The sequence below is a fragment of the Streptomyces sichuanensis genome (assembly GCF_020328095.1).
In the GTDB taxonomy this organism is placed as follows: Bacteria; Actinomycetota; Actinomycetes; order Streptomycetales; family Streptomycetaceae; genus Streptomyces; species Streptomyces cinnamoneus.
Window position 1 is genome coordinate 1 of record NZ_JAIXMK010000079.1, and the last position, 55,888, is coordinate 55,888.

The 55,888-nt window shown below is 71.6% G+C and carries 52 protein-coding genes and 1 pseudogene (1 of these 53 cut by a window edge); 38 read left to right on the plus strand and 15 right to left on the minus strand.

Features of this window, described 5'->3' with window-relative positions:
* From LE181_RS21345 to LE181_RS21355, 3 genes are all read left to right on the plus strand, one after another.
* Window positions 1-1,145, plus strand: a 1,145-nt coding sequence (locus tag LE181_RS21345; RefSeq protein ID WP_225662931.1) for an alpha/beta fold hydrolase, incomplete at its 5' end; no start/stop codon positions are given.
* A 72-nt stretch (window positions 1,146-1,217) separates the two neighbouring features.
* Window positions 1,218-1,742, plus strand: a complete 525-nt coding sequence (tsaE, locus tag LE181_RS21350; protein WP_225662932.1) for a tRNA (adenosine(37)-N6)-threonylcarbamoyltransferase complex ATPase subunit type 1 TsaE — start codon at window positions 1,218-1,220, stop codon at window positions 1,740-1,742.
* A gap of 209 nt (window positions 1,743-1,951) precedes the next feature.
* Window positions 1,952-2,179: a hypothetical protein gene (locus LE181_RS21355; RefSeq protein ID WP_225662933.1), complete on the plus strand. Its 228-nt coding sequence runs from the start codon at window positions 1,952-1,954 to the stop codon at window positions 2,177-2,179.
* A 63-nt stretch (window positions 2,180-2,242) separates the two neighbouring features.
* Here LE181_RS21355 and LE181_RS21360 read toward each other — a convergent pair whose 3' ends face one another.
* Window positions 2,243-2,833: a hypothetical protein gene (locus LE181_RS21360; RefSeq protein WP_225662934.1), complete on the minus strand. Its 591-nt coding sequence runs from the start codon at window positions 2,831-2,833 to the stop codon at window positions 2,243-2,245.
* Between the two features lie 186 nt (window positions 2,834-3,019).
* On the opposite strand from LE181_RS21360, the gene tsaB reads away from it, so the two are divergent.
* The 4 genes from tsaB to LE181_RS21380 all read left to right on the plus strand — a co-directional run bounded on the left by tsaB (window position 3,020) and on the right by LE181_RS21380 (window position 5,685).
* A complete protein-coding gene (gene tsaB, locus LE181_RS21365) occupies window positions 3,020-3,688 on the plus strand; it encodes a tRNA (adenosine(37)-N6)-threonylcarbamoyltransferase complex dimerization subunit type 1 TsaB (protein ID WP_225662935.1) in 669 nt (222 codons plus the stop codon).
* 32 nt (window positions 3,689-3,720) lie between these two features.
* Complete coding sequence (rimI, locus tag LE181_RS21370) at window positions 3,721-4,236, plus strand: ribosomal protein S18-alanine N-acetyltransferase (protein WP_225662982.1); 516 nt, start codon at window positions 3,721-3,723, stop codon at window positions 4,234-4,236.
* Window positions 4,220-5,368 (plus strand): tRNA (adenosine(37)-N6)-threonylcarbamoyltransferase complex transferase subunit TsaD, encoded by a 1,149-nt coding sequence (gene tsaD / locus LE181_RS21375; protein WP_225662936.1) that lies wholly within the window; start codon window positions 4,220-4,222, stop codon window positions 5,366-5,368. Before rimI ends, tsaD begins: the two co-directional genes overlap by 17 nt.
* A 110-nt stretch (window positions 5,369-5,478) precedes the next feature.
* Window positions 5,479-5,685: a hypothetical protein gene (locus LE181_RS21380; protein ID WP_225662937.1), complete on the plus strand. Its 207-nt coding sequence runs from the start codon at window positions 5,479-5,481 to the stop codon at window positions 5,683-5,685.
* Here the strand turns inward: LE181_RS21380 and LE181_RS21385 are convergent.
* Window positions 5,649-6,281: a Uma2 family endonuclease gene (locus tag LE181_RS21385; protein WP_225662938.1), complete on the minus strand. Its 633-nt coding sequence runs from the start codon at window positions 6,279-6,281 to the stop codon at window positions 5,649-5,651. The genes LE181_RS21380 and LE181_RS21385 overlap by 37 nt on opposite strands.
* Window positions 6,282-6,478: 197 nt before the next feature.
* Between LE181_RS21385 and LE181_RS21390 the strand changes: the two genes are divergently transcribed.
* The gene (locus LE181_RS21390) at window positions 6,479-7,288 is read left to right on the plus strand and encodes a helix-turn-helix domain-containing protein (RefSeq protein WP_225662939.1); all 810 of its coding nucleotides are present in this window, start codon (window positions 6,479-6,481) and stop codon (window positions 7,286-7,288) included.
* Window positions 7,285-7,464, plus strand: coding sequence for a DUF397 domain-containing protein (locus LE181_RS21395; RefSeq protein ID WP_225662940.1), 180 nt, complete (start codon window positions 7,285-7,287; stop codon window positions 7,462-7,464). Before LE181_RS21390 ends, LE181_RS21395 begins: the two co-directional genes overlap by 4 nt.
* Window positions 7,465-7,747: 283 nt before the next feature.
* On the opposite strand, the gene LE181_RS21400 is transcribed toward LE181_RS21395, so the two are convergent.
* Entirely contained in the window at window positions 7,748-8,422 is a 675-nt protein-coding gene (locus LE181_RS21400; RefSeq protein ID WP_225662941.1) for a TetR/AcrR family transcriptional regulator, read from the minus strand.
* A gap of 132 nt (window positions 8,423-8,554) precedes the next feature.
* Here LE181_RS21400 and LE181_RS21405 point away from each other — a divergent pair, with 132 nt between their 5' ends.
* From LE181_RS21405 to LE181_RS21425, 5 genes are all read left to right on the plus strand, one after another.
* A complete protein-coding gene (locus LE181_RS21405) occupies window positions 8,555-9,313 on the plus strand; it encodes an SDR family NAD(P)-dependent oxidoreductase (RefSeq protein ID WP_225662942.1) in 759 nt (252 codons plus the stop codon).
* A gap of 144 nt (window positions 9,314-9,457) precedes the next feature.
* The gene (locus LE181_RS21410) at window positions 9,458-9,925 is read left to right on the plus strand and encodes a VOC family protein (RefSeq protein WP_225662943.1); all 468 of its coding nucleotides are present in this window, start codon (window positions 9,458-9,460) and stop codon (window positions 9,923-9,925) included.
* A 220-nt stretch (window positions 9,926-10,145) separates the two neighbouring features.
* Window positions 10,146-11,024, plus strand: a complete 879-nt coding sequence (locus LE181_RS21415; RefSeq protein ID WP_225662944.1) for a hypothetical protein — start codon at window positions 10,146-10,148, stop codon at window positions 11,022-11,024.
* A gap of 59 nt (window positions 11,025-11,083) precedes the next feature.
* On the plus strand, window positions 11,084-11,662 hold the full coding sequence (locus LE181_RS21420; RefSeq protein ID WP_225662945.1) for a Uma2 family endonuclease: 579 nt from the start codon (window positions 11,084-11,086) through the stop codon (window positions 11,660-11,662).
* 17 nt (window positions 11,663-11,679) lie between these two features.
* Window positions 11,680-12,294 (plus strand): GOLPH3/VPS74 family protein, encoded by a 615-nt coding sequence (locus tag LE181_RS21425; RefSeq protein ID WP_225662946.1) that lies wholly within the window; start codon window positions 11,680-11,682, stop codon window positions 12,292-12,294.
* A gap of 88 nt (window positions 12,295-12,382) precedes the next feature.
* Here LE181_RS21425 and LE181_RS21430 read toward each other — a convergent pair whose 3' ends face one another.
* Window positions 12,383-13,594 carry a class I SAM-dependent methyltransferase gene (locus LE181_RS21430; RefSeq protein ID WP_225662947.1) on the minus strand — a complete coding sequence of 404 codons (1,212 nt, stop codon included), beginning with the start codon at window positions 13,592-13,594 and terminating at the stop codon, window positions 12,383-12,385.
* A gap of 50 nt (window positions 13,595-13,644) precedes the next feature.
* Between LE181_RS21430 and LE181_RS21435 the strand changes: the two genes are divergently transcribed.
* The 4 genes from LE181_RS21435 to groL all read left to right on the plus strand — a co-directional run bounded on the left by LE181_RS21435 (window position 13,645) and on the right by groL (window position 17,539).
* A complete protein-coding gene (locus LE181_RS21435) occupies window positions 13,645-14,181 on the plus strand; it encodes a flavoprotein (RefSeq protein WP_225662948.1) in 537 nt (178 codons plus the stop codon).
* A gap of 84 nt (window positions 14,182-14,265) precedes the next feature.
* Window positions 14,266-15,129, plus strand: a complete 864-nt coding sequence (locus LE181_RS21440; RefSeq protein ID WP_225662949.1) for a polysaccharide deacetylase family protein — start codon at window positions 14,266-14,268, stop codon at window positions 15,127-15,129.
* 357 nt (window positions 15,130-15,486) lie between these two features.
* Window positions 15,487-15,795 carry a co-chaperone GroES gene (gene groES, locus LE181_RS21445; protein ID WP_083105757.1) on the plus strand — a complete coding sequence of 103 codons (309 nt, stop codon included), beginning with the start codon at window positions 15,487-15,489 and terminating at the stop codon, window positions 15,793-15,795.
* Between the two features lie 115 nt (window positions 15,796-15,910).
* Window positions 15,911-17,539, plus strand: a complete 1,629-nt coding sequence (gene groL, locus LE181_RS21450) for a chaperonin GroEL (protein WP_225662950.1) — start codon at window positions 15,911-15,913, stop codon at window positions 17,537-17,539.
* 138 nt (window positions 17,540-17,677) lie between these two features.
* Here the strand turns inward: groL and LE181_RS21455 are convergent, their stop codons facing one another.
* Window positions 17,678-18,373 carry an ester cyclase gene (locus LE181_RS21455; RefSeq protein WP_225662951.1) on the minus strand — a complete coding sequence of 232 codons (696 nt, stop codon included), beginning with the start codon at window positions 18,371-18,373 and terminating at the stop codon, window positions 17,678-17,680.
* A gap of 63 nt (window positions 18,374-18,436) precedes the next feature.
* Complete coding sequence (locus LE181_RS21460; RefSeq protein WP_225662952.1) at window positions 18,437-19,210, minus strand: SDR family NAD(P)-dependent oxidoreductase; 774 nt, start codon at window positions 19,208-19,210, stop codon at window positions 18,437-18,439.
* A gap of 221 nt (window positions 19,211-19,431) precedes the next feature.
* Between LE181_RS21460 and LE181_RS21465 the strand changes: the two genes are divergently transcribed.
* Window positions 19,432-20,343 carry a LysR family transcriptional regulator gene (locus LE181_RS21465; protein WP_225662953.1) on the plus strand — a complete coding sequence of 304 codons (912 nt, stop codon included), beginning with the start codon at window positions 19,432-19,434 and terminating at the stop codon, window positions 20,341-20,343.
* A gap of 58 nt (window positions 20,344-20,401) precedes the next feature.
* On the opposite strand, the gene LE181_RS21470 is transcribed toward LE181_RS21465, so the two are convergent.
* Window positions 20,402-20,728, minus strand: coding sequence for a WhiB family transcriptional regulator (locus LE181_RS21470; RefSeq protein WP_099199465.1), 327 nt, complete (start codon window positions 20,726-20,728; stop codon window positions 20,402-20,404).
* Window positions 20,729-21,142: 414 nt separating this feature from the next.
* Here LE181_RS21470 and LE181_RS21475 point away from each other — a divergent pair, with 414 nt between their 5' ends.
* The 5 genes from LE181_RS21475 to LE181_RS21495 all read left to right on the plus strand — a co-directional run bounded on the left by LE181_RS21475 (window position 21,143) and on the right by LE181_RS21495 (window position 26,832).
* Entirely contained in the window at window positions 21,143-21,754 is a 612-nt protein-coding gene (locus tag LE181_RS21475; RefSeq protein ID WP_003948568.1) for a response regulator transcription factor, read from the plus strand.
* A 319-nt stretch (window positions 21,755-22,073) separates the two neighbouring features.
* The gene (locus tag LE181_RS21480) at window positions 22,074-22,649 is read left to right on the plus strand and encodes a sigma-70 family RNA polymerase sigma factor (RefSeq protein ID WP_206279852.1); all 576 of its coding nucleotides are present in this window, start codon (window positions 22,074-22,076) and stop codon (window positions 22,647-22,649) included.
* A 142-nt stretch (window positions 22,650-22,791) separates the two neighbouring features.
* A complete protein-coding gene (gene guaB / locus LE181_RS21485) occupies window positions 22,792-24,294 on the plus strand; it encodes an IMP dehydrogenase (protein ID WP_225662954.1) in 1,503 nt (500 codons plus the stop codon).
* A gap of 132 nt (window positions 24,295-24,426) precedes the next feature.
* Window positions 24,427-25,554 carry a GuaB3 family IMP dehydrogenase-related protein gene (locus LE181_RS21490; RefSeq protein WP_225662955.1) on the plus strand — a complete coding sequence of 376 codons (1,128 nt, stop codon included), beginning with the start codon at window positions 24,427-24,429 and terminating at the stop codon, window positions 25,552-25,554.
* 132 nt (window positions 25,555-25,686) lie between these two features.
* Entirely contained in the window at window positions 25,687-26,832 is a 1,146-nt protein-coding gene (locus tag LE181_RS21495) for a rod shape-determining protein (protein ID WP_225662956.1), read from the plus strand.
* Window positions 26,833-26,862: 30 nt separating this feature from the next.
* Here the strand turns inward: LE181_RS21495 and LE181_RS21500 are convergent, their stop codons facing one another.
* Window positions 26,863-28,134, minus strand: coding sequence for a nucleotide sugar dehydrogenase (locus LE181_RS21500; protein ID WP_225662957.1), 1,272 nt, complete (start codon window positions 28,132-28,134; stop codon window positions 26,863-26,865).
* 377 nt (window positions 28,135-28,511) lie between these two features.
* Here LE181_RS21500 and LE181_RS21505 point away from each other — a divergent pair, with 377 nt between their 5' ends.
* On the plus strand, window positions 28,512-30,218 hold the full coding sequence (locus tag LE181_RS21505; RefSeq protein WP_225662958.1) for a glycerol-3-phosphate dehydrogenase/oxidase: 1,707 nt from the start codon (window positions 28,512-28,514) through the stop codon (window positions 30,216-30,218).
* On the opposite strand, the gene LE181_RS21510 is transcribed toward LE181_RS21505, so the two are convergent.
* Window positions 30,215-31,354, minus strand: a complete 1,140-nt coding sequence (locus LE181_RS21510; RefSeq protein WP_225662959.1) for a serine hydrolase domain-containing protein — start codon at window positions 31,352-31,354, stop codon at window positions 30,215-30,217. The two genes, LE181_RS21505 and LE181_RS21510, sit on opposite strands and share 4 nt — an antisense overlap.
* 114 nt (window positions 31,355-31,468) lie before the next feature.
* On the opposite strand from LE181_RS21510, the pseudogene LE181_RS32670 reads away from it, so the two are divergent.
* Together LE181_RS32670 and LE181_RS21520 are read left to right on the plus strand one after the other, a co-directional pair.
* Window positions 31,469-32,785 (plus strand): annotated as a pseudogene (locus tag LE181_RS32670) (serine/threonine-protein kinase); the annotation flags it as partial.
* Between the two features lie 408 nt (window positions 32,786-33,193).
* Entirely contained in the window at window positions 33,194-35,932 is a 2,739-nt protein-coding gene (locus LE181_RS21520) for a serine/threonine kinase C-terminal domain-containing protein (RefSeq protein ID WP_225662960.1), read from the plus strand.
* On the opposite strand, the gene LE181_RS21525 is transcribed toward LE181_RS21520, so the two are convergent.
* Window positions 35,914-37,527 (minus strand): class I adenylate-forming enzyme family protein, encoded by a 1,614-nt coding sequence (locus LE181_RS21525; RefSeq protein WP_225662961.1) that lies wholly within the window; start codon window positions 37,525-37,527, stop codon window positions 35,914-35,916. The genes LE181_RS21520 and LE181_RS21525 overlap by 19 nt on opposite strands.
* A 134-nt stretch (window positions 37,528-37,661) precedes the next feature.
* Between LE181_RS21525 and LE181_RS21530 the strand changes: the two genes are divergently transcribed.
* The 4 genes from LE181_RS21530 (at window position 37,662) to LE181_RS21545 (ending at window position 41,971) form a co-directional block, all read left to right on the plus strand.
* On the plus strand, window positions 37,662-38,861 hold the full coding sequence (locus LE181_RS21530; protein ID WP_225662962.1) for an amidohydrolase family protein: 1,200 nt from the start codon (window positions 37,662-37,664) through the stop codon (window positions 38,859-38,861).
* 5 nt (window positions 38,862-38,866) lie between these two features.
* Entirely contained in the window at window positions 38,867-40,036 is a 1,170-nt protein-coding gene (locus tag LE181_RS21535) for an acyl-CoA dehydrogenase family protein (protein WP_225662963.1), read from the plus strand.
* Between the two features lie 7 nt (window positions 40,037-40,043).
* A complete protein-coding gene (locus LE181_RS21540; RefSeq protein WP_225662964.1) occupies window positions 40,044-41,069 on the plus strand; it encodes an acyl-CoA dehydrogenase family protein in 1,026 nt (341 codons plus the stop codon).
* 413 nt (window positions 41,070-41,482) lie between these two features.
* Window positions 41,483-41,971 (plus strand): ATP-binding protein, encoded by a 489-nt coding sequence (locus LE181_RS21545; protein WP_225662965.1) that lies wholly within the window; start codon window positions 41,483-41,485, stop codon window positions 41,969-41,971.
* 277 nt (window positions 41,972-42,248) lie between these two features.
* Here LE181_RS21545 and LE181_RS21550 read toward each other — a convergent pair whose 3' ends face one another.
* Window positions 42,249-43,175: a cyclase family protein gene (locus LE181_RS21550; protein WP_225662966.1), complete on the minus strand. Its 927-nt coding sequence runs from the start codon at window positions 43,173-43,175 to the stop codon at window positions 42,249-42,251.
* Window positions 43,176-43,297: 122 nt separating this feature from the next.
* Here LE181_RS21550 and LE181_RS21555 point away from each other — a divergent pair, with 122 nt between their 5' ends.
* The 5 genes from LE181_RS21555 (at window position 43,298) to LE181_RS21575 (ending at window position 49,254) form a co-directional block, all read left to right on the plus strand.
* Window positions 43,298-44,209 (plus strand): SDR family NAD(P)-dependent oxidoreductase, encoded by a 912-nt coding sequence (locus LE181_RS21555; RefSeq protein ID WP_225662967.1) that lies wholly within the window; start codon window positions 43,298-43,300, stop codon window positions 44,207-44,209.
* A gap of 26 nt (window positions 44,210-44,235) precedes the next feature.
* Window positions 44,236-45,393: an acyl-CoA dehydrogenase family protein gene (locus LE181_RS21560; protein WP_225662968.1), complete on the plus strand. Its 1,158-nt coding sequence runs from the start codon at window positions 44,236-44,238 to the stop codon at window positions 45,391-45,393.
* On the plus strand, window positions 45,390-46,853 hold the full coding sequence (locus tag LE181_RS21565) for an aldehyde dehydrogenase family protein (protein WP_225662969.1): 1,464 nt from the start codon (window positions 45,390-45,392) through the stop codon (window positions 46,851-46,853). Before LE181_RS21560 ends, LE181_RS21565 begins: the two co-directional genes overlap by 4 nt.
* Before the next feature lie 34 nt (window positions 46,854-46,887).
* Complete coding sequence (locus LE181_RS21570; protein WP_225662970.1) at window positions 46,888-47,961, plus strand: Zn-dependent alcohol dehydrogenase; 1,074 nt, start codon at window positions 46,888-46,890, stop codon at window positions 47,959-47,961.
* Window positions 47,962-48,246: 285 nt separating this feature from the next.
* Complete coding sequence (locus tag LE181_RS21575) at window positions 48,247-49,254, plus strand: hypothetical protein (RefSeq protein WP_225662971.1); 1,008 nt, start codon at window positions 48,247-48,249, stop codon at window positions 49,252-49,254.
* A gap of 43 nt (window positions 49,255-49,297) precedes the next feature.
* Here LE181_RS21575 and LE181_RS21580 read toward each other — a convergent pair whose 3' ends face one another.
* The 3 genes from LE181_RS21580 to LE181_RS21590 all read right to left on the minus strand — a co-directional run bounded on the left by LE181_RS21580 (window position 49,298) and on the right by LE181_RS21590 (window position 53,221).
* Window positions 49,298-49,954, minus strand: a complete 657-nt coding sequence (locus tag LE181_RS21580) for a flavin reductase family protein (protein WP_225662972.1) — start codon at window positions 49,952-49,954, stop codon at window positions 49,298-49,300.
* A gap of 89 nt (window positions 49,955-50,043) precedes the next feature.
* A complete protein-coding gene (locus LE181_RS21585) occupies window positions 50,044-50,919 on the minus strand; it encodes an enoyl-CoA hydratase/isomerase family protein (protein WP_225662973.1) in 876 nt (291 codons plus the stop codon).
* Between the two features lie 76 nt (window positions 50,920-50,995).
* On the minus strand, window positions 50,996-53,221 hold the full coding sequence (locus tag LE181_RS21590) for an acetate--CoA ligase family protein (RefSeq protein ID WP_225662974.1): 2,226 nt from the start codon (window positions 53,219-53,221) through the stop codon (window positions 50,996-50,998).
* Between the two features lie 132 nt (window positions 53,222-53,353).
* Between LE181_RS21590 and LE181_RS21595 the strand changes: the two genes are divergently transcribed.
* The gene (locus tag LE181_RS21595) at window positions 53,354-53,788 is read left to right on the plus strand and encodes a Zn-ribbon domain-containing OB-fold protein (RefSeq protein ID WP_225662975.1); all 435 of its coding nucleotides are present in this window, start codon (window positions 53,354-53,356) and stop codon (window positions 53,786-53,788) included.
* 79 nt (window positions 53,789-53,867) lie between these two features.
* Here LE181_RS21595 and LE181_RS21600 read toward each other — a convergent pair whose 3' ends face one another.
* Window positions 53,868-55,040, minus strand: a complete 1,173-nt coding sequence (locus tag LE181_RS21600) for a thiolase C-terminal domain-containing protein (RefSeq protein WP_225662976.1) — start codon at window positions 55,038-55,040, stop codon at window positions 53,868-53,870.
* 128 nt (window positions 55,041-55,168) lie between these two features.
* On the opposite strand from LE181_RS21600, the gene LE181_RS21605 reads away from it, so the two are divergent.
* A protein-coding gene (locus LE181_RS21605; protein ID WP_225662977.1) for an acyl-CoA dehydrogenase family protein crosses the window boundary here: on the plus strand, window positions 55,169-55,888 show its 5' portion. It continues 486 nt past the right edge of the window; 720 of the gene's 1,206 nt are visible here — the first part of the coding sequence; the start codon lies at window positions 55,169-55,171; the stop codon falls past the right edge of the window.

Sequence of the window (55,888 nt, forward strand, 5' to 3'; positions counted from 1 at the left end):
GGCGCCGCGGCGCCGGCCTCGCGGGCGCCGCGGTGGGCGTCGTCGCCGCCGGAGCGGCGGTCGGTGTCGCCGTGGAGCGGCTGACCGTCGGCCGCGGCATGCGCCGCAAGGCCCGCCTCGCCCTGGACGCGGCGGGCCCGTACGGGACGCTGCGCGGCACGCCCGGCACCGCCGTCGCCGAGGACGGCACCGTCCTCCACTACGAGGTGGACGAGCCCGACCCCGAGGGCGCCGGTGCCCGCCGCGGCCGCCTCTTCGGCCGCCGTCCCGCACCCGCCGTCACGGTCGTCTTCAGCCACGGCTACTGCCTGAGCCAGGACTCCTGGCACTTCCAGCGCGCCGCCCTGCGCGGCGTCGTGCGCACCGTCTACTGGGACCAGCGCAGCCACGGCCGCTCCGCCCGCGCCGAGGGCGGCGAGCCGGTCAGCATCGACCTGCTCGGCCGCGATCTGAAGGCCGTCATCGACGCCGCCGCCCCCGAGGGGCCGCTGGTGCTGGTGGGGCACTCGATGGGCGGGATGACCACCATGGCCCTGGCCGCCCAGTACCCGGAGCTGATCGCCGAGCGGGTCGTCGGCGCGGCCTTCGTCGGCACCTCCTCGGGCAAGCTCTCCGAGGTCACCTACGGGCTCCCGGCCGCCGGCATGAACCTGGTGCGCCGGACGGTCCTGCCCGGAGCGTTCAAGCTGATGGCGGCGCAGACGGAGCTGGTGGAGAGGGGCCGGCGGGCGACCGCGGACCTCCTCGCGGGGATCATCAAGCGCTATTCGTTCGGGTCGAGGGACGTCGACCCGGCGGTCGCGCGCTTCGCCGAGCGCCTCATCGAGGCGACGCCCGTGGACGTGGTCGCCGCGTTCTACCCGGCGTTCGACGAGCACGACAAGGTGGCGGCCCTGGAGGCGTTCGGCCACCTCCCGGTGCTGGTCCTCGCGGGCGAGAAGGACCTGATCACCCCGAGCGGCCACAGCGAGGTCATCGCGGCCGCGCTGCCGGACGCCGAGCTGGTCGTGGTGGAGGGCGCCGGGCACCTGGTGATGCTGGAGCAGCCGGCCACCGTCTCCTCGCACCTGACCGCGCTGCTGACGGCGGCCGGCGCGAGCGGGGTCCCGCAGGGCCGCGCGGCCGGAGCACAGCCGGGCGGCTGAGGCGCGGACAGCCGGAACGCAACCGGTGGCTGAGGCCCGTACGGCCGCCCCGGCCCCGTACCATCGGCGAATATGAACGTCCCGCACGAGACCTCCGCCGCCCCCGCCGCGCAGCTCACCGTGAAGTCCGCCGAGGACATGCGCGAAGTGGGCCGCAGGCTGGCGACGCTGCTGCGCCCCGGTGACCTGGTGCTGCTCTCCGGCGAGCTGGGCGCCGGCAAGACGACCATGACCCGCGGCCTGGGCGAGGGCCTCGGCGTCCGCGGCGCCGTGACCTCCCCGACCTTCGTCATCGCGCGCGTGCACCCGCCGCTCGGCGACGGCCCCGCCCTGGTCCACGTCGACGCCTACCGGCTCTCGGGCGGGCTGGACGAGATGGAGGACCTGGACCTCGACGTCTCGCTGCCGGAATCCGTGATCGTCGTGGAGTGGGGCGACGGCAAGGTCGAGGACCTGTCCGAGGACCGCCTGCGGGTCGTCATCGAGCGCGCCGTGGGCGCGGACGCCCCGGTCGACGACGCCGACGACGTGCGCACCGTGACGGTGACGGGCGTGGGCGAGCGCTGGGCGTCGGCGGACTTCGCAGCCCTGGGCTGAGCGACGGGGCGCTGGGCGACGGGGCGCGGGGCAGGGCCGGCGCGCACTGGTGCGGCCCTTCGACGAACGTTCCGACAGTCCGTCGGGAAGATGTTGCGCGCGGCGCGGCCGACGTGGTCACATGGAGAGGCGGAGGGTTGGTTAGGTGTGCCTAACTCACCCCTGACCTGACGCGCTCCGCCCGGCCCCAGCTGCCCCAGGAGGCACTCATGTCGGCCCACGAGCCCGCTGCCGCCTCGGCGGACCGCTCCGAGCCCGAGGAGCGCCGCCGCCCCCTGTCGATGCGCGATCTGCTCGCCGCCTGCGCCGCGGCCGACGCCGTCTCCACCCCGCCGAAGGCACCCGGGGCCGCCACGCCGGACCCCGACGAGCCGCAGGAGCAGGGAGCGCGGGGAGCGCAGGGGGAGACCCCGGGCCCGGAGCGCGACGCCGCGTAGGCGTGAGGCGTCCGGCGCGGAGTCACCCGGGGCCGGGGAACAGGCCCCTTACGGGACGACGGCCTACGGGACGACGACCACCTTCGTGTTGTTCACGGCGAACTCCCACATCGCCCGTCCGTCCGCGGGCTGCTCGCGGATGCCACCGGTCTTCTTCGCCGGGTCCGGCTTCGGCGACGAGCCGTCGACGGCCGCGCTGAAGCCGAAGACGATCCCGGCCGCGTCCCTGTGGAAGCGCACCACGTGCTCGATCGGAATGCCGTCCGAGCCGGTGACCTGCGGGTCGCGCGAGGTGACCTTGTAGGTCCCGGGCGGCGGGCTGACGGTGCTGGGCGCCACCTCGTACGTGCGGGTGGCCTTGCCGTCGGAGCCGACGAGCCACACCCGCTTCTTGCCGAGTGCGTAGACGACCCGCAGGCCCGTGCCCGAGCCCTCGGGGATCGCGTTGGCCGCCTGGGCCTGCGCCTGGTCGTCGGAGGCCGTGCCCTTGTCCGAGCTGCCCTCGCCCTTCGCCTTGCCGGACCCCTGGCCCGTGGCGTGCGCGCTCGCGGGACGGTCGGGCGCGGCCTCGGCCTGCACGGCCAGGAAACCGACTCCGGCCAGGGCCGCCGCGGTGAGCGCGGCCACGAAGATCCCTGAGCTGCTGCGTGCCACGGTGCGCACCTTTCGTCCTGCGTTCGGGTCGCCCCGATGTGCCGCCACGTACTGCCTGCACGCCCCGTCGGCACAGTGCTCGTACGACTATGCGGCTGACCGTAGCACCCGCTCAGGGGCCCCGCCGCGCGCCCGCGGGGCCGGTGCGCGCACCGGACGCCCCACGGCGCGCCGTAGGCTTGTTCCGTGCTGCTGCTCGCTCTGGATACCGCCACCCCCGCCGTCACCGTCGCCCTCCACGACGGCGAGTCCGTCGTCGCCGAGTCGAACCAGGTGGACGCCCGCCGGCACGGGGAGCTGCTGCTGCCCTCCGTCGACCGGGTCCTGGCCGAGGCGGGCCGCAAACTGGACGCCGTGACCGGCATCGTCGTGGGCGTCGGCCCCGGCCCGTACACCGGCCTGCGCGTCGGCATCGTCACGGCCGCGACCTTCGCCTCCGTGCTGGACGTTCCCGTCCACAGCCTGTGCACGCTGGACGGCATCGCCTACGCGGCCGGCCTGGCGGGGCTGGAGGGGGAGTTCGTCGTGGCCACGGACGCCCGCCGCAAGGAGGTCTACTGGGCCAGGTACGCGGACGCCCGCATCCGCGTCACCGAGCCGGCCGTGGACCGTCCGGCCGAGCTCGCCGAGCGGGTCGCCGGCCTCACGGCCGTCGGCGCGGGCGCCGTGCTCTACCCGGACGCCTTCACCGACGTACGGGCCGACCTGCCGCAGCACCAGTCGGCGGGCGCGCTGGCCGCGCTGGCCGCGGAGAAGCTGCGCACGGGCGGGGAGTTCCTGCCGGGCCAGCCGCTGTACCTGCGCCGCCCCGACGCCCAGGTGCCGGCCAACTACAAGGTGGTCACCCCCCAGTGACCGGGACCGCCGCAGCCGTGGGCATCCGGGAGATGCGCTGGTGGGACATCGGCCCGGTGCTGGAGCTCGAACGCGAGCTCTTCCCGGACGACGCGTGGTCCAAGGGTCTCTTCTGGTCCGAGCTGGCCCACGCGCGCGGGGCGAACGCCAACCGCCGCTACGTCGTGGCCGAGACGGCCGGGAACGCTCCCGGTGACGCCGGGGAGACGGCGGCCAAGCGGATCGTCGGCTACGCCGGGCTCGCCGCGATCGACGGCACCGGCGACGTGCAGACGATCGCCGTGGCCAAGGAACACTGGAGCACCGGCCTGGGCGCCCGCCTCCTGGCCGAACTGCTGACGACCGCGACCGCCTTCGAGTGCCACGAGGTGCTGCTCGAAGTGCGCGTCGACAACACCCGCGCCCAGCGCCTGTACGAACGCTTCGGCTTCGAGCCCGTGGGCGTGCGCCGCGGCTACTACCAGCCCGGCAACGTCGACGCGCTCGTCATGCGCCTGTCCGATCCCATCACCGCAGTGCAAGGAATGCCCCATGGCTCGCAGGACTGACGAACCCCTCGTCCTCGGCATCGAGACCTCGTGCGACGAGACCGGCGTCGGCATCGTCCGCGGTCACACGCTGCTCGCGGACGCGGTCGCCTCCAGCGTCGACGAGCACGCCCGCTTCGGCGGCGTCGTCCCCGAGGTCGCCAGCCGGGCGCACCTGGAGGCCATGGTCCCGACGATCCAGCGCGCCCTGAAGGAGGCGGGGGTGAGCGCGAAGGACCTGGACGGCATCGCGGTCACCGCGGGCCCGGGCCTCGCGGGCGCCCTCCTCGTGGGCGTCTCGGCGGCCAAGGCGTACGCGTACGCGCTGGGCAAGCCGCTCTACGGCGTCAACCACCTCGCCTCGCACATCTGCGTCGACCAGCTCGAACACGGTGCGCTGCCCGAGCCGACCATGGCGCTGCTGGTGTCCGGCGGCCACTCCTCGCTGCTCCTCGCGCCGGACATCACCGCGGACGTCCGCCCGCTCGGCTCGACGATCGACGACGCGGCGGGCGAGGCGTTCGACAAGATCGCCCGCGTACTGAACCTCGGCTTCCCCGGCGGCCCGGTCATCGACCGCTACGCCCGCGAGGGCGACCCGGACGCCATCCGCTTCCCGCGCGGCCTGACGGGCCCGCGCGACCCGATATACGACTTCTCCTTCTCCGGCCTCAAGACGGCGGTCGCCCGCTGGATCGAGGCCAAGCGGGCGGCGGGCGAGAACGTCCCGGTGGCGGACGTGGCGGCGTCGTTCCAGGAGGCGGTCGTGGACGTGCTGACGCGGAAGGCGGTGCGCGCCTGCAAGGACCACGGCGTGGACCACCTGATGATCGGCGGCGGCGTGGCGGCCAACACCCGCCTGCGCGCGATGGCCGAACGCCGCTGCGAGGACGCGGGCATCACGCTGCGCGTACCGCGCCCGAAGCTGTGCACGGACAACGGCGCGATGGTGGCGGCACTGGGCGCGGAAATGGTGGCCCGGGGCCGCGCGGCATCGTCGTGGGACCTGTCGGCGGACTCGTCACTGCCGGTGACGGAGTCGCACGTGCCGGGGCATGACCATGGGGACGACCACGGCCACGGTCACGGTCATGGCCATGGGCACGACCACGATCACTTCCACGAGCTGAGCAAGGACAACCTGTACTCGTAGGCGGACGGTCATCCGATCAGGTGGTCGGGTGACCGTTTGGTCTGGGCTCGGTGAGCGAGCGGACCAGGATCCCGCCCATGGGAGAACCTGAGGCCGCTACGCAGCCACGCATGAAGATGGCCGAGTTGCGGCAAGCCGTCACGGAGGCCATGCCGGATTCGCTGGACGCCTATTACGAGGAACTGGCTGAGGCCGCGGACGAGATGATCCGGCTCAGGGACGTCGGACCTGTGGACCGCTTTGTCGCGACCTGGCGAGCCAAGGTGATGGAGCAGGAAGCTCAGGGGAGCAGCGCGGAGGTGTCCAGTGGTGGGTAGGGGTCGGGAAGCGGCAGCTTCTCGCCCGGCGTGGCGGTCGAGGTCGTGCGGTAGAAGCTCTTCTTCGGCTCGTCTTGGTTGGCAACCGGGTTTGTGTGGACGTAGACCCGGTTCTCCTCACGGTTGACGAGGACGTAGACGGGGACCTCCGCGGCCGCGTAACTGCGGTATTTGGGTCCGGTGTCCGTCTCGTGGTTGCTGGACGTCACCTCACCTACGAGGGCGAGTAGATCCATGGGGTACCAGCCCTTGTGGACCTTTCGGTATGCCTCGTCGAGTTCGGTGGGCTTACGGCGCAGAACATAGAAGTCAGGGATGGCAAGGGAGCGCGTCTCGTCCTTGCCATCCGTGTCCACGCCGGTGCGGAACCCCATCCCCATGCCGGCCAGTCGGACCCCAGCGGAGCGCAACTGGAACGCAAGGTCGAAGATTACGTCGCCGTGCTCGAAGTCCGGCTGCGGTGGCACGACCACCATCCCCTCGAAGTACTCGGGCCGAATCGGCGTCTCTGACGCCTCTTCGAACGCGATCAGTAGATCGATGGGGTCCTGCTCGTGCGGCTTGTTCACCGGCTCGGTGATGGGATCGGCGGCCATTGCTGTCCTCCCTTGTCGCTCATGCCAGGCTACGCCTGGGCTGGATGCCCCAGCGGCATCGTCGAGGACACGGCCGATACGTATGTGTGATCAGCGGGTAGTTCACCCGTTTGGGTGCGGGGCCCGATATGCGAACTGTGACGCCTGAGCGTTCCCTGACGGCTACCTTGCGTAGTAGTGATGGGAAGGGGTGGCTTATGGGGGAAGAGTCTCAACCGCCGATCGGCTGGCGCTACTGCGGGGATCAGCTGAAGCTGTGGCGGCAGCGGGCGGGGGTCTCGCGGGAGAAGCTGGCCGAGGAGGCCGGGTACGGCTACGAGACCATCAAGTCGATGGAACAGGGGCGGCGCCGGCCGAGCCTGCGCGTGCTGCAGGTCGCGGACCAGATGTGCGGGGCGGGCGGGCTGCTGGAGGCGGCGCACAAGTACTTGCAGCCGGAGCGCTTCGTTTCGTACGCCCAGGACTTCATGCGGCAGGAAGCCGAGGCGATCGCAGTCAGCTCGTATCAACCTCTGCTGATTCCCGGCCTGCTGCAGACCGAAGAAACCATGCAGGTGCTCTTCACGGGCCACTGGCCGCCGAGGGATGGCGAAGAGACCGAAGCGTTGGTGGCTGCCAGGCTCGGGCGTCAGGTGATGCTGGATAAGCAGACCAAAGTGTTCAACTTCGTGATCGGAGAGGTCGCGCTGCGTGAGCCCCTTGCAGACAGGGCATCACACAAGCGGCAGTTGCTGCACCTGGGGGAGCAGAGCGCGCGACGGAATGTGGCGCTGCAGGTCATGCCCTCCGGGAGTGGGGTGCATCCGGGGCTCGACGGGTCGTTCGTCCTGCTGGAAATGCCCGATCACGACCGCCTCGTCTACGAGGAAGGACAGCAGTCGGGAGTGCTCTACGGCGACCCCGACAAGGTCCACGTCGTGGCTCAGCGCTATGTCATGATCGCCCAACGGGCGCTCAGCCCGGGGGAGTCCGTGCGCTTCATCGGAAAGTTGGCGGAGGAGTTGTGAGCACCGACTGGATACGGTCCAGCCATAGCGGAGGCGCGGGAGGGGATTGCGTCGAGGTGCGCTCCGGGCCTCGGGAGATACGGGTGCGGGACTCGAAGCGAATAACCGGGCCGGAGCTGGCCTTTCCGGCGTCGGCCTGGGCGACGTTCGTCGCCGCTCTCGGCGGTGGGGGCTGAGCGCAAGGCTCCGGAGTGATGCTGCGCCGCTGCGCGGCTTGGGGCGCGGAGGGGCCAGGGGCTCCGCCCCGGGAGGCCGTCCGCTGGCGCGGACTTGAGAGCGAGCCCGGACCGGGCACGGCGCCCGCGCATCGGGGAGCGCTGCAATGCGGGGCGTGCCCGGCAAGGCCGCGCAGCGGGCGGGTTCAAGGGGCGGAGCCCCGGGGCTCTCCCTGCCCCAAGCCGCGCAGCGGCGCAGAGACGCTTCGTGCCTGCGCAGCGCAGCGGAGGGTCGGTTCGCTGGTCATTCCTCGGCCCTGGCGAGGGTGCCCGCGACGAGGGTTGTCAGCATCTCCTCCAGGGCGTTGGTGAAGTCCATGCGCAGGGCTGCGAGTGAGGGATCGGCTGCGTAGGCGGCGAGCATGGCGGCGGACGGCCGGGCATGGGTCCATACCGCGCCGCTCACCATGATGGCCTGGGCGCAGAGCTGATCGGCGTGGCCGCCGAGTTCGGGGAGGTGTCGGCGGGCGAGCGCGGCCAGAGCGGCGACGTTGTCGAGGGCCGCTCGTTTGTAGCGGGCGGCCACGTCCGCGGAGACGTTGTGCTCCAGGACGCCCGCCTGGGCGCTCAGCAGGTCGCACAGCACCCGGTGCTGCGCGAGGGAGCGTGCCAGGACGGCGGCGAACTCCCGACCGCGCTGGATCGTCGGGGCGCCGGGGGTGACCGAGGCGGCGAGCTGTTCGGGAAGGGCGGCGGTCCACTGCCGCCAGTCGCGGTCCAGCAGTTCCAGCAGGACGGCTTCGCGTGACTCGAAGTAGCGCAGCACGTTGGACTTCGCCAGGCCCACGCGCCGGCTCAGTTCGTTCAGGCTCACTGCGCCCACGGACATCTCGTCGAGCATCGCCGCCGCGGTGTCGAGGATCGCCCGCCGCCGGATCTCGCGCTGTTCCTCGCTGCGCGCTCGCTGGAAGGTCGCCATGCGCCCATGTTACAGACTGCCGGTCTTTTGACATTAGACCGCCGGTCTCTTAGTTTGGAGCGCAAGAGACCGGCGGTCTCTCAAGCGGGCCCGCCGGCCGTGCCCACCTGTATGGGGAAGAGGTCCACCGTCATGAGCGTTGCCCGCGTCGCCCTGGTCACCGGAGCCACCACCGGCATTGGCAAGGAGGCCGGCCTGGCCCTGGCCCGCGCCGGCCACGCCGTCGTCGTCTCCGGGCGCCGCAAGGAAGCGGGCGAAGCCGTCGCCCGCGAGATCCGCGACAACGGCGGGGAAGCCGCCTTCATCGCCGCCGACGTCGACTCCGAAGACTCCGTGGCCGCCCTGGTCGTGGCCACCGTCGAGCGCTTCGGCCGGCTCGATGTCGCGGTCAACAACGCCGGGATCTCCCTCGACACCGGCCGCCTGGCCGACGAGCCCACCAGCCGTTTCCAGCAGATGCTCACCACGAACGTGCTCGGCGTCTTCTGGGGCATGAAGTACCAGATCCGGCAGATGCTGGCCCAGGACGCCCCGGGCGGCTCCATCGTCAACCTGGCCTCGATCGCGGGCCTGGGCGGCATGCGCTACGCGGCCAACTACTCCGCCACCAAGCACGCCGTGGTCGGCCTGACCAAGTCCGCCGCGCTGGAGTACGCCACCGACGGCATCCGCATCAACGGGGTCGCCCCCGCCGCTGTCAAGACCGACATCCTCAGTACCGCCATCGAGGCCGGCACGTGGGACGAGGCCGCCATCGCCGCCCTCCAGCCGGTCAACCGGATGGGCCGCCCCGCCGAGGTCGCCGAAGCCATCACCTGGCTCGCGTCACCGGCCGCGTCCTTCGTCACGGGAACCATCCTCAACGTCGACGGCGGCTACAAGGCCCAGTAAGGGTCGGGGAATCGTCGCCGCTGTCGCCGGTGGGGGTTGAGCGCCGTGCCGATGGCGGCAGCTCTCGGCCTCTTGACCTCAAGTTTGATTGAGTTCCTATCTTCGTGGCCATCGGCGCAGAAATCGATCAAGGAGGAACTTCCCATGGCCGCGACCACCGTTCCCGAGAACTACCGCAACGCCGTGATCGCCCACATCATGCTGGAGAGAGCCGCCTGTGCGATCAGCTTCTACGTCCAGGCTTTCCGCGCCGAAGAGCTGTTCCGCCTCGATGGCCCGGACGGGCGCATCCTGCACGCGGAGATCAGCATTCAGGGGTCCACCATCATGCTCGGAGACGCCGAAGGGCCCCACTTCGGCGCGCCGACCGCCATCGGCGGTACCACCGTCGGTCTGCACGTCTACGTCGATGACGTCGATGCTCTCGTGCGGCAGGCCGTCGCGGCCGGCGCGGACCTGCTGCAGCCGCCGACCGACCAGTTCCACGGCGACCGCACCGCCATACTGCGCGACCCCTTCGGGCATGTCTGGGTCTTCCTCACGCACCTGGAGGACCTGACGCCGGAGGAGCTCGCCCGCCGTGCCCGGGAGTTTTCCCGCGCCGGGGCTTGAGCTCCGGGCTCCGGGCTCTTTATGCAAGGAATGGGAGGTGGGATTCAACCCCACCCACCCACCCCAATCGCGCGTATACCACGCGGAGTTCACTTTGCGTGATCCGCTTGCGACGAACAGTGGTGACCCTCTAGCGTCCGGAACAAGCAAACGACCCCGGTCGGTGTAAGCAGCACCAGGCCGGGGTCTCACCATCAAGATCGAAAAGGGCCTCGATCTCATGGCTGACGCCAACCCTAGCGCCGTCGCGCGCCCCCCGCACGCCTACCCGATGGCCAAGCCCGGCTATGGCAAGAAGTCGGTGCCGGACCAAACCCCGCGTACCGCCACGGACTTCGCGCACCTGCCGCCCCGCGAGGCGCAGGTCGCCGCGTTCGTCGACCGCCTGCCCGAGGGTGCGGCCATGGATGCAAAGTCGCTGGCCGCGCAGCTGCCCGCCTACGGCCAGGCCGCCTGCCGTACCGCCCTGCGGCGGCTGTCGGAGGCCGGGCACCTCCGTCGGGTGAAAGAGCACCTCAAGGGTGACGACGGGGCCTATCACTGGGTGACGCGCTCGTACTTCTCGCGCACCGCGCGGGACGACGCCTGGTGGACGGCCGTCCTCACGGGCGAGGTCCCCGAGCAGCCCTCCGGGCCCGCGCCCCGCTCGCGGGCGTACGCGGCGCTCGCCGCCGCCGGGCGCACGGACCCGCGCATGACGCTGTCGCACGCCGACTGCGTCGCCCTCGAACCGCTGGCAGCGGCATGGCTGGAGCGCGGGACGAGCGAGACGCACGTCGTGCGGGAGCTCACGACCGGGTTGCCGTCGCAGGTGCATCACGCTGCCGCGCTGGCCCGTCGTCGACTCATCGACAAGCTGCCGCCGGAGCGCCTGCCGGAAGCGCGGGAGGCACGGGAGGTGCCCACGGCTCTGCGGCTGCTGGAGTGCACCGTCTGTGCCGTCCCCGGCCGCCCGGAGGCGTTGCCCGGCGGCCTCTGCCGCGACTGCCGGGGCGAACCGCAGCCGCCCCTCCCGGCCGCCCTCACGCCGGAGGAGGTGCACGCGAGGGCAGCCCTCCTGCGAGCGATCAACCGCGAACCCGAAAGGAATCACGCATGACTGCCGTACATGACGCACCGCCCGATGCCGGGGCACGATGGGGGCAAGGAGGCGACGTCATGACCCACAGCACCGCCGATCGGCCCCTGCTCCCCGTCGAAGAGTTCGAGGAGTTGGCCCGCAGGTCGCCCAAGACCGTGCGGCTGGAGTTCATCAACGGAAAGATCGAGGTCAAGCCGGTGCCGGATGGGGCTCACTACGACATCGTCAGGTGGCTTCAGAAGCTGTGCCTGCAGCACGTCCCTGATCTGTGGCTGTACCCCGAGCGACATGTGAAGGTGGAGAAATACCGCAACGGCCGTGCCATCCCTGACGCCATCCTGCTCCCCGACGAATGTCTCAACGGTGAGGGCGGGTGGTCCGACCCCGAGGGAGTCCTCATGGTCGTCGAAGCCACCTCGCACGACAGCGACACGAACCGCCGCGACCGCATCGAGAAACGCGACGGCTATGCGGCAGCAGACATCCCCATCTACCTCCTCATCGACCGCGAAAACTGCACAGTCACCGTCCACTGTGAACCGAAGGACGGCAGCTACCGCAGCCTGACGACACGGCCGTACGGCACGCCGGTCGAGCTCCCCGCCCCGGTCGGGTTCACGCTGGAGACAGAGAAGCTCAAAAAGTTCGCGCGATAGGCAACCGGGAGCGTTCCATGACCACACCGCGGGACTTGTTGATCACCGTCATGGACGAGCTGCCCGGCGATCCCGCCGAGCGGGGCGAGGTGTCCCTGGGGCTGGCGGGTGCCGAGCTGATCGATCTGCTGGCTTCCGGGGCCGCCACGCTGGGCGGTGACGACGGCGACCGGATCGTGCCCGGCCCGTCGGCGGACATGGACGATCAACTGCTGCAACAGGCCGCGGCCTCGCTCGTGCCGGAGGCGCCGTACGAGTCGGTCGGCGACTGGCTGTGGCGCCGGGGCCGGGACCTGGCCTCGGCCTACGTGGCCGCCCTGGAGGCGGACGGGCACGTCAGGCGGCAGCGTCGCAGCTGGACCTTCCGGCCCGGCCGGCCGGTGCTGACCGATTCGCTCGACCACCGCCTGGCGGGTGACCGGCGGCGGTCGGACGAGCCCGTCCTCGCCGCGCTCGTCACGGCCGTAGGGATCCGCGACGAGGAGGACGAAGGGGACGCCCCGGGCGTGGCCGACGACGCCGTGGACACCGTGCTCGCCGCCGTCAACGGCGCGGTGGTGGAACTGGAAGCCCTGCGGCAGCGGCGGGCCATCGAGCAGTCGGCCTTCGACAACATCTGGCGAGGCGACTGACCTTCCGTCCGGCCCAGCCGGACCGGCGGCGCAACCGGTGCCCCCGTCCACGATCACGACGGCACCCGCCGGTCACTGCAGCCCCCGGCTAGCCCCGCGTCACCGGCTGCCCCAGCAGCATCGTCGGCGCGCCCGCCACGCGCGTCAGCACGATGACGCAGGAGTTCGGGCCGCTCAGCTTGAGCTTCTTGCGCAGGTCCTCCGGCTCCACCGCCGAACCCCGCTTCTTGATGACGGCAACGCCGATCCCGCGCTCCCGCACGACCGCCTTCAACCGCTTCAGGTTGAACGGCAGCACGTCCGTGATCTCGTACGCCGACGCGTACGGCGTCTCGCGCAGCTCGTCGCTCGTGACGTACGCGATCGTCTCGTCGATCAGACCGCCGTCGCCGAGTCCGGCCGCGACGTCGGCCACCAGGTGCGCGCGGATGACCGCGCCGTCCGGCTCGTACAGGTAGCGCCCCACCGGCCGTACGGCCGGGTCCGGCAGCCCCTGTCCGGCCAGCGACGCGCCGCCCGGCAGCAGCGTCGCGCGGCGGGCGCCCGGCTCCGTGCCGAACCACAGCACGGCCTCCTTCACGTCGCCGCCGTCCGAGATCCACTCCGCCTCGGCGTCGTCGGGGATCGCCTCGTGCGGGACGCCCGGTGCGATCTTCAGGGCCGCGCGCGGGGCCCGGCGGGCCGCCTCGATCGCCCAGGACAGGGGCGGGGAGTACGCCTCCGGGTCGAAGATCCGGCCGCGGCCGCCGCGCCGGGCCGGGTCGACGAACACGGCGTCGTACGTCGACGTGTCGACTTCCGCGACGTCGGCGCAGCGCACCTCGATGAGGTCGGACAGGCCCAGGGCTTCGGCGTTGGCGCGGGCGACTGCGCAGGTCAGGGGGTCGCGGTCCACGGCGAGGACGGCGATTCCGGCCCGGGCGAGGGCGATCGCGTCGCCGCCGTTACCGCAGCACAGGTCGGCGAGGCGGCGCACGCCGAGCGCCTCGAAGCGCCGGGCGCGGTGGAGCGCGACGGATGCGCGCGTGGCCTGCTCCACGCCGTGGGGCGTGAAGAACATCCGGTACGCGTCCTCCGCCCCGAACTTCGCCACCGCGCGCTGCCGCAGCCGTGCCTGCCCGAGCGCCGCCGACACCAGCTCGGCGGGGTGCTCACGGCGCAGCCGGGTGGCCGTTGCGAGCTCCTGGGAGGGGTCGTAGTCGCGCAGGCCGTCGAGGAGGGTGCGGCCCTCGTCGGTGAGCAGGGCCACGAAGGCGGCAGTGGCGTCGGTCGCGTCGGTGGCGGGATTCGGTGCGGGCACGTGTCTCATTCTCTCTTGCGGGCCGGTGCCCCACGCGGTGGACTGCCGGGGTGACGACCACCGAGAACCGCATCCTCTACCTGGTCTGCTGCGCCGCCGTGCCCGCCGTCCGGGTCGCCGACGGAGTCCGCGCCGCCCAGGACCGCGGCTGGGACGTGTGCCTGATCCTCACGCCCTCCGCGCACCGCTGGCTGGAAGCGGACCTGCCCGCCCTGCGCGCGCTGACCGGCCACCCCGTGCGCCACCAGTACAAGCTCCCCGGCGAGCCCGACGTCCTGCCGCCGCCCGACGCGATCCTCGTCGCGCCCGCCACCTTCAACACGGTCAACAAGTGGGCGGCCGGCATCTCCGACACCCTCGCCCTCGGCCTGATCAACGAGGCCATCGGCCTGGGCCTGCCCGTCGTCGCCCTGCCCCGGATGGGCGCAGCCCAGGCGGCACACCCCGCCTTCCCCCGGAGCGTGGAGTTCCTGCGGGCGGCCGGGGTGACCGTGCTGCTCGACGAGGCGGGCAACGAGGACCCGGCCGACGGCGGGGAGGCGTACCCCTGGGCGAAGGGCGTCGCGGCGCTTCCGGCCGTCGGCTGAGCCCACCGGAGCAGCGCGCCGGAGCCGCGGGCCGAGGCAGAGGCCCCCGCGCGCAGTTCGAACGCATGCACAACAATCGTTCGCGTGAGCCTGCCCGTTTCCGGCCGCCGCCGTGTGCGCGTCGCCGCCCTCGCCTCCGCCGCCGTCCTCCTGGCCGGTGTCCTCGCCGGCTGTTCCGGTTCCTCCGGGGGCGGCAAGAAGGAACCCCGCGCGGGCGGAGCGTCCGCCGCCTCGGCGTCCGCCGTGCCGCCCGTGTCCGCCGACGCGTACCGCCGCTGGGGCCTGGAGCGGCCGCTGGCCGCGCCGCCCGCCCCGCCGGCGAAGAAGCTCACCGACGGGGCGACGGGCGGCGGCGTCCCGCAGGTCGTCCGCCGGATACCCACCCAGGACAAGGTCGTCTTCGTGACCTTCGACGACGGGGCCGAGAAGGACCCCGAGTTCCTGAAGATGGCCCAGGACCTGAAGCTGCCGTTCACGATGTTCCTGACGGACAGCATCTCCCGCGCGGGCAGCGGCTACGACTACTTCGACCGGCTCCGGGCCCTCGGTAACGGCATCGACAACCACACCCTCACCCACCCCAACCTGCGCACCCTCTCCGCCGAGGCGCAGAAGCGCGAGATATGCGGGCAGCAGGAGGCCCTGGAGAAGCGTTTCGGCACGCGGCCGGCGCTCTTCCGGCCCCCGTACGGCAACTACAACGACGCCACCCTCGCCGCGGCCGGCGGCTGCGGCGTGCGCGCGGTCGTGCTGTGGGAGGTGACGATGCAGATCAACGACATGCGGTACGCGCAGAGCGACAAGCTGCGCCCCGGCGACATCGTCCTGGCGCACTTCCGCGGCCCGCAGGAGCTCAAGGGCACCTCCATGACCCGCATGGTCACCAACATGCTGCGCAGCATCCAGCGGCAGGGCTACACGGTGGCGCGGCTGGAGGACTACCTCTAAGGACGCGCCGACCCGGGCGATCAGGGCCTGCCCCCGGGCGATCAGGACGCGTCCCGGACGATCGGCGCCGCTCCGGCCGGCGCCGGGGGAGTGCGCCGGGTCCCGGCTGGGTAGAGCACCTTCCGGCCGTCCGCCGCCCCCCGGCGGGGCCCGGTGATCGCCAGGCTCGCCGCACGGCGAATTGGCACTCCGCTTGACCGAGTGCTAACCGCGTCATAGTCTCGGCTCCGTTGGCACTCTCCACCGGTGAGTGCCAAACGCAGCGACGGGCAGATTCGGCACCCGCGACGACGGATCCACCTGGTCGCCACCTCAGACAGTTAACCCCGTGAGATCTCCGAAGGGGGAGGTCGGATCGTGACGACCGCCAGCTCCAAGGTTGCCATCAAGCCGCTTGAGGACCGCATCGTGGTCCAGCCGCTCGACGCCGAGCAGACCACGGCCTCCGGCCTGGTCATTCCGGACACCGCCAAGGAGAAGCCCCAGGAGGGCGCTGTCCTGGCCGTGGGCCCGGGCCGCTTCGAGAACGGCGAGCGCCTGCCGCTCGACGTGAAGGTCGGCGATGTCGTGCTGTACAGCAAGTACGGCGGCACCGAGGTGAAGTACAACGGCGACGAGTACCTCGTCCTCTCGGCCCGCGACGTCCTCGCGGTCATCGAGAAGTAATTCACCCAAGCTTTCGAACCTTCGAAGCTTTTGTTCTGCGCCCCTGGTCCCCGCGTCACAAGCCGGGCGCCCGGGGCGCAGTTCGTTTGAGAGAGATCGCGAGGATACGTAACCCATGGCGAAGACCCTGAAGTTCGACGAGGACGCCCGTCGCGCTCTTGAGCGCGGCGTCAACAAGCTTGCCGACACCGTGAAGGTGACGATCGGCCCCAAGGGCCGCAACGTCGTCATCGACAAGAAGTTCGGCGCCCCCACCATCACCAACGACGGCGTCACCATCGCCCGCGAGGTCGAGCTCGACGACGCGTACGAGAACCTGGGCGCCCAGCTCGTCAAGGAGGTGGCGACCAAGACCAACGACATCGCGGGTGACGGCACCACCACCGCGACCGTGCTGGCCCAGGCGCTGGTCCGCGAGGGTCTGCGCAACGTCGCCGCCGGCGCCTCCCCGGCTTCCCTGAAGAAGGGCATCGACGCCGCGGTCAAGGCCGTCTCCGACGACCTGCTGGCGACCGCCCGCCCGATCGCCGACAAGGCCGACATCGCCGCCGTCGCCGCGCTCTCCGCGCAGGACAAGCAGGTCGGCGAGCTCATCGCCGAGGCCATGGACAAGGTCGGCAAGGACGGTGTCATCACCGTCGAGGAGTCCAACACCTTCGGTCTGGAGCTGGACTTCACCGAGGGCATGGCCTTCGACAAGGGTTACCTTTCGCCGTACATGGTCACCGACCAGGAGCGTATGGAGGCCGTCCTCGACGACCCGTACATCCTGATCCACCAGGGCAAGATCTCCTCGATCCAGGACCTGCTCCCGCTGCTGGAGAAGATCATCCAGGGCGGTGGCTCCAAGCCGCTGCTGATCATCGCCGAGGACGTCGAGGGCGAGGCCCTCTCCACCCTGGTCGTCAACAAGATCCGCGGCACGTTCAACGCCGTGGCCGTCAAGGCCCCGGGCTTCGGTGACCGCCGCAAGGCGATGCTGGGCGACATGGCCACCCTCACCGGTGCCACCGTCATCGCCGAGGAGGTCGGCCTCAAGCTCGACCAGGCCGGTCTGGACGTGCTGGGCTCCGCCCGCCGCGTGACGATCACCAAGGACGACACCACCATCGTCGACGGCGGCGGCAACGCCGAGGACGTCGCGGGTCGCGTCGCCCAGATCAAGGCCGAGATCGAGACCACCGACTCGGACTGGGACCGCGAGAAGCTCCAGGAGCGCCTCGCCAAGCTCGCCGGTGGCGTCTGCGTCATCCGTGTGGGTGCGGCCACCGAGGTCGAGCTCAAGGAGAAGAAGCACCGTCTGGAGGACGCCATCTCCGCGACCCGCGCCGCGGTCGAGGAGGGCATCGTCTCCGGTGGTGGCTCCGCGCTCGTCCACGCCGCCAAGGTGCTGGACGGCGGCCTGGGCAAGGAGGGTGACGAGGCCACCGGCGTCGCCGTCGTCCGCCGCGCCGTCGTCGAGCCGCTGCGCTGGATCGCCGAGAACGCCGGCCTGGAGGGCTACGTCATCACCTCCAAGGTCGCCGAGCTGGAGAAGGGCCAGGGCTTCAACGCCGCCACCGGCGAGTACGGCGACCTGGTGAAGGCCGGCGTCATCGACCCGGTCAAGGTCACCCGCTCCGCCCTGGAGAACGCCGCGTCCATCGCCTCCCTGCTGCTCACGACCGAGACCCTGGTCGTCGAGAAGAAGGAAGAGGAGTCCGCCGAGGCCGGTCACGGCCACGGTCACGGCCACGCGCACTGACGCACCGGCACCTTTGCACCACGGCCCGGCCCGGCCTCCCCTCCGCGGGAGGCCGGGCCGGGCCGTTCGTGTGTCGCGTTCGTGCGGCGCTCGGGTGCGGTGGTGGGGAGCCGTTCCGTCACGGCCCCCGCCCCGCCGTCACGGCCCCACGTCCAGCTGGCTCCGCAGGCCCATCAGGTCGTAGATCCACCAGCCCTCCGCGATCTTCCCGTCCGCGAAGCGGTGGATCGTCACGCCGTCCATCGTGGCCCGCCGGCCCGTCGGCTGCAGCCCCATGAAGTCGCCCTGGTGGATGCCCCGCCAGGTCCAGTGGGTGGTGACCTGATCGCCCTCGGCCACCTGGCAGTGGAGGACGAAGTCGAAGTCGAACGCGTTCCGCCAGTACGCCACGTCCTGCTTGATGACCTGGGACCCGGTCGTGGTCTGCTCTTCCTTGCCGACGTCGTGGTCGCGGTAGTCGGTCGCGTAGAGCTCGTCGACGAGATCCAGGTCGCCGCCGGCGGCGACCTCCTCGAAGAAGCGGCGGGCCGTCGTCTTGTTGACCTGCTCGTCGCGGACGACGTCGAGGTCGGTGAAGGTCGGCATGCCGTCGCAGAGCGCCACCATCTCCTCGAAGATCCGGTTGGTCTCCGGGAGGTTCGAGTTCTTCATCGCCTCTTCGTAGGACGGGAACTCGACGATCTCGACGTAGTGGTCGGCGGCTGCGCGGTCCCGGCCGACGATCGAGTGGGTCGCGGTGCGCCTGCCCTCGGTGGCGGCGAGCCACTCGTCCATGAGCCGGTTCATGTCGTCGTACCGGCTGGTCTTGCAGTCGATTACCTGTACGAAAGTCATGGCGCCTCCCAGGTGATATGTCCAGGCTAGCCCGGAATGTTCACCCGGGAGGCGGGGCGGGGGTCAGTTCGGCCCGTACCGGCGGCCCGTCGACGCGCTCGCGCGCGAGACCGCACGGCGCGGGGCCAGCTTCATCAGGCCCGTCAGCGCCTTGTACCGAGGGTCGGGAATGGACAGCGACTTGCCGCGGGCGAGGTCCTTCAGGGCGGCCTCGACGAGCTTGTCGGCGTCCAGCCACATCCAGCCCGGCACATTGTCCACCCCCATGCCGGCCCGCTGGTGGAACTCCGTACGGACGAAGCCGGGGCACAGGGCCATCAGCCGCACCCCGCTGCCCGCCAGGTCCCGCGCGGCACCCTGGGTGAACTGCACCACCCACGCCTTGCTCGCCCCGTACGTACCCCGGGGGACGAACGCGGCCACCGACGCCACGTTGACGACCCCGCCGCGCCTGCGCTCGCGCATGCCCGCGGCCGCAGCCGACGTCAGCCGCAGGACCGCCTCGCAGTGCACCTTGAGCATGGTCAGCTCGTCGGCCATCGAGACTTCGAGGTAGCGGCCCTTGTTGCCGAAGCCGGCGTTGTTGACCAGCAGGTCCACCGGGTTCTTGCGGTCCGAGAGCCGGGCCTCGACGGCCGCGATGCCCTCCTCCTCCGACAGGTCCGCGCGGAGCACCTCCACCTCCACCCGGTGGCGGTCGTGCAGCTCGGTCGCTTGCTCGCCCAGCCGCTTCTCGTCCCGGGCCACGATGACCAGGTTGTGTCCGTCGGCCGCCAGGCGTCGTGCGAAGGCCGCGCCGATGCCGGCCGTGGCTCCCGTGATCAGTGCAGTCGTCATACCGGAACGTTAGTGCTCGCCGCCCGTCCCCGGGTGCCTCCCCCGTCCTCCGTTCGCCCCTGCGGGGCGCTGTGCGGCAGATCCGCCCCCCGTGCCCGCGCCTCCCGCGCCCCCGTGGCCAACGCCCTCCGGCGCGCACGCCGTTGACGACGCCGACCGGCGCCCCAAAGGGAGTGATGGACATTTCGCGACGGACCCAAGTCTGCCTTATGCTCGGAGCTATGATCGAGGCTCGTCACCTGAGGGTGCTGCGCGCGGTGGCCGCCACCGGTTCGTTCTCCGCGGCCGCCCGCGACCTGGGCTGCACCCAGCCCGCCGTCAGTCAGCAGATGAAGGCCCTGGAGCAGTCGACGGGCACCCCCCTGCTGATCCGCACGGGGCGCGAGATGCGCCTGACCGAGGCGGGCGAGGCCCTCGTCCGGCACGCCGCCGGGATCCTGGCCGGGCTGACCGCGGCCGAGGAGGAGATCGCGGCCATCGCCGGGCTGCGGGCGGGGCGCGTGCGACTGGTGTCCTTCCCCAGCGGCAGCTCGACGCTGGTGCCCACCGCGCTCGCCGAGATGCGGGCCGCCCATCCCGGCACCCAGATCTCCCTCGTCGAGGCGGAGCCGCCGCGCTCGGTGGAGATGCTGCGCGAGGGCGACTGCGAGATCGCGCTCGCCTTCCGCTACCCCGACGTGCGCGGCGCCGATCCGGCCGCCGGCGCGGAGTGGGACGACCTGGTCGTACGGCCGCTGCTGACGGACCGTCTCATCGGCGTGGTGCCGGAGGGGCACCGGCTGGCGGGCGCGGAGCGCATCGGGATCGACGAGCTGGAGCAGGAGCCCTGGATCGCCGGCTGTCCGCGCTGCCGGCGGCATCTGGTGGAGGTCTGCGAGAGCGCGGGCTTCACGCCGCGCATCGACTTCGCCACCGACGACTACCCGGCCGTCTTCGGGCTGGTCGGGGCCGGGCTCGGGGTGGCCGTCATGCCGGAGCTGGCGCTGGAGTCGGTCCGGCCGAAGGGGGCCCGCACGGTGCCCGTCGAGCCGGTCGTCCACCGCGAGATCGTCGCCCTCACGCTGCCCGACCTGGCCCGGGTGCCGGCGGTCGCGGCGATGCTGGACCGCCTGGTGGCCGCCGCCCACCGCTGAGCACGCCCGCGTACTGAAGCGTTTCTTCCGGGGCGGTCGACGGGATGTGCCCGGGCGCTCAGGCGGTCATGGCACCGGCGCCCGCGCCGCTCGCGGTGATGGAGCGGTGCCGCGCGCGCCCCATGAGCTCCTCGCGCTCGTCCTCGGTCAGGCCGCCCCACACGCCGTAGGGCTCCCGTACCGCCAGCGCGTGCGCCGCGCACTCGGCGCGTACCGGGCATCGCATGCACACCTCCTTCGCGGAGGTCTCACGGGCGCTGCGGGCGGCACCCCGTTCGCCCTCGGGGTGGAAGAAGAGCGAGCTGTCGACCCCTCGGCACGCCGCCAGCAGCTGCCAGTCCCACAGGTCGGCGTTGGGACCGGGGAGGCGGGAGAAATCTGCCATTGCTTATCCCCTCGGGACGATCTGTCGAAGTGATCCGTTGCAGTACCCGTCCATACCTCTGTCATGCGTCTGCTGTGTGAGCAGATGAAAATATGACTCATTGCGAATCTAGCCACAGACGGCATCAAATGGGAAGAAAAACAGGTCCGACTGGGCAAATGGGGCATAGCTTGCCTGGTGGGGCGGGCGCCCCCTGTGCGCCCTGCTCCGTGTCCGCGCCCTCACGTAGAGTGCCGAACACGGCCGACCGAGCCCGTAACTCTTTCGGGTGACCGTCGTTGAGAGTGCGGAGGCGGTTGACGCATCAAGCAGTCGGGCGGGTGGCAGTGCCCGGGCGTCGTCAATCGCACAGGTGACGATCAATACCAGCCTCTGGAGGCTCAAGGTGACGCGCATCAGCTGCGGAGGGCGGCCATGACATCCGTCCTCGTCTGCGACGACTCCCCGCTTGCCCGAGAAGCGCTCCGTCGCGCGGTGGCGACCGTGCCCGGCGTCGAGCGCGTGACGACGGCGGCCAACGGCGAGGAAGTCCTCCGCCGCTGGGGCGCCGATCGTTCGGACCTCATTCTGATGGACGTACGCATGCCCGGTCTCGGCGGTGTGGAGACCGTCCGCCGGCTGCTCTCGGCCGACCCCGGCGCCCGCATCATCATGCTCACGGTCGCGGAGGACCTGGACGGGGTCGCGCTCGCGGTCGCCGCAGGTGCGCGCGGCTATCTCCACAAGGACGCCTCGCGCGCCGAGCTCCGCGCCACCGTGACCCAGGCGCTCGCCGACCCCACCTGGCGGCTGGCACCGCGCCGGCTGCGCTCCGCCGAGATGGGCGCGGCGCCCACGCTCACCGCGCGGGAGATCCAGGTGCTGGAGGGCATGAGCCACGGCCGCTCCAACGCCGAGATCGGCCGTGAGCTGTTCCTCTCCGAGGACACCGTCAAGACCCACGCGCGTCGTCTGTTCAAGAAGCTGGGCGCCTCGGACCGGGCGCACGCCGTGGCGCTGGGCTTCCGCTGGGGCCTGGTCCGCTAGGTCGCCGACGGCCGGTTCCGGGGCAGCTCTGGGGTGTCGTGTTCGTGCGTCGAAGCGGGGGAGTGACGTACCCCGCCCGCCGGGGAGCGGGCGGGGCGGCCCGACGTGGCCGCCCGCCCGGCGGCCGCCGATCACCGGCCCGCTGCACGTTTCCCGCGCGCTGCCGCATCCTTGGAGTATGGAGTTCCTCGGGGACGGCTCGGGAAGGCGTGATGGGAAGGTGCGGGACATGACCGCCGGCGCACCCGCTCATAACGCTTCGGTGCACAACTACGGATGCGGTGCCGCGGAGAATCCGGCGTCAAGGCACCATGGACCGATGCGCGACGACGACACGACAGCCATTGGCGCGCTCGTCGCCCGCGCCGTCGAGGGCGACCGCCAGGCCACCCACGACCTGCTCGCCCTGGTGCACCCGCTCGCGCTGCGCTACTGCCGTACGCGCCTGTCGCGGCTGCCCGGCGACGCCCGCCACTTCGTCGACGACCTCGCCCAGGAGGTCTGCCTGGCGGTGCTGTGCGCCCTGCCGCGCTACCGCGACACCGGGCGGCCCTTCGAGGCGTTCGTCGTGGCCATCGCCGCGCACAAGGTCGCCGACCTGCAGCGGGCCGCCATGCGCCACCCGGGGAGCACCGCCGTGCCCTCCGACGAGATGCCCGAGCAGCCGGACGACTCGCTCGGGCCGGAGGAGCGTGCCCTGCTCAGCAGCGATGCCGAGTGGGCCAAGAAGCTGCTCGCCAACCTCCCGGAGAACCAGCGCGAGCTCGTCCTGCTGCGGGTCGCCGTGGGGCTTACGGCCGAGGAGACGGGGCAGATGCTCGGCATGTCGCCGGGTGCCGTGCGCGTCGCCCAGCACCGCGCGCTCAGCAGGCTCCGGGCGCTCGCGGAACAGTGATCCAATCCTCTGGGGCAGCCGACCGACCGAATCCTGTAGGAATCTCCAAGTGATGCGGACCTCAGTGCTCGTGGAATGGGACACCACTGGCGGCCGTTAGCATGGGAGTCCTCGCTGGGGCAAGACCATTTGGGAAGGTGTCATGACTGACAACGTCGACGGAATGCCCGGGAAATTCGCGATGCTCGGTCTGACATACGACGACGTCCTGCTGCTGCCGGGCGCCTCCGAGGTCCTGCCGAACGCCGTGGACACCTCCTCCCGGGTCTCGCGGAACGTCCGGGTCAACATCCCGCTGCTGTCCGCCGCCATGGACAAGGTGACCGAGGCGCGCATGGCCATCGCCATGGCCCGCCAGGGCGGCGCGGGCGTGCTGCACCGCAACCTGTCCATCGAGGACCAGGCCAACCAGGTCGACCTGGTCAAGCGCTCGGAGTCCGGCATGGTCTCCGACCCGATCACCGTCCGCCCGGACGCCACGCTGGCCGAGGCGGACGCCCTCTGCGCGAAGTTCCGCATCAGCGGCGTGCCGGTCACCGACCCGGCGGGCAAGCTGCTCGGCATCGTCACCAACCGCGACATGGCCTTCGAGGTGGACCGCAGCCGCGCCGTCCGCGAGATCATGACGCCGATGCCGCTGGTGACGGGCAAGGTGGGCATCTCCGGCGAGGACGCCATGGAGCTGCTGCGCCGCCACAAGATCGAGAAGCTGCCGCTGGTCGACGACGCCGGTGTGCTCAAGGGCCTCATCACCGTCAAGGACTTCGTCAAGGCGGAGAAGTACCCCAACGCCGCCAAGGACGCCGAGGGCCGTCTGGTCGTCGGTGCCGCGGTGGGCGTGGGCCCCGAGGCGTTCGAGCGCGCCCAGGCGCTCGTCGAGGCCGGCGCGGACTTCCTGGTCGTCGACAGCGCCCACGGCCACAGCCGCGGCATCCTCGACATGATCGCCAAGATCAAGTCCAACATCAGCGTCGACGTCGTCGGCGGCAACGTCGCCACCCGTGACGGCGCCCAGGCGCTGATTGACGCCGGCGTGGACGGCGTCAAGGTCGGCGTCGGCCCCGGCTCGATCTGCACCACCCGCGTCGTCGCCGGCATCGGCGTGCCGCAGGTCACCGCGATCTACGAGGCCGCCCAGGCGTGCCACGCCGCCGGTGTGCCGCTCATCGGCGACGGCGGCCTGCAGTACTCCGGCGACATCGCCAAGGCGATCGCCGCCGGTGCCGACACGGTGATGCTCGGCTCGCTGCTCGCGGGCTGCGAGGAGTCGCCGGGCGAGATGGTCTTCATCAACGGCAAGCAGTTCAAGTCCTACCGCGGCATGGGCTCCCTGGGCGCCATGCAGTCCCGCGGCCAGGCGCGGTCCTTCTCCAAGGACCGCTACTTCCAGGACAACGTCCTCTCCGAGGACAAGCTGGTGCCCGAGGGCATCGAGGGCCAGGTTCCCTACCGCGGCCCGCTGGCCTCCGTCGCCCACCAGCTCATCGGCGGCCTGCGCGCCTCCATGGGCTACGTCGGCTCGGCGGACATCCAGGAGCTCAAGGACAAGGGCCGCTTCGTGCGGATCACGTCCGCGGGCCTCAAGGAGAGCCACCCGCACGACATCCAGATGACCGTGGAAGCGCCGAACTACTCCCGCCGCTAGTAGGACCGGGATAGTTTCGGAGCTTCGTACAGCGCCCGCAGGAGCCCGCGACCGACAGGCCGCGGGCTCCGCCGCGTCGGGGATACTGGTATGCGGCAGACGGAGCGCCAAGGAAAGTGAAAGGCCACAGACGTGACTGAGATCGAGATCGGGCGCGGCAAGCGCGGCCGCCGGGCGTACGCGTTCGACGACATCGCCGTCGTCCCGAGTCGCCGTACCCGCGACCCGAAGGAGGTCTCGATCGCCTGGCAGATCGATGCCTACCGCTTCGAGCTGCCGTTCCTGGCCGCCCCGATGGACTCGGTCGTCTCGCCCGAGACCGCCATCCGGATCGGTGAGCTGGGCGGCCTGGGCGTGCTCAACCTTGAGGGTCTGTGGACCCGCTACGAGGACCCCGAGTCGCTGCTCGCCGAGATCGCCGAGCTGGACGAGACGGCTGCGACCAAGCGCCTCCAGGAGATCTACGCCGCGCCGATCAAGGAAGAGCTGATCGGGCAGCGCATCAAGGAGGTCCGCGACTCGGGTGTCGTGACCGCCGCCGCGCTCTCCCCGCAGCGCACCGCGCAGTTCTCCAAGGCCGTCGTCGACGCCGGCGTGGACATCTTCGTGATCCGCGGCACCACCGTCTCCGCCGAGCACGTCTCGGGCGCCGCCGAGCCGCTGAACCTCAAGCAGTTCATCTACGAGCTCGACGTCCCCGTCATCGTCGGCGGCTGCGCCACCTACACCGCCGCCCTGCACCTGATGCGCACGGGCGCGGCGGGCGTGCTCGTCGGCTTCGGCGGCGGCGCCGCCCACACCACGCGCAACGTCCTGGGCATCCAGGTCCCGATGGCGACCGCCGTGGCCGACGTGGCCGCCGCCCGCCGCGACTACATGGACGAGTCCGGCGGCCGCTACGTGCACGTCATCGCCGACGGCGGCGTGGGCTGGTCCGGCGACCTGCCCAAGGCCATCGCCTGCGGTGCGGACGCCGTGATGATGGGTTCCCCGCTCGCGCGCGCCACCGACGCCCCGGGCCGTGGCTTCCACTGGGGCATGGAGGCCGTCCACGAGGACGTGCCGCGCGGCAAGCGCATGAACCTCGGCACGGTCGGCTCCACCGAGGAGATCCTCACCGGTCCCTCGCACACCCCGGACGGGTCGATGAACTTCTTCGGCGCGCTGCGCCGGGCGATGGCCACCACGGGCTACAGCGAGCTCAAGGAGTTCCAGCGGGTCGAGGTGACGGTCGCGCCGTCGCAGCACGACAAGCGCTGACCCCGCGTCGGCTCCGCCGGCTCCGCGTCGGCTTCCGGGCCCGGTCTGCTGCGGCAGGCCGGGCCTTTCGCGTTCCCTGCGAGCCCCGTTAGCGCCGTATAAACATTCGATCGTAGGGAATACTGGCGACTTATGGCGCAAAGCAAGTCGTTCAGCGGCAGGGACATGGGTATCGACCTCGGCACCGCGAACACGCTGGTGTACGTACGCGGGAAGGGAGTGGTGCTCAACGAGCCCTCGGTCGTGGCCGTCAACGCCGAGGACGGCAGTGTGCTGTCGGTCGGCTCCGAGGCGAAGGAGACCATCGGCCGCACGCCGTCGAGCATCGTCGCCATCCGCCCGCTGCGCGACGGCGTCATAGCCGACTTCGAGATAGCCGAGCGCATGCTGCGGCACTTCATCAAGAAGGTGATGGGCAACCGCCTCTTCTCCCGGCCGCGCGTCGTGGTCTGTGTGCCGTCCGGCATCACGGGCGTCGAGCGCCGTGCCGTCATCGAGGCCGCCTCGCAGGCCGGGGCCCGGCAGGTGCACCTGGTCGAGGAGCCCATGGCGGCGGCGATCGGCGCGGGCCTGCCGGTCAGCGAGCCCACCGGCTGCATGGTCGTCGACATCGGCGGCGGCACCACCGAGGTCGCGGTGATCTCGCTGGGCGGCATCGTCACGGCCCGTTCGGTGCGGACGGCCGGCGACGCGATGGACGCGGCCATCATTTCGTACGTCAAGAAGAAGTACGCCATGGCGATCGGCGAACGCACCGCCGAGGACCTCAAGATGAGCATCGGCTCCGCCTCGCCCACCCATTACTTGTCGGAGTCCGGGCTCGCGGCCCTCGCCCGGCACGTCGCGGCCGGCGGCCAGGACGAGACGGGCGACCCGGAGGAGACCCAGGGCCTGCGGCCCGGCGACCGCTGCACCATCCGCGGCCGGGACCAGGTCAGCGGCCTGCCCAAGACCCTGGAGCTGACGGCCGACGAGATCCGGCACGCACTGTCCGAGCCGGTGGACGCGATCGTCATGGCCGTACGTCAGACGCTGGACGAGACGCCGCCGGAGCTGTCCGGCGACATCATGGACCGGGGCATCGTGCTCACCGGCGGCGGCGCACTGCTGCGCGGCCTGGACGTGCGCCTGAGCAAGGAGCTCGACATCCCGGTGATCATCGCCGACGACCCGCTGGACTGCGTGGCCGTCGGCACCGGGCGCTGCGTGGAGAACTTCGCCTCCCTGCGGACCGTCCTGGACGCCCAGCCGCGGATGCTGTCGACCGGCCGGCTGTAACGGCGCGCCGTCCGCGCGGGGAGCGGCGCCTCACAGGCGGTGCGCCGCTCCCGCCGGACTCGCGCCGCGGGTGTCGAGCAGCAGCTGTGCCTTGACCGACAGGCCCTGCAGGTCGTACTTGCGGTGGTGCTGGAGAAGGACCGTCAGGTCGGAGGCGGCGGCCGCCTCGTGGGGGCAGTCGGCGCGCGGCACGGGGTGGCCGAGGACGCGCCACTCCGGTACGTAGGGGTCGTGGTAGCTGAGCTGGGCGCCCATCTCCATCAGCCGGGAGGCGATCTCCCGGGCCGGTGAGCCCTCCTGGTCGCCGACGTCGGGCTTGTAGCTGACCCCGAGCAGCAGGACGCGGGCGCCGCGCGCCGACTTGCCGTGCTCGTTGAGCAGTGTGGCGCAGCGCTGGATGACGTAACGCGGCATCCGCCCGTTGACCTCCTGGGCGAGCTCCACCATGCGCAGCGGATAGCCGAGGCTGCGGCCCTTGTAGGAGAGGTAATTGGGGTCGATGGGCACCCCGTGGCCGCCCACCCCGGGGCCCGGCCGGAACGCCTGGAAGCCGAAGGGCTTGGTCTCGGCGCAGCGCACGACGTCCCAGAGGTCGACGCCGATGTCATGGCAGAAGACCGCCATCTCGTTGGCGAGTGCGATGTTGACGTGCCGGTAGTTGGTCTCCAGGACCTTGACCGCCTCGGCCTCGCGGGGGCCCCGGGCGCGGACGACCCGCTCGCAGACCCGTCCGTAGAAGGCGGCGGCGGCCTCCGTGCAGGCGGGGGTGAGGCCGCCGATGACCTTCGGGGTGTTGGCGTAGGCGTGGTGGCGGTTGCCGGGGTCGAAGCGGCTGGGCGAGTAGGCCAGGTGGAAGTCCTGGCCGGCCCGCAGGCCGGAACCCGCTTCGAGGAGGGGGCGCAGGACGTCTTCCGTGGTGCCGGGGTAGACGGGGGACTCCAGGAGCACGGTGGTGTGCGGGCGCAGCCGCGGCGCGAGGGTGCGGGCGGCGTCGGTGATGGCGCTCAGGTCCAGGGCCCGGTCCTCGCCGAGGCGGGTGGGCGCGCAGATCACGGCCGTACGGACCCGGCCCAGCTCGGCGTCCTCGGTCGTGGCGCGGAAGCCGGCGTTGAGCATGCGGCGGATCCCGGCGACGGTGAGACAGCCGTCGGCGCCCTCGGAGGGCATGCGCCCGGCGCGCAGCTCGGCGACGGTATGGGCGTCGGGGTCGTAGCCGACGGTGGGGATGCCCGCGGCCGTGGCGGCCTGGGCGAGGGGGAGTCCGAGATAGCCGAGGCCGATGACGGCGAGATCTGCGGGCATGGCGGGGTGCGGTCCTTCCCGGAGGGGATTCCGGCGGTTTCCGACGGGTTTCCGGCGGGGATCAGCCGTTACATCAGGTTAGGCGGATATATGACTGTTACCCGGTATTGCCGCGGCGTGGCACGCCCGCCACACGCTGCCCGGATGCCGTCCCGCCGGGCTCCGGCGCGGCCGAAGCGGCCGATCTGGGGCAGCATCGAAGGAGAACGGGCGCGGCCCCAAAGCGATGGGGCCGCGGCGCCGTCCGCGGTCCCGGGGCGGAGCAGGGCCCCGTGCGGGCCCGCCGCGACAGCGGCGCGGATCCGGCGGGGCGTGGCGACGCCGGCAGCGGCGGGTCACCGGCAGCGGCGGCGAGAGCGGCCAGGCAGGAGGCAGCGGTGAGGACAGCGACACTCGGGCCGGCCGAGCGCGGAGCGGCGCTCGCCCGGATGGCGGAGCGGGAACTGGACATCCTGGTGGTCGGCGCCGGCGTCGTCGGCGCGGGCACCGCGCTGGACGCGGCCACCCGCGGCCTGGCCACCGGGCTCGTGGAGGCCCGGGACTGGGCGGCGGGCACGTCCAGCAGGTCCAGTAAGCTCATCCACGGCGGACTGCGCTATCTGGAGATGCTCGACTTCGCCCTCGTGCGCGAAGCCCTCAAGGAGCGTGGCCTCCTGCTGCAGCGCCTCGCCCCGCACCTGGTCAAGCCGGTGCCCTTCCTCTATCCGCTGCAGCACCGGGGGTGGGAGCGCTTCTACGCCGGCTCGGGCGTGGCCCTCTACGACGCCATGTCCCTCTCCTCCGGGCACGGCCGCGGCCTGCCCGCCCACCGTCACCTCACCCGCAGAAAGGCCCTGCGGGTCGCTCCCTGCCTGCGCAAGGACGCACTGATCGGCGCCCTGCAGTACTACGACGCCCAGATGGACGACGCCCGCTACGTCACCACCCTCGTCCGCACCGCTGCCGCCTACGGCGCCGACACCGCCAACCGCGCCCGTGTCGTGGGCTTCCTCCGCGAGGGCGAACGCGTCGTCGGCGCCCGCGTGCGCGACCTCGAACAGGGCGGCGAGTTCGAGATCCGGGCCCGGCAGGTCGTCAACGCCACCGGTGTGTGGACGGACGACACCCAGCAGCTCATCGCCGAGCGCGGCCAGTTCCACGTACGGGCCTCCAAGGGCATCCACCTGGTCGTGCCGAAGGACCGCATCCACTCCACCACCGGGCTGATCCTGCGCACCGAGAAGAGCGTCCTCTTCGTCATCCCCTGGGGCCGCCACTGGATCATCGGCACGACGGACACCGACTGGGACCTCGACAAGGCCCACCCGGCGGCCTCCAGCGCCGACATCGACTACCTGCTGGAGCACGTGAACTCGGTGCTCGCCGTCCCCCTCACCCGCGACGACGTCCAGGGCGTCTACGCCGGGCTGCGCCCACTGCTGGCCGGCGAGTCCGACGCCACCAGCAAGCTCTCCCGCGAGCACACCGTCGCCCACCCCGTGCCCGGACTGGTGGTCGTGGCGGGCGGCAAGTACACCACGTACCGCGTGATGGCGAAGGACGCGGTGGACGAGGCGGTGCACGGCCTGACCCAGCGGGTGGCCGACTGCGTCACGGAGGACGTGCCGCTGGTGGGCGCCGAGGGCTACCGGGCACTGTGGAACGGCCGGGCGCAGATCGCCCGGCGCACCGGACTCCACGTGGCGCGCGTCGAGCACCTGCTCAACCGCTACGGCTCGCTCGTCGACGAGGTGCTCGCCTACGTCACCGCCGACCCGGCGATGGGCGAACCGCTGACGGGCGCCGACGAATACCTGCGGGCCGAGGTCGTCTACGCCGCCTCGCACGAGGGGGCGCGCCACCTCGACGACGTCCTCACCCGGCGGACCCGGATCTCGATCGAGACCTTCGACCGGGGCACACGCTGCGCCCGCGAGGCCGCCGAGCTGATCGCGCCGGTGCTGGGCTGGGACGCGGCCCAGGTCGACAAGGAGGTCGAGCACTACGAGAAGCGCGTGGAGGCCGAACGGGAGTCCCAGCGGCAGCCCGACGACCTGACGGCGGACGCGGCCCGTCTGGGGGCACCGGAGATCCAGCCCATCTAGGCGCCCGTGGTGCTGCTTGTCCGGGGGCAGAAGTTCTCCCGGAGGAGCTCGGCCTCGGTCCCGGCGGGTGGCCGGGTGTCGCTGTTGACGCGGTAGCTGACCACGTGCCGGCCGTCGGTGGTGCCCAGCGTCTGGACGTAGGAGCCGTTGATCTCGCCGTTGTGACCCCAGACCGTGCGCCGGCACGGCAGCCGGACGGGGAAGACGCCCATGCCGTAGCGGCCGCCGGTGGCCTTCGTGTCCAGCATGGTGCGCAGCTCGGGCGCGGCCAGCAGCTCGCCGCCGAGGAGCGCGGCGAAGAGACGGTTGAGGTCGGGGAGGGTGGAGACCATCTCCCCGGCGGCACCCGCGACGGACGGGTTGAGCTCGGTGACGTCGTGCGGGCTGCCGTCTGCTGACGCGCTGTAGGCCCGGCCGTGCGGGACGGGGAGCGTGGTGCGGGTGCCGGGGAAGCTGGTGCCGGAGAGGCGCAAGGGGGTGATGACGCGGCGTAGGGCCTCGGTGGCGTAGGAGTGGCCGGTGACCTGACGGATGACCATACCGAGGAGGAGGTAGTCGGTGTTGGAGTAGCGGTACCGGGCGCCGGGCGGCGCGTACGGGGCGTGGGCCACTGCGGTCCGTACCAATGTCTCGGGCGAGCGGGCGGTGAGGCGGTGGTCGGTGACGTCCCGGTAGAGGGCGAGGTCGTCGGTGTACGAGAACAGCCCGCTGGTGTGGGTGAGGAGTTGGCGGACCGTGACATCCCGCCCGTACCGGGCGCGCCGGACCGCGTCGGCGGTGGGTTGCGGTAGGTGTCCGGTGGCCGGATCGTCCACCTCCAGCCGGTGCTCGGCCGCCAGCTGGAGCACGACCACGGCGATGACCGTCTTGGTGATGCTCCCGGCACGGAAGCGGTCCGTGAGGCCGATGGGACGTCCGCTCCGTACGTCCGACACGCCCGCGGTGGTGAACCGGAGGGCCCCTTGAGCATCTTGTGACAGCTCCGCCGCACCGGGAACCGTCCGCCCGGAAACCAGGTCCTGTAGAGGGGAGCGGGCGACGTCGCCACCGCATCCCGTCATCGCCGACACCGTTACGGCGCAGGTCAGCGCGGCTATGGTCGCGGTGAGTCGCGGGCGGGCGGTGCGCGTCGGCATGCGCCCATCATCCACGGCCTCCCGGACCCTGGCCTTCCACAGGTCTGCGGATGAGAGACAATGGTCGCTCTGCCAGGGTCGGTTGGTCGCAGAGCTGATTGCCAGAGGGGACGCATGTCGGAGGCGGAGCAGACGCAGGGCACGACAGGGCGCCTCCTCGCCGGGCGATACCGCCTCGGGGACGTCCTCGGGCGCGGTGGCATGGGCACGGTCCACCGGGCGACGGACGAGACGCTGGGCCGGGCGGTCGCGGTGAAGGAGCTGCGTTTCCCGGCCAACATCGACGAGGACGAGAAGCGCCGTCTCATCACGCGGACACTGCGTGAGGCGAAGGCCATTGCCCGCATCCGCAGTGCGGGCGCGGTCACCGTCTTCGACGTCGTGCACGAGGACGACCGGCCGTGGATCGTCATGGAGCTCATCGAGGGCCGCTCCCTCGCCGAGGTCATCCGCGAGGACGGGCCGCTGAAGTGGCGCAGAGCCGCCGAGGTGGGCCTCGCCGTCCTCGACGTGCTGCGCGCCGCACACCGCGAGGGCATCCTGCACCGTGACGTGAAGCCCTCCAACGTGCTCATCGCCGACGACGGCCGCGTCGTCCTCACCGACTTCGGCATCGCCCAGGTCGAGGGCGACCCGTCGGTCACCTCGACCGGCATGCTCGTCGGCGCGCCCTCGTACATATCCCCCGAGCGCGCCCGCGGCCAGAAGCCCGGCCCCCCGGCGGACCTGTGGTCCCTCGGCGGCCTGCTCTACGCCGCCGTGGAAGGCGCCCCTCCGTACGACAAGGGGTCGGCCATAGCGACCCTGACGGCCGTGATGACGGAGCCCCTGGGGCCGCCCAAGAACGCGGGCCCCCTGGAAGGCGTCATGTACGGGCTGCTCGCCAAGGACCCGCAGAAGCGCCTGGACGAGGCCGGCGCCCGCGCCCTGCTGACCGACGCCGTCAACGCCCCGGACGAGCGCCTGCCCAGGCCGCCCGAGCCCACCCCTGACCTGGACGCGACCCAGGCCCTGTCCCTGCCGCCCATACCGGAGACGCCCCGCCGGGCGGCCTCCTCGTCGTCCCGGGGCAAGAAGAGCGGCTACGGCTACGACGGCCGGCCGTCCTCCTCCGGCGCGCACTCCGCGCACTCCTCGGCCGGACCGTCCGCCACGGGCCGTCCGAACCCGGCCCCTGCCTCCGCCGGCGGCTCGCGCCCGCACGGGCGCGGTGCGGCGGGCAATGCGGCCACCCAGCGCACGCCGGGCGCCTTCCGTCCCCTGCGGGACGCGACCCCAGGTGGTTCGTCGGTGACCGCCGAGTCCGACGGCCCGACGCAGCCGGTGAAGCTGAGGGTGGGCAGCGTCGCCGCCCGCAGCCGCGCGGGCGCGCGCACCGGCACGTACGGCCGGGCGTCGATCTCCGACATCGTGCCGCGCCGGGTGCTGCTCATCGCCGCGGTGGTGGTCGTGCTGGCCGTCATCGGCACGGTGCTGGCCCTCAGCATGAGCGGTGACGACAAGGGCGAGGACGGCAAGAGCGGTTCGTCCCCCTCGCACAAGAAGGCGTCGATCGCCCCGGCCGCGGTGCTCTATGACGCCCCGGCAGGCTTCCCGGGCGCGCACTGACGCAGGTGGCGCGCGGGCCGGAAGCCCCGCGCGCCACGTCGGGCGCATAACGGGCGGCGTGCCGGGGGACGTACTGAGCCGTACGGGCCCGAAGGGGCGGGTTCGGCACGTATCGTGAGTCGTCGTGGACCGTACGCAACCGCAATAAGCAGCTGAACGACCGGCTTTGGCGGTTGTGCGGGGCAATGGTGGTGCCCACGCTGGGGCGGATCGCACGATTGGGGAGGCGTCGTGGACGAGTACGCGGGCCGGGTGCTCGCCGACCGCTATCGCCTGCCGTTGCCACCCTCCGACGCCTTCGAACTCGTCGAGACGCGGGCCTTTGACACCTACAGCGGGCAGGAGGTCCTGGTCCGGCAGATTCCCCTGCCGGAGATCGTGGACGCCGAGGTCCTGGCTGACGACACCCCTGGCGCAACCGCGGCCGGGCTCGGCAGCGGGGCCGGGACCGGGACCGGGACCGCAGTGATGCCCGGAACCCGGACGCCGGGTGCAGGGCCCGCCGCGGCGACGGGCGGCACAGTACCCGGTGCGGGTGCGGGTGCGGGTGCGGGGAGGGCATCCGCTTTCGGGGCCGTGCCCGGCCAGCGTCCGGCGTCCGGGGCCGGAGCGGGGGCCGGGAGCGGGCTCCGTGAACGGGCCGGCGCCGGCGGCCGCCCCGGCGGCGTGGGCCGTAGTGGCCAGGGCGCGGGCGATCCGGCGGTGCGTCGTGCGCTGGCGGCCGCGACCGCCGCCGCGCAGGTGCCCGACCACCCGCGGCTCGACCAGGTCTTCCACGTCTTCGCCGAGGCGGGCAGCCTCTGGATCGTCAGCGAACTCGTCTCGGCCCGTCCGCTCGCCGCCCTGCTCGCCGAGCGCACGCTCTCCCCGCACCGTGCGGCGGAGGTCGCCGCGGACGTCCTCACCGCCCTGCGAGCCCTGCACGCCCAGGGCTGGACCCACCGCAACATCACCGTACGCACCGTCCTCATCTGCGACGACGGTCGCGCCATCCTCACCGGCCTCGCCGCCGGAGCGGCCGAAGAAGCCCTCTGCGGATACGACCCCGTGCCGGCGCCCCCCGCCCCCCACGGCGCGGCGGACCGCCCGTACACGCCCGGCCCCGCGGACAGCGGTGCGCTTCCCGCGCCCGGACCGGGGAGCCCGGGCGCCGGGACCCCTGGCGGTGGATACGGCGACCCGGGAGCGGCCGGCGGTGCCTACCGTGACCAGGGTGCCGCGGGTGGCTTCGTGCGGCCTGCTGCTGCCGACAGCGGCCGCCCGGGCGAGGCACGGAACGCACACGGCACACGCGACGTCCGGGCGGTGCGGTCCGGGGCGATCGCCGCGTACCACGCCGCCGCCCGCGCAGCTGCGGCCCGGGCCGCAGCCGAAGCCAAGCCCGGCCTGCCGACCGGCGCATCCACCTGGGGCGGCGGCAGCGCCGCGAGTGGGACCGCCCCCGCGCCCGGAGCCAGGTCCGCGCCGAGCACGCCCACGGCCCAGCCCGGCGGGGCCCCGGTCCCCGTGCAGGCTTCCGGTCCCCGTGCGCCGCACCCTCCGGCACCTGTGGCCGAGGAACGCACTCCGGCTGAGGGCCCCGCGCCCGCCCCCGCTCGCCGGGCGGACGGCTGGGCCTACCCCGGCGGCCCCGGCAGCGCCGTCGCCGCCGAACGGGCCCGGCAGGCGCGCATGGTGGTCGTCGGCGCCGTCACCGAGCGCTGGGCACCCGAGCAGGCATGGCCGATCCAGGAGAACTGGCAGCTCGCACCCCCCGTGGGCCCCGCCGCCGACCTCTGGGCGCTCGGCGCGCTGCTCTTCCGCGTCGTCCAGGGACACGCGCCCTACCCGGAGGACAGCACGGCCGAGCTCGTCCAGGTCGTCTGCGCCGAACCGCCCGCGTACGCCGAGGAGTGCGGTGCGCTGCGGCCCGTCGTCGAGTCGCTGATGCGGAAGGACCCGACCGAACGCCCCGAGTTCGAGGAGCTGCGGGGCTGGCTCCGCTCACTCATCCGCTCCGCCCCGGAACCGGACATCGGCAGCCGTACGGTCACCGTGCCGTCGATCGGCTCCCCTGCGCCCGCGGACCCGCGCCGGCTGCCGGTGGTCCGTCGCCGCGGCGAACTGGTCCGCCGCAGGCGTGCCCGTACCGCCTCCGCCGCGGGTCCCGCGCCGGCCGCCGCGCACGGGCGGCACAAGAAGACGGTCAAGGAGAGCGGCAGGGCGGCCCGGCCCCAGGAGCGGAGCGGCTTCCACTCCACCGGCCACCTGCAGGAACAGCGGGTCCGTACGGCCCCCGCCCCGCAGCGCCTGGGTCGTCTCCTCCTCGGCCTGATCCTCCTCGCCCTGATCGGGGCCGTGCTGTACGCCCTGCTGTTCATGCCGCGTGCGGAGGAGAACGCGGGCCAGAGCCCGGCGGACCGCACCGGCTCGGCGGGTGCGCTGAGCGCGGCCCCCAACGACCCGGGCTCCAACGGCAGAGTGGGCCAGACCTCCGCGACCGGCGCCCAGAACGAGCGGACCGAGGAGCGCGGCGGGGCGAAGGAGTTCACCACGCGCAAGGACCCCAAGGGCTTCGCCATCGCCGTCGCCAAGGACTGGCATCGCCGGGGCGAGAACGACCGCGGCCAGGTCGTCTACGTCGGCGGCGACTACGAGCTGATCGTGGTGCCGGGCCGGGACAAGGCGTCGGAGTTCGGCGACGACCCGATGGCCTACCAGCAGGACAAGGAGCCCGAGCTGGCCCCGTACCGCTCGTCCTCCTGGTCGGGCGCCTCCGGACTGCGCCGCACCGGCGTGGGCGGCACGGCGACGGCGGAGGGCACGTTCAACTGGAACGACAGCAGCGGACGGCAGGTCTACGTCCGCAACGCCGCCATGCTCCTCGGCGGCCGCTACCACCTCGTCCAGGTGCGCGGACCGATGGACGAACAGCGCTCGATCGACGGCTTCTTCGAGAAGGCCATGGCCACCTACCGGGCGAACGACTGACGGTCCGGCGGGGACGGGCTGGAGAAGCGCTCGCGCAGTTTGTACTTCAGCACCTTGCGGAGGGTGTCGTTGCGCGGCAGCGCGTCGACGACTTCCAGCTGCTCGGGCAGCTTGTGCACGGCCAGCCCCGCGGCCCGCAGATACGCGGTCACGGCCGCGAGGGTCAGGGGAGCGGCCCCTTCCGGCTGCTGGACCACCGCGCAGACGCGCTCTCCGCGCGCGGCGTCGGGAAGCCCGATGACCGCCACGTCCTCGACGCCGGGGTGGCCGTGGAGGAGTTGCTCGATCTCCTGCGCGGAGACGTTCTCGCCCTTGCGGATGATGACGTCCTTCATCCGCCCGGTGAGCACCAGATAGCCGTCGTCGGTGAGGTGACCGAGGTCGCCGGTGCGCAGGAAACCGTCGGTGTCGAACGCCTCGGCGGTCTGGACCGGGTCGAGATAGCCGCGGCAGACCGCCTCGCCGCGCAGCCGTACCTCCCCGTCCGCACCGGCCGGGACCGGCGTGCCGTCCGGACTCGTGATCCGGATCGCCATCCCGCTGTCCGGCCTGCCCTCCGTGCGGGCCAGTCTCTCCTCCGGGTCGTCCGGACGCCCCATGGTGATCATGGGCGCCTCGGTCATGCCGTAGCCGTGAGTGAGCCGGCAGCCCAGTTCCCGGACGACCGCGTGGTGCAGCTCGGGCGGCTTGGGCGCTCCGCCGCCCGCCATGAGGCGCAGGGTCGGGATGATCCTGCGGCCGGGGGTCTTGCGCTGCTCGGCGAGGAACATGGCGTAGAAGGCCGTCGACCCGCCCGCCACCGTGACGCCGTGGCGGCGATAGGCGGCCAGCGAGTCCGGCAGGGCGAAGTGCTCCAGGAGGACCGCCGGGAAGCCGCGCAGCAATGCCATCACCGTGTAGTCGGGCCCGGCCACGTGCGCGTAGGGGAAGGCCATGGAACCGACGTCGTCCGGGGTCAGTCCGAGTGCGCGGGCGAGGTGGGCGCCCGAGGCGATGAGACTGCGGTCCGTGTGCAGGACGCCCTTGGGGTCGGAGGTGGTGCCGGAGGTCCAGTAGATCCAGCGCACGTCCGTACCGCTTGCGGGCGCGGGCGGAAACGCGGCGGGATCGGCCTCCGGAAGGACGTCGCACGCCGTCGCCACCAGTGGCGGGCGAGGCAGCGTCCCCGCGATGCGCCGGGCCATCGCGGTGTGATCGAACCCCCGCCAGGTCCCCGGAACGATGAGGTGGCGTGCCCCGGTCGTCCGCAGGGCGTGACCGACCTCGCGGTCGCGGCACGAGGGGATCAGGGGCGTCTGGACGGCGCCCAGCCGGGCCAGGGCGAGGCTCAGGACGACGGTCTCGATGCGGGTGGGCAGCTGCCAGGCGACGCGGCTGCCGGGGCGCACGCCCTGCGCGTACAGCCCGGCGGCGACGCGCTCGGCACGCGCGTGCAGTGCGCCGAACGTCACCCGGCGGTCGCCACCGCCCGGCTCCGCCGGATCGTCGGCCTGGATGAGGGCCGGGGTGTCGGGTGTGAGAGCGGCCCGCCGCGCGAGAAGCTCCCACAGCGTGCGTGAGCCGGACAGGTCGTCGTCGGTGTCCGCACAACGCATGGCCGTCGCCCTCTCGTGTCTGACGAAGCGTCACATCGTGCCGGAGCGTAGGGCGTATGCGCTTGTCGGTCCAGGGGGTGGCGGCTAGCCTCCTGAACTGAACTGACGGTTCGTCAGAATAGCGAGGGAGTGCCATGGACCTGCCGCGCATCGTCAGTGTCGACGACCATGTGATCGAACCCGCCCACCTCTTCGAGACGTGGCTGCCGGCCAAGTACCACGACCGCGGCCCTCGCCCCGTGACCGCCGGCATCGGCGAGCTGGAGTACACCGGCGGGACGTACCGCATCACCATGGACCCCGACGGGCGGCCCACCGACTGGTGGATCTACGAGGACCTCCAATTCCCGTACAAGCGCAACATCGCGGCGGTCGGCTTCCACCGGGACGACATGACACTGGAGGGCATCACCCGGGAGGAGATGCGCCGCGGCTGCTGGGACCCGGCGGCACGGCTGAAGGACATGGACCTCAACCACGTCGAGGCGTCCCTGTGCTTCCCGACCTTCCCCCGCTTCTGCGGGCAGACCTTCGCGGAGGCGCACGACAAGGAAGTGGCCCTCGCGTGCGTACGCGCCTACAACGACTGGATGGTCGACGAGTGGTGCGGTGACAGCGGCGGCCGGCTCATCCCGTTGTGCATCATTCCCCTCTGGGACATCGACCTCGCCGTCGCCGAGGTCCGGCGCAACGCCGACCGCGGCGTCCGCGCCCTCACCTTCAGCGAGCTGCCCACCCACCTGGGCCTGCCCAGCATCCACACCGGCTACTGGGACCCGCTCTTCGCCGTCTGCCAGGAGACGGGGACCGTCGTCAACATGCACATCGGCTCCTCCTCGCAGATGCCCGCAACCTCTCCCGACGCGCCGACGGCCGTACAGGCGACCCTGTCGTTCAACAACGCCATGGCCTCGATGTCGGACTTCCTCTTCAGCGGCGTCCTCGTCCGCTTCCCCCGCCTCACCCTGGCCTACAGCGAGGGCCAGATGGGATGGATCCCCTACGTACTGGAACGCGCCGACGACGTGTGGCGGGAACACCGCGCCTGGGGCGGGGTGCGGGATCTGATCCCCGAACCGCCCTCCACCTACTACTACCGGCAGATCTTCTGCTGCTTCTTCCGCGACAAACACGGAATCGCCTCACTCGATGCTGTGGGCCGCGACAACGCCACCTTCGAGACCGACTATCCGCACGTGGACTCCACCTTCCCCCACACCAAGCGGGTGGCCCTGGACCATGTGAAGGGCCTCGACGACGAGACCGTCCACAAGCTCATGCGGGGCAATGCCATCCGGATGCTCGGCCTGGACCTCGACACCCCCGCCGCCTGATCGCCATGGACCTCCACACCACCCCCGAGGAGGAAGAGTTCCGGCAAGGGCTGAGGGCCTGGCTGGCCGCCACCCTGCCGCACCTGCCCCCCAAGCCGGAACCGGCCGACTGGCCCGCCCGCCGCGCCTACGACTGCGCCTGGCAACGGGCGCTGTACGACGCCGGATACGCGGGCCTGCACTGGCCCGCCGACGCCGGGGGCCGGGGCGCCACCCCTGCCCAGCACCTGATCTTCCTGGAGGAGACGGAACGGGCGGGAGCGCCGTACGTGGGCGCCAATTTCGTGGGCCTGCTGCACGCCGGCCCGACGATCGCGGTGGAGGGCACGGCGGCCCAACGTGCCCGCTGGCTGCCGCCCATCCTGCGGGGCGAGGAAGTGTGGTGCCAGGGGTTCTCCGAGCCGGAGGCCGGCTCGGACCTCGCCTCCTTGCGCACCCGCGCGGTCCGGGACGGTGACGACTACGTCGTCACCGGCACCAAGATCTGGACATCGCACGCCGAGGTCGCCGACTGGTGCGAGCTCCTCGTCCGCACCGGCCCCGCCGGCTCCGGGCACCGGGGGATCTCCTGGCTCGCGATGCCGATGGACGCCCCCGGGGTGACGGTCCGCCCCGTACGGACCCTCGCCGGGTCCACGGAGTTCGCCGAACTGTTCCTGGACGACGTGCGGGTACCGGCCCGGCACCGGGTCGGTGCCGAGAACGACGGCTGGCGCGTCACCATGGTCACCCTCTCCTTCGAGCGCGGCACCGCCTTCGCCGGCGAGGTCGTCGCCTGCCGCCGCACCCTGGTCCAGCTGGCCCGGACGGCCCGGGAGAACGGCAGGTGGGACGACGCCGTCCTGCGGCGCCGGCTGGGCAGACTCAACGCCGACTTCACGGCCCTGTGGCGCCTGGTGCAGTGGAATACGAGCGAGGCCCAGGCATCGCTCAGCTCCGGCGGCAACGGCCTGCCCGGCACCGGCGGCTCGGTCTTCAAACTCCGGTACTCCCAGGCCCGCCAGGAGTTGTACGACGCGGCAGCCGACGTCCTGGGCCCGCACTCCCTGGACGCCGGGCAGCAATGGACCACCGAGCGCCTGTCCTCTCTCGCCTACACCATCGCCGCCGGTACCTCTCAGATCCAGCAGAACATCATTGCCGAGCGCATCCTCGGCCTGCCCAGAGGACGGTGAGGAGGTCATGGATTTCCGGCTGAGCGAGGATCAACGCGCCCTGCGGACGGCAATGCGGGAACTCCTGGCGGCGCACTTTCCGCGGGAGAAGCTCCAGGAGGCGGTGGCTGCGGGGGAGCCGGAACAGGGTTTCGACCGGGCTCTGTGGCACGAGCTTGGAAAGGCCGGCTTCTTCTCCCTGAGACTGCCCGAGAAGGACGGCGGTGCGGGCCTCGGCCTGCCGGACGCAGTGCTCCTCTTCGAGGAGGCCGGGCGCGCCCTGCTGACCGGCCCGCTCGTCGCCACCCACCTGGCCGCGGGGGCGGTACCCGGCGCCGCCGAGGGCACGGCCGTGGTGACGGCCCTGGACCGGCCCGGCATGGTCGGCCACCTCGCCGCAGCCGACGCCGTCCTGCTCCTCGACGGCCCGGAACCCCGGATCCTGCGGACGAGCGGAGGAGAGGCGCCGGAGGTGCTCGCGGCCCGGCCCATCCGGTCGGTCGACCCCGCCACTCCCCTCCACCACATCGAGCGCCTTCCCCCACTCCCTGGGGCCACGCCGTTGAGCGGCACAGCCGGCGCCGCCGGACTGCGCCAGGAGGCGGCCCTGCTGACTGCCGCCGAACAACTCGGCAGCGCCCTCCGGACTCTGGAAATGGCGGTCTCCCACGCCAAGAACCGCACCCAGTTCGGTCACCCGATAGGGGCTTTCCAAGCCGTGCAACACCTCTGCGCGCGCATGCTCGTCCGTACGGAACTCGCACGCAGTAGCGTGTACGCCGCGTCGCTGACAATTGCAGCCAGTGACGCGCGGGGAGCGAAACTGCTCTCCGACGAGGCTGCTGTCCGTAATGCCCGTGACTGTTTGCAACTGCATGGCGGCATGGGTTTCACCTGGGAAGCGGAAGTCCACCTGCATCTCAAGCGGGCCTGGCTGAGGCTCGAACGCTGGCAGACGACGGCGGACGGGGAGGAGGCGCTGGCCGCCGCGCTTCTCGACGGTTCGGAAAATTGCTCGACGGAAATCGCGAATCACCCGAATGGCGCCGCGTAATCGGTGTGGGTGAAATATACGCCTTGCGGCCGATAAATGATCACGCTGCGTTGATATCGACTTGTGTTCTTCGCGTTACTCGTCACAGTGCGGAGTCGGGCCGGGTCTCGGGTACTCTCCGTGGGATGCGAGTAGTTCAGGGCCGCAACAAAACCGGTGATGCCGGAGCGGCTGAGTCGCGGGCGGAAATGCCCCTCGTTCACGTCGCTACGAGGTTCGAAAGACCTCGTTGTTCGAGTCCCAGCAGCGCGCGTCGCACAGTATGCAGCACGCATACTCCTTTGCGCCGGAATATGCCTGAAGCGCTTGTTGGGGTAACTGTACGTCAACCATGCTGTCTCGAAACGGGATCACGTTCCGTGGCCCCCCTGAGACGCGAGGCGTTGTGTCCGCCGGTTCGGATGGTGTGAGCGGTGCAGGTGCTTCAGATGCAGATGGAGGTCCGGGCCGACCCCGCGGAGGTGGGGCGGGCCCGCAGGTGGGCGCGGTCGCGGCTTGCCGGATCCGGTATAGGGGCCGATGAGCCCGTGGCGGAGACGTTGATCCTGCTGATCTCCGAATTGGTCACCAATGCGGTCGTCCACACGGGGTGCCCGGCCGTGCTGCGGATGCTCTTTCCCGGTGTCGGTGCGAGCGGTGCCGCCGCCGCAGGTGTGGCCGGCGGGCGCGTCGACACCGTCCGCGTCGAAGTGACCGACATCAGCGCCCGGCCGCCGAGGCGGCGATGCGCCGAAGGCGATGACACCGGAGGCAGGGGCCTGGAGCTGGTGGACGGCCTTGCCGACCGCTGGGGTTGGCACCGTGAGGGCGCCGGGAAGCGCATCTGGTGCGAGGTCGACCGCGGGGGACCGCTCTGGAGTGGCGCTTTTGAGCCACAACACGCCGCGACAAATCGGGCTTAGTCGACAAAGTCCAGACCAGGTGTTGACGTGAAGTGTTCACGTGATCACCCTTGGATGCAGCGATTCGTTGCGAGGGGACGTCGAGAGGCCCGGGTGTGACCAGGGCTGCCTTGGCGAGTGCGGGTCGCGTCCGGCGCGACAACAGGGCTCAGGCGCCGGAGCTGGGTGGCGGCGTACGGTGCCGTGCTCGGGGTGCGCATCTGTACGCCGCCGCCCGCCCGAACCGCGCAGGGTCAAGCCCCAGGGTGCGGGCGGACAGTGACGTGCAGTCGGCTCGTCAGAAAATCGCGACCGGTGCCACGGGCGCTCCGACGCCGCCGACGAATGGTTCGGGCATGGCCGCCAGCAGGAAGGCGTAGCGCCGCTCCTCGGCGCAGACGTCCGAGAGCTCTTCCAGATTCCAGTTCTGTCCCTGTGGCATGCCCATCTCGACGAGGTCGAGTGCGTGGACGGGAAGCCACAGGTTTTCGATCTCGGGCGGGAAGATCTCGAACGTGAGCGTGTCGTTGGCGACGGCGGCGACGTCGCGGGCGTGGAACCACTCGGGAGTGCGGATCGAAAGACCTGGCGAAGGGTAGGCGTACGCCTGTTTGTCGCCCGTCAGATAGCGCTGGATCTGGCCAGTCCGTACCAGCGCGATATCGCCGGGCCCCACCCTGACTCCGGCCAGCTCCTCGGCCGCCTCCAGGTCCTCGGGTGTGACGGCGTACGTGCTGTCGAGCCGGTCGGTGCCCCTGGCTCGTGCGACGTCGAGCAGCACTCCGCGCGAGACGATGTGCCCGGCCTTGTCGACCCCGTTGAAGGCCGAGCGCCCGTGCGCGGTGATCGAGTCCGCCGGGCGCCCGTTGTAGAGCCGTCCGCCGTGAGAGACGTGGGACAGGCCGTCCCAGTGCGTGCCCGCCTGAAGGCCCATGGTCACGGTGTCGTCGCTGGTGGCCACGGTCCCGGGGCCGAAGAGCTCCGCATTGATCGCGACCATCGTGTGCAGCGGATTGATGCGGCCGGGGATCACCCCCGTCTGTACCCCGTCCTGCTGCAGGGGTAGCGCGAGCGGAACGCGGCGTCCGCTGGTGACCGTCGCGGCCGCCGTGCGTACCACGGCGTCGGTGATGAGATTGAGGGTGCCGATCTCGTCGTCCACCCCCCAACGCCCCCAGTTGTTCACTCGCTTGGCCAGCTCGTGGAACTCGTCCGGCAGTGGCATGGAATTCCTCTCTGATCGTGACCTGATGCGGTGCGTCTTTGCTTCGTCGACGGGTCTTGTGTTCGCGGCCGCGCTGCCCAAAAATCTAACGGGCCGTCAGAAACTGCGGGAAGGGGCACACCGTGGGGAGCTTCTTGGCCGGCAAAGTGATCGCCGTGACCGGTGCCGGGCGCGGTATCGGGAGGGCAGTGGCCCTGGCGAGTGCCGCCGAGGGCGCCAAGGTCGTCGTCAACGACCACGGCGTTTCTCTCGCGGGTGACGAGCCCACCAGCGAGATCGCCACCGCCGTCGCCAAGGAGATCGAAGCGACCGGCGGCGAGGCTGTCGCCCTGGCGGACGACGTCTCGACGATGGCCGGCGGCCAGCGGATCGTCGATGCGGCCCTGGCGCAGTACGGGCGGCTCGACGGGGTGGTGTGCGTCGCCGGGATCCTCCGCGAGCGCATGATCTTCAATATGACCGAGGAGGAGTGGGACCCGGTCATCGCCACCCACCTGAAGGGCACCTTCACCGTCTTCAGGGCCGCCTCCGCCGTGATGCGCCGACAGCGGAGCGGCACCCTCATCGGCTTCACCAGCGGCAGTCACCAGGGCAGCGTCGCGCAGGCCAACTACGCCTCCGCCAAGGGAGGTGTCATCTCCCTCGTCCGCAGCGCCGCACTGGGCCTCCACCGGTACGGAGTCACCGCCAACTGCGTGGCTCCCGTGGCCCGTACGCGGATGTCGGCCAACGTTCCGACCGGGCTCACGGAGATCGGTGAGCCGGAGGACGTGGCGGCGTTGGTGGTCTATCTGCTCAGCGACCGCGCCCGCGAGGAGCGGATCACCGGGCAGGTCTACACGGTGGCCGGCCCGAAAATCGCGGTCTGGGCCCAGCCCCGCGAACTGCGGGCAGCCTACGCGGAAGACCGGTGGACCCCTGGGCGGATCGCCGACGTCCTCCCCGGCACGGTCGGCACCGACCCGATGCCCATGCTGGACCGGATCCAGGCGATGGCCGACGCGGCCGCCGCCGACAAGCGCCCCAACGCGTGACGCGACGAGCGACGACGGGAGCGCGCATGGACTTCGCATTCGGACCGGAGGACGAGGCGTTTCGCCAGGAAGCACGCGCGTGGCTGGACGAGCACGCCACCCCACCCCCGGACGCCGGCCGTCCCTGGGAACGGGAACTCGGCACGGGCGGCTGGATCGGCCTCGGCTGGAACCCCGCCCGCGGCACCTACGGCAACCGGACCGCCACCCTCACCGGGCAGGTCGTCTGGGCCGAGGAGTACGCCCGCGCCCAGGCGCCCGTCCGCCTCGGTCACCTCGGCGAGAACCTCCTGGCACCCACCCTCCTCACCCACGGCGACGACGCGCAGTGCGCCCGGTTCCTTCCCGCCATCGCCCGGGGCGAAGAGCTCTGGTGCCAGGGATACAGCGAACCCGGCGCGGGCTCCGACCTGGCCGCCGTACGGACCGCGGCCGTGCGCGCCGACGGCGGCCGCACGTACCGCATCAGCGGACAGAAGATCTGGACTTCACACGCCCACGAGGCCGATTGGTGCTTTCTACTGGCCCGGTCCACCGAGGGCTCCCGGCGCCACCACGGACTCTCCTTCCTTCTGGTGGCGATGGACCAGCCCGGCAGGATCGAGGTCCGTCCCATCCGGCAGATGTCCGGGGACGCCGACTTCAACGAGGTGTTCTTCGACGGCGCCGTGGCCAGGGCCGAGCACCTCGTCGGCGGCGAGGGCAACGGCTGGCGCGTGGCCATGGGCCTCCTGGCACGCGAGCGCGGCGTGTCCACGCTCGTCCAGCAGATCGGCTTCGCGGCCGAGCTGAGCCGTGTGGTCCGCCTGGCAGTGGCGACCGGTGCCGCAGAGGAGCCGGCGGTACGGAGCCGGCTCGTACGGCAATGGGCCGATCTGCAGGCCATGCGCTGGAACGCCCTGCGCACCCTGGGCGCCACGGACGACCCCGCGGCGCCCAGCGTCGCCAAACTGCTGTGGGGCGGCTGGCACCAGCGGCTCGGTGAACTGGCGATGCAGGTGCGCGGCGCGTCCGCCGCCCTGGGACCGGACGACTGGCGGGCCGACAGGCCGTACCGACTGGACGCCCTGCAGCGCCTGTTCCTCTTCAGCCGGGCCGACACGATCTACGGCGGCTCGGACGAGATCCAGCGCACCATCATCGCCGAGCGCGTCCTCGGCCTGCCGAAGGAGCCTCGGTCATGACGGCGTACGGGCACTGGATCGACGGCGCCTGGCGTGCGCCGGAAAAAGGGCACTATCCAATTGTCAATCCGGCGACCGAAGAGGTCGTCGGGGAGGCCCCGGAGTCGACTCCCGCCGAAGTCGCCGACGCCGTGGCCGCCGCGCAGGCCGCGCAGAGCGGCTGGTGCCGTACTGATCCGCGCGAACGCGCGGCCGTGCTGGAACGGGTCGCCGAACTGCTGTCCGAACGGGAAGAGCAGTTCGTGCGCCTCATTCAGGCCGAGACGGGCGCAACCCTGCGCGTCGCCTCGTCCCTCCAGGTGCCCGTGGCAGTCGACCGCTTCCGGCGCTATGCGCGCGGCGCCGTCGAGCCGCACGTGATCCCGCTCGCGCCGCACGTCGTCAGGGCCGGGCCGCTGGCTCCCGGTGGCCTGGTCGGTGCCGCGGTCGCCCGTCGCCCCGTGGGCGTCGTCTGCTGCATCACCTCCTACAACTTCCCGATCGTCAATCTCGCGGGCAAGGTTGCGCCTGCCCTGGCCATGGGCAATTCAGTCGTCGCGAAGCCGGCGCCGCAGGACCCGCTCTGCTGCCTGGAGCTGGGCCCACTGCTGCGGGAAGCCGGCCTCCCGGACGGCGTGTTCAACGTGATCACCGGTTCGGGCCCGGGCGCCGGGGAGGCGCTCGTGACCCACCCGGGCGTGGACATGGTGAGCTTCACCGGGTCCACCACGGTGGGAAAGAAGATCGCCGAAGCCGCGGGGAGGTCGATGAAGCGCACCCTCATGGAGCTGGGCGGCAAGGGCGCGGCCATCGTCCTGGAGGACGCCGACGACAACGTGCTCAAGTCGGCGATCATGGCGGTCGGTTCGGTCTGGTCGTTCCACAGCGGGCAGATCTGCACGGCGCCGACCCGGGTGCTCGTGCATCGATCGCTGTACGAGCGGGTCGTCACCGGTCTCAAACGGTACGCCGGATCACTGACAATCGGGGACCCTGTGGATAACTCCACGGTCGTCGGCCCGTTGATCTCCGCCGCGCAGCGCGACCGCGTCGAGGCGTATGTCGCCGGAGCCCGTGCGGAGGGAGCCCGGATCCTCACCGGAGGCACGCGCCCCGCCGTCCGGCCCGGGTTCTACGTCGCCCCCACCCTCATCGGCGACGCCACCCCCGACATGACGGTCGCCCGGGAAGAGATCTTCGGGCCCGTCGTCGTCGCCCTCGCGTTCGACGACGAGGACGAGGCGGTCCGTATCGCCAACGGCACCTCGTACGGCCTCCATGACTACCTCTTCAGCGCCGACACGGGCCGAGCCTGGGCCCTCGCCGCCCGGCTGCGCAGCGGCAACGTCGGCATCAACACGGCACAGCGCCACCCCGAGACGGCTTTCGGCGGGTTCAAGGAAAGCGGGATCGGCCGCGATGGAGGCTCCTTCGGCCTGCACGCCTACAGCGAACTCCAGTCGGTCGTCTGGCCGTCCTGAGGCCCGGCGCCCCGCTGCCGGAGAGGAAGCGATCATGAGGGGTGTCATCTTCGACGGGAAGCGGCCCGAGATCGTCGACGATCTTGAGGTCCGTCCCCCCGGCCCCGGCGAGGTCCTCGTCGCCATCGCCGCCGCCGGTCTTTGTCACAGCGACCTCTCGGTGATCGACGGCACCATTCCCTACCCCGCTCCCGTGGTTCTCGGCCACGAGGGTGCGGGCATCGTGGAAGCGGTCGGTCCGGGCGTCACACACGTCACTTGCGGAGATCACGTCGCGCTGTCCACTCTGGCCGGCTGCGGCACCTGCCCCGAGTGCGACCGGGGGCGTCCGACCATGTGCCACCAGTCGATCGGCCGGCCGGGCCGTCCCTTCACCCGCCGCGGGGAGAAGCTCTTCCACTTTGCTTCCTGCTCCGCCTTCGCCGAGCGCACGGTGGTCAAAGCGGTTCAGGCCGTGAGGATCCCCCGTGATGTCCCGCTGATCCCGGCCGCCCTCCTGGGCTGCGGCGTTCTGACGGGCGTCGGAGCCGTTCTCAACCGCGCCCGCGTGAGCCAGGGCGAGTCCGTACTCGTCATCGGCGCCGGCGGCATCGGGCTCAACGTTCTGCAGGGGGCGCGGATCGCCGGCGCCTCCAGGATCATCGCCGTCGACGTCAACCCGGCGAAGGCCGAGCCGGCGCGGCGCCTCGGTGCCACCCACTTCGTCGACGCCTCCGCCGTCGACGACACGGCGGCAGCCGTGCGGCAGATCGTTCCGGACGGGGTCGACCACGCCTTCGAGTGCGTAGGGGACTCCCGCCTCATCCGGACGGCCGTCGACCTGCTCGACCGGCACGGGCAGGCGGTACTCCTCGGCGTCCCGCCCGCCGGCGCCGAGGCGTCCTTCCTCGTCTCGTCGCTGTATCTCGACAAGTCGATTCTCGGCTGCCGCTACGGCTCCTCGCGCCCGCAGCGCGACATCGCGCTGTACGCGCAGCTCTACCGCGAAGGACGACTCCTGCTCGACGAGCTCGTCACCGCGGTCTACCGGATCGAAGAATTCCATAGGGCGGCGAACGACGTGGACAACCGTACGGTGGCGCGCGGCGTCCTCTTGTTCGACCGGTGACCCGGTCCGCCCCTTATGTGATCCCTGTCGACAGGTCTTGCGCCGACCGCCGCCTGCGTGTGGGGTTGGCTCGCACCCCCTGCCATCCAGGCAGGCCCGGACTCGGGCCAAGACGGACTATTCGGTAAGAATGGTCCGACTGGGCGGCTGACGCCGGTGCAGCGGTATGTCCGGACCTGATTGTCGGTGGAATTCGGTGGACCGGTGGGCCGAGCGCGCTCTTGGGCCTCTCGCAACGGAATCTCCCGACTTCCGGGGGAATCATTCTTGGAGAGAGGGGCGCACATGAGGCAGAAGGCCGAGCCGCACGCGATACCTGACGAGGCGACCGACGCCTCGCCCGAGAACTGCTGTGCCCCGCCGAAGAAGCGGGGCACGCACGCCGACGGCTTCGGTGCCGCGTTCTGTGCGTCGATGGCAGCGTTGTGCGCGGAGGTCTTCGTCGCCGGCACGGCAGGCGTGTTCGTGCTGCTCTCCCGCGAGCACGACGGCATCCCCAGCGGGGCGCTCATGATCGCCGCGCTCGCCCTCGGCGTCGTGCTCCTGACCGTGCTCGTCAGCGGCTTCGTCACCGCCGCCGCAGTGATGCCGGCCCTGTCGCTGGCCCGCCGTGCAGCAGCCCGCCGGAGTTGGAGCGCCAGCCCGCTGTGGGTCCTCGCCGCCGTACCGGCGGTCTCGGCCGCGACAGTGGCGGTCTTCGGCGGCGTGGCGGCGCTGGGCAGCCTCTCCTTCGCGCCTCCCCTCCGCTACCTGCTCTGGTGGGTGTGCCTCACGGCCGGCCTGCTGCCCGCTGCCTTCGCAGGCCAGGCGGCGGCCCGCAGAGTGCGCGAAGCCCGGGTGGGGAGCGTCGCCCGCAGAGTGATGACCGGTGGCCTGGTCGCCTGGCTGGCCGTCGGCGCGGTGGGCGCCGGAGCGTATGGCTCCGGGCTTGTGGAGGTCTACGAGCCGCCGCGGCTGTCCGCGTCCGACCTCGCGGGCACCTGGACCGATGGGCGCGGAGGCACTGTCCGGCTCGGGTCGGACGGCAATGCGGTCGCCGACGGTCTCGACAACTTCATCTGGGACGGCACGGGCAAGGACAGGCCCAAGGACTGCGACGGCGCCGGCACCTGGAAAGAGGTGAAGGAGAGCGGCCGGGTGGAAGGCGTCTCCCTGCGGATCGGCTCCTGCGAGCTGGCCCGGGAGTGGAGCGTGACCGGCACGCAGACGGAGCCGCGGATCTACCACGAGATCGGCAAGCCCGGGTCGGGCAAGCGCTACGTGCTGACCAAGGTGGTCAAGCACAAGAAGTGAGGCCGCGCCTCCACAGCCGGACGACCCGGAAACAGCTGGTGCCTCAACCGCCGCCGCCTGCCCCGAACCCGTCGAAGGCTCCGAAAGTGCCCCGGTGGAACAGCAGGGGCCCCGCCCCCGCGGCACTCTCGTCCGCGCCCAGTGCCTCCACACGCCCCACGACGATGAGGTGGTCCCCGGCCGTGTGCACGGCATGGATGGTGCAGTCGATCCACGCCGGTACGCCCTCGATCCTGGGCGAGCCGGTCGCAGGCGCGCTCTCGTAGGCCACCCCGGCGAACTTGTCGTCTGTTTGTGAACTTCTGACCGCGAAACCTCGGCAGAGCGCTCCCTGATCCGAACCGAGGATGTTGACGCAGAACACCCCGGTGCGGGCGATGCGTGGCCAGGTACCGGACGCCCGGGCCACCATGAAGACGACCAGTGGCGGGTCGAGGGACAGCGACGAGAAGGACTGGCAGGCGAAACCGGCGGGCGGTTTTCCCTCCGTGCCGGGCGCGGTGATGACGGTGACACCGCTGGCGAAGTGACCGAGGACGCTGCGGAACTCTTCCGGCGCCGGCGGAGGCCGTTCGTCCGCTCGTACGGCCCGGAGCTCCGGACGGGGGAGAGGGTCGAGAGACGGGACGGCGGAGGCCGGTGCACCCGTCGATCGCAGGCGGCGCACGGCGAGGGCCGCCATCCCGGCGTGTCCCATCATGAATCCATTGAATCTGATGGAGAGTCAGATGGGAACACTGCTGCCGGGCCGGGAAGCCCTGCGGGTCCTCCCGGCGCCGTACGGCGGTTTCAGCGGCCCCGGAAGTCGGGGCTGCGGCGCTCGACGAAGGCGATCACACCCTCGGCCGCGTCCTCCGTCGTCGCGTTGATCTCCTGTGCGGCCGCCTCGGCGGCGAACGCAGCCGCGCGATCCACCTCAAGGGAAGCGTTGACCAGCTGCTTCGTCAGTGCGAGCGCCCGCGTCGGGCCGGCTGCCAGCCGCTCGGCCCAGGCCAGCGACGTCTTGGCCAGCTCTGCGTCCGCGACGACGCGGTTGACCAGGCCGAATCGTTCCGCGTCGGAGGCGTCGAGGGCATCGCCGAAGAACATCAGTTCCTTCGCCCGCTGTGGTCCGACCAGGCGCGTGAGCAGGAACGCCCCGCCGCCGTCGGGGACGAGGCCCCGGCGGACGAAGACCTCGACGAACCGGGCGGATTCGGCGGCCAGGACCAGGTCGCAGGCCAGCGCGAGATGCACCCCGAGCCCCGCGGCGGCGCCGTTCACGGCGGCGATCACGGGTTTCTCGCAGTCCAGCACCGCGCCGATCAGCCGCTGAGCGCCCTCGCGGATCGTGCGGGTCACATCGCCCGGAACGCGGCTCGCCGCGGCCGCCGCGGGAGCCGCCCGGAGGTCGGCACCCGAACAGAAGCCCCTGCCCGCACCGGTGAGGACCACGGCCCGCACGGCTGGGTCCGCGGAGATCCGGGTGAATTCTGAAACGAGGTGTTCTCGCAGGTCAGGGGTGATGGCGTTGAGTGTGTGGGGGCGGTTGAGGGTGAGCAGCGCGACGCCGTTGTCAGTGGTGTGCCGTACCAATGACTCAGCGGATCCGGTGGATGCGACGGAGTCGTCGGGCTTGTCGTGTCCGCCGGGCCGGGAGGGCGACTCACGGGGGGAGAGGCTCATGGGGAAGCTCCTTGTCCTACGGGCGGTTCGCGCGAGTGCGGACGGCCGGGCGGGAAGGGCGGCGGCGCCTGCCGGCTCAGCGGCAGAAGGCCAGCGCGTCCAGCGCCACGGCGCCCTGGCCGCGTTCGAGGACCACCAGCGGATTGAGGTCCAGCTCGGCTATTCCGTCACCCAGTTCCAGCGCCATGCGCTGGACCCGCAGGACGGTCTCGACCAAGGCGTCCACGTCGGACGGGGGAGCCCCCCGGACGCCCTCCAGCAGGGCCCTTCCGCGCAGCTCGCCGAGCATCGCCCGTGCGTGGTCCTCGCCGAACGGCGGTACGCGCACGGCGGTGTCGTTCAGCACCTCGACCAGCACACCGCCCAGGCCGACCGTCACCGTGGGACCGAACAGGTCGTCGTGTGTGATTCCGACCGCCATCTCCACGCCGTGCCCGACCAGTTGACAGACCAGGATGCCGTCCAAAGGGATCTGTTCGTAGCGGGCGATGTCGGTGAGCTCGCGATACGCGTCGCGGACCTGGCTGGCCGACGTCAGGCCGATCTTGATCAGGCCCAGCTCGGACTTGTGGGCCAGCCTGGGGCCGGACGCCTTCATGACGACCGGGTAGCCGACCTGGGCGGCGGAGCGGACGGCGGCGGCCGCGCTGGTCACCAGCTGCTCGCGGGGCACGCGTATGCCGTACGCGCGCAGGAGCTGTTTCGCCGCGTGCTCGCTGAGCTGCTCGCCGGGGCGCAGCAGTGCCTGCGCCTTGCGGGCCGACGGGGAGAAGGCGCGGGGAGCGTCGTCGAAGGGGGAGCGGTAGCCGGCGGTGAAGCGGTGGTGGTCGAAGTAGGCGCGTACGGCGGTGATGCAGTTGGAGAAGGTGCGGAAGGTGGCCACGCGGGAGGAGCCGAGCAGGGTGGTGCGATAGGCGTCCTCGGTGCCCACGGGGGAGCCCCAGATCACGCAGACGAGCTTGTCCGTCTTCTCGGCGGCGTCCACCAGGTCCCGCGTGAGCTTGTCGCTCAGCGGCGGGAACGGTCCTGTGATGGGGCAGACGAGGACCCCGACGGACGGGTCGGCGAGAAGGGCGTCGATGATTTTGCGGCCGCGCCAGTCACCGACGGGGTGACCGCCGTTGTCGATGGGGTTCGCCGTGCTCAGGTAGTCGGGGATCCATTGGTGGAGCTCGGCCTGCTTCCCGGCCGGCAGGACCGGCAGGTGGAGGCCGGCTGCCGTGGCGAGGTCGGCGAAGTGGGCGCCCGTTCCCCCGGAGATCGAATACACGGCGACGCCGTCGGCCCGGGGCGGGCGGGCGCGGGCGAGGAGCGTTGCGGTGTCCTGGAGCTCGTCCAGGCCGCTGACGCGGATCACGCCGAACTGCCGCATGGCCGCGTCCACCACGTCGTCCGCGCCGGTCAGCTTGCCGGTGTGGGAAGCGGCGGTGCGTGCGCCGACCTCGGTCCGGCCGACCTTGACGGCAACGACCGGGACGCGGTGACGGGCGGCCCGGTCGGCGGCGAGCAGGAAGGCGCGGCCGTCCTTGAGGCCCTCCACATATGCGGCGATGGCCCCGACCTCGGGGCGGGTGGCGAAGTAGGAGATGAAGTCGGCGCACTCCAGATCCGCCTCGTTGCCCGTGGGGGCCCAGTGCGAGAGGCGGATGCCCAGCTCCTGCAGGGCGAAGACGGGACGGCCCTGGTGGCCTGACTGGGTGATCAGGGCGATGGCGGGGCCGTGGAGGTCGTCGCGCAGCGGCTCGAAGGCGTTGAGGTTGGTGTTGGGGCCGAGCAGGCGGGTGCCGGTGCCGTGGAGGGCGGCGGCGAGCCGGGCCTGGGCCGTGGCGCCGTCGGCGCCCGTCTCGGCGAATCCGGAGGCGAAGACGACGGCGAAGGCGACGTCGCACCGGGCCAGCTCCTCGACGACCGGGGTGGGGTCGCCGACCAGGAGAACGGCCACGTCGACCGGGCCCGGGACGTCGTGGACGGAGGAGCGGCAGGGGAGGTCGAACACGGTGGTACGGGTGGGATGCACCGGGTGGATGCGGGCGCCGACGCGCTCGGCCCAGGCGATGAGACGGCGGGTGATTCCGGTGTTCGGCCGGCCCTCCGTCTCGGAGGCGCCGATGACCGCAACCGTCCGGGGACGGAAGAGGCGGTCGAGATCCGGGACGTCGGAGTGCAGGGGGCGTCCGCTGACGTCCAGGTCGTCGGTGGACGTGGTTCTGCCGTGGACTACGGGGCCCGGGTGCCGGCCGCAGGCCACCACGCGGGCGGGACGGGAGGTGGTGGTGAGAGTGCCGTGAGTCGATCCGAGCATCGCCCGCTCCTGCCCAGTGGCCGATAAACTGACGTTCAGTCAGATTAGCTAGCTGATAAGCCGTCAGGAAAGGTCGTGCACCGCGACGGGTGACCGGCCGGTACGGCTGGGAACCCCTGGGGAGGTGGCTCGTTGGGCGGACGTCCGCGGTTCGATGTGCCCGGAATCGACGACTTCACGCGGCCCTACTGGGACGCCGCGGCCGGAGGGGTGCTGCTGATACGACGCTGCCGTGCGGCCGGATGCGGGAAGGCGCACCACTATCCGCGCGAATTCTGCCCGCGCTGCTGGAGTGAGGAGGTCGTCTGGGAAGAGGCGAGCGGCCGGGCCACGCTCTACACCTGGTCCGTCGTGCACGTGAACGACCTACCGCCCTTCGGTACCCGCGTCCCCTATACGGCGGCCGTCGTCGATCTCGATGAGGGGCCGCGCATGATGACCGAGGTGATCGACTGCCCCGCGTCGGACCTGCGGATCGGCATGCGACTGCAGGTGGCTTACCGGACGGACCGGGAGGGTGTCGTGCCCGTGGTGCCGGTGTTCCGGCCGGAGACGGGGGTGGGATAGGCGGGAAGGGGAGGGCGGGGAGGGGGGAGCAGGCAGGTGGCAGCGGGCTGGTGGCCGGGCTGTCCGTACGGGTTCGGGTTCAGTCGCGGCCGAGGACCAGCGTTCCCGACGAGCAGAACCAGCCGCCCGTGCCCGAGGCCACGGCCAGCCGGGGGAGCTGCCCGCCCGCCTTGCGTATCTGGCGGCCCTCCTCGGCCTCGCCGCGCAGCTGGCGTACGGCCTCCACCAGGAGGAAGAGTCCCCGCATGCCCGGGTGACAGGCCGAGAGGCCACCGCCGTCCGTGTTGACCGGCAGGTCGCCGCCCACGGTCAGTCTCCCCTGTGCGGCGAAGGCGCCCCCCTCGCCCTTCGGGCAGAAGCCGAGGTCTTCCAAGGTCACCAGCGTCATGTAGGTGAAGGCGTCGTACAGCTGCGCAAGGTCGATCTCCTGTGGCGTGATTCCGGCCCGGGCGAAGGCCAGGCGTCCCGAGATCGCGGCCGGGGACGTGGTGAAGTCCTCCCACTCGGACATGGTGGTGTGCGAGACGGCAGTGCCGGCGCCCAGCACCCACACCGGCGGCTTCGCCGCGTCGGCCGCGTAGTCCGCCGCGGCCAGCAGTACTGCGCACCCACCGTCGGAGCGGATGCAGCAGTGGAGCTTGGTGAAGGGATCGGCGATCACCGGGCCGTCGAGAACGTCGTCGACCGTGATGGGCGCGCGATACATGGCGTGCGGGTTGTGGGCGGCGTTGGCGCGGGTTTGAACGGCGATGTCCGCCAACTGTTCAAGCGTCGTGCCGTACTGGTGTATGTGGCGGCGGGCCGCCATGGCGTACTTGGCGATGAGGGTGTGCCCGTACGGGACCTCGAACTGCGCCGGGCCGTGGGTGCCGAAGGACAGGCTGGAGGTGCGGCGGCCGGCCTTGATGTCGGCGCGAGCAGTGGAGCCGTAGACGAGCAGGACCGCACGGGCATGCCCTGCCGCAATGGCGTCGACGGCGTGGGCGGCCATGACTTCCCAGGTCGAGCCGCCGACGGAGGTCGAGTCCACCCAGGTGGGCCGCAGTCCCAGGTACTCCGCGACGTCGACCGGGGCGAGCGCGCCGAGCCCGGCCGAGGCGAAGCCGTCGACGAGCGAGTGGTCGAGCCCGGAGTCGGCCAGTGCCCGGCGGGCGGCCTGGGCGTGCAGGGCGTACGGCGTGGTCGTGTCGAGCCGTCCGCAGTCCGACAGAGCGATACCGACGACGGCTGCTGAGCGCTTGCCTGGGGGCATGCAGCTGACGGTACATCAGGTCAGGAGAGTGCGCGTGTCCGTGTTCGGTCGTGGCCCGGGCCTGGGAAAGCGTGGCGGTGCAGCCTAATATGACGCTTCGTCAGCAAACCGGTCCAGGGAGGCTGCCGATGCACACCGTGTTCACCGAGGAGCAGGTGGAGATCCGGCGCACCCTGCGTGAAGTGCTGCTCAAGAGGTGCGGTTCGGACGAGGTCAGGGCGGCCGTGCTGACTCCCGCCGGCTACGACCTGCGCTTGTGGCACGGCCTCGCGGACCGGCTGGGACTGCCGGGGCTCGCCGTGCAGCAGCAGTACGGCGGGGCGGGAGGCGGCCTCCTTGAGCTCGCCCTGGCCTGCGAGGAGGCCGGCCGGGTCCTCCTGCCGTCGCCCCTGACGGCCACCGTGGCACTGGCCGTGCCCCTCGTAGGCGCCTTGGGCACTCCGGAGCAGCGCGCCGGGCTGCTGCCCCGCCTCACGTCGGGCCGGCTGACCGGCACCCTCGCAGTACCGGGTGGCACCCTGTCGGACGCCCTGGGGCTGACCGGTGACGGCGCCGGCCGGCTCCGGGCCGACTGGTCCGGCGGTGGCCGTGCCGGGGGTGTGCAGGCCCGCCGGACGGGTGACGGCTGGAGGCTGTACGGCGAGGCCGGGCAGGTGCTCGACGGGCACTCGGCGGGACTGCTGCTGGTCGCCGCGCACACGGGTGGCTACGTCCGCAGCCGCACCCTGCTGTTCGCGCTGTGGCCGGAAGAGGCGCGCGGCATGGTCCGTACGCGGCTGACCACGCTGGACGAGACGCGACCGCAGGCCCGTATCGAGCTGCGGGACGTGGAGGCGGAGCCGCTCGGG

Excerpts from the sequence above, each read along its gene's own strand:
- tsaE (WP_225662932.1), top strand. The coding sequence starts at position 1,218 with ATGAACGTCCCGCACGAGACCTCCGCCGCCCCCGCCGCGCAGCTCACC.
- LE181_RS21355 (WP_225662933.1), top strand. The coding sequence starts at position 1,952 with ATGTCGGCCCACGAGCCCGCTGCCGCCTCGGCGGACCGCTCCGAGCCC.
- rimI (WP_225662982.1), top strand. The coding sequence starts at position 3,721 with ATGCGCTGGTGGGACATCGGCCCGGTGCTGGAGCTCGAACGCGAGCTC.
- tsaD (WP_225662936.1), top strand. The coding sequence starts at position 4,220 with ATGGCTCGCAGGACTGACGAACCCCTCGTCCTCGGCATCGAGACCTCG.
- LE181_RS21380 (WP_225662937.1), top strand. The coding sequence starts at position 5,479 with ATGAAGATGGCCGAGTTGCGGCAAGCCGTCACGGAGGCCATGCCGGAT.
- LE181_RS21385 (WP_225662938.1), bottom strand. The coding sequence starts at position 6,281 with ATGGCCGCCGATCCCATCACCGAGCCGGTGAACAAGCCGCACGAGCAG.
- LE181_RS21390 (WP_225662939.1), top strand. The coding sequence starts at position 6,479 with ATGGGGGAAGAGTCTCAACCGCCGATCGGCTGGCGCTACTGCGGGGAT.
- LE181_RS21400 (WP_225662941.1), bottom strand. The coding sequence starts at position 8,422 with ATGGCGACCTTCCAGCGAGCGCGCAGCGAGGAACAGCGCGAGATCCGG.
- LE181_RS21405 (WP_225662942.1), top strand. The coding sequence starts at position 8,555 with ATGAGCGTTGCCCGCGTCGCCCTGGTCACCGGAGCCACCACCGGCATT.
- LE181_RS21410 (WP_225662943.1), top strand. The coding sequence starts at position 9,458 with ATGGCCGCGACCACCGTTCCCGAGAACTACCGCAACGCCGTGATCGCC.
- LE181_RS21415 (WP_225662944.1), top strand. The coding sequence starts at position 10,146 with ATGGCTGACGCCAACCCTAGCGCCGTCGCGCGCCCCCCGCACGCCTAC.
- LE181_RS21420 (WP_225662945.1), top strand. The coding sequence starts at position 11,084 with ATGACCCACAGCACCGCCGATCGGCCCCTGCTCCCCGTCGAAGAGTTC.
- LE181_RS21425 (WP_225662946.1), top strand. The coding sequence starts at position 11,680 with ATGACCACACCGCGGGACTTGTTGATCACCGTCATGGACGAGCTGCCC.
- groL (WP_225662950.1), top strand. The coding sequence starts at position 15,911 with ATGGCGAAGACCCTGAAGTTCGACGAGGACGCCCGTCGCGCTCTTGAG.
- LE181_RS21455 (WP_225662951.1), bottom strand. The coding sequence starts at position 18,373 with ATGACTTTCGTACAGGTAATCGACTGCAAGACCAGCCGGTACGACGAC.
- LE181_RS21460 (WP_225662952.1), bottom strand. The coding sequence starts at position 19,210 with ATGACGACTGCACTGATCACGGGAGCCACGGCCGGCATCGGCGCGGCC.
- LE181_RS21465 (WP_225662953.1), top strand. The coding sequence starts at position 19,432 with ATGATCGAGGCTCGTCACCTGAGGGTGCTGCGCGCGGTGGCCGCCACC.
- LE181_RS21470 (WP_099199465.1), bottom strand. The coding sequence starts at position 20,728 with ATGGCAGATTTCTCCCGCCTCCCCGGTCCCAACGCCGACCTGTGGGAC.
- LE181_RS21475 (WP_003948568.1), top strand. The coding sequence starts at position 21,143 with ATGACATCCGTCCTCGTCTGCGACGACTCCCCGCTTGCCCGAGAAGCG.
- LE181_RS21480 (WP_206279852.1), top strand. The coding sequence starts at position 22,074 with ATGCGCGACGACGACACGACAGCCATTGGCGCGCTCGTCGCCCGCGCC.
- guaB (WP_225662954.1), top strand. The coding sequence starts at position 22,792 with ATGACTGACAACGTCGACGGAATGCCCGGGAAATTCGCGATGCTCGGT.
- LE181_RS21495 (WP_225662956.1), top strand. The coding sequence starts at position 25,687 with ATGGCGCAAAGCAAGTCGTTCAGCGGCAGGGACATGGGTATCGACCTC.
- LE181_RS21500 (WP_225662957.1), bottom strand. The coding sequence starts at position 28,134 with ATGCCCGCAGATCTCGCCGTCATCGGCCTCGGCTATCTCGGACTCCCC.
- LE181_RS21510 (WP_225662959.1), bottom strand. The coding sequence starts at position 31,354 with ATGCCGACGCGCACCGCCCGCCCGCGACTCACCGCGACCATAGCCGCG.
- LE181_RS21525 (WP_225662961.1), bottom strand. The coding sequence starts at position 37,527 with ATGCGTTGTGCGGACACCGACGACGACCTGTCCGGCTCACGCACGCTG.
- LE181_RS21530 (WP_225662962.1), top strand. The coding sequence starts at position 37,662 with ATGGACCTGCCGCGCATCGTCAGTGTCGACGACCATGTGATCGAACCC.
- LE181_RS21535 (WP_225662963.1), top strand. The coding sequence starts at position 38,867 with ATGGACCTCCACACCACCCCCGAGGAGGAAGAGTTCCGGCAAGGGCTG.
- LE181_RS21540 (WP_225662964.1), top strand. The coding sequence starts at position 40,044 with ATGGATTTCCGGCTGAGCGAGGATCAACGCGCCCTGCGGACGGCAATG.
- LE181_RS21550 (WP_225662966.1), bottom strand. The coding sequence starts at position 43,175 with ATGCCACTGCCGGACGAGTTCCACGAGCTGGCCAAGCGAGTGAACAAC.
- LE181_RS21560 (WP_225662968.1), top strand. The coding sequence starts at position 44,236 with ATGGACTTCGCATTCGGACCGGAGGACGAGGCGTTTCGCCAGGAAGCA.
- LE181_RS21565 (WP_225662969.1), top strand. The coding sequence starts at position 45,390 with ATGACGGCGTACGGGCACTGGATCGACGGCGCCTGGCGTGCGCCGGAA.
- LE181_RS21570 (WP_225662970.1), top strand. The coding sequence starts at position 46,888 with ATGAGGGGTGTCATCTTCGACGGGAAGCGGCCCGAGATCGTCGACGAT.
- LE181_RS21575 (WP_225662971.1), top strand. The coding sequence starts at position 48,247 with ATGAGGCAGAAGGCCGAGCCGCACGCGATACCTGACGAGGCGACCGAC.
- LE181_RS21580 (WP_225662972.1), bottom strand. The coding sequence starts at position 49,954 with ATGATGGGACACGCCGGGATGGCGGCCCTCGCCGTGCGCCGCCTGCGA.
- LE181_RS21585 (WP_225662973.1), bottom strand. The coding sequence starts at position 50,919 with ATGAGCCTCTCCCCCCGTGAGTCGCCCTCCCGGCCCGGCGGACACGAC.
- LE181_RS21590 (WP_225662974.1), bottom strand. The coding sequence starts at position 53,221 with ATGCTCGGATCGACTCACGGCACTCTCACCACCACCTCCCGTCCCGCC.
- LE181_RS21600 (WP_225662976.1), bottom strand. The coding sequence starts at position 55,040 with ATGCCCCCAGGCAAGCGCTCAGCAGCCGTCGTCGGTATCGCTCTGTCG.